Source organism: Dysgonomonas sp. Marseille-P4677 (assembly GCF_016652235.1).
In the GTDB taxonomy this organism is placed as follows: domain Bacteria; phylum Bacteroidota; class Bacteroidia; order Bacteroidales; family Dysgonomonadaceae; genus Dysgonomonas.
Window position 1 is genome coordinate 57,672 of record NZ_JAEPKU010000002.1, and the last position, 57,671, is coordinate 115,342.

Consider the following 57,671-nt stretch of genomic DNA (forward strand, 5'->3'; position numbering starts at 1 on the left):
CATTCTTTTCTAAACCAATATTTGCTTCTTGATTATATAGAGTAATCTTAATGTTAGTATTCTTAATAAAGCTTGTTACTTTTTGTTTAGTCTCATCCTCAGAATTATTACTAGATATTATGATATCTACTCTTTCTTCTAGACTATTGCTTAATATAAACCCCTCTAATAAAGAAATATTGTATAATAAATCATTGCATCTATTATATGTTGGTATCAATATTGTCAGTAACATCAACTTTTATATTTTATTATTCTTTCCAATCCCTCTATCAAGTCTACTTTCGGAGTCCAATTTGGCATCTGTTTATATCCTGTATATGGCATCATAATCTCTCTCTTTTTATAGGGTTTAGCGCCAATATTAACATTCAATTTTTGATTTAGTATTTTTTCAAAAAGAGAAATCATCTCCTTCAGCTGCACTCTTCGTCCTGTATATACTCCATAGATTTCATTCTCCAAACTATTGTCTAATTGTAATAACTCAAATGCTTTTAAATAAGCAGAGCAAACATCTGAAATATGTGTCATATCCAAATATTGTTCACCTGGAGAAATATCTATTGATGAGTTCCCTTGTGATATCTGATATAAAAGATTTAATAGTTTAGGGCGTTTATCATCTTCTCCATAAACATCAAACAAGCGAAGCGTCACCACTCTAAACCCCTTAGCATCAACATAGTATTGAATAATCTTCTCGTAAGCTTCCTTTGTTGCTGCATATAAATCAACTGGATTATATCCTTCTGAATTATAATTTTGCCAATATGACCCTGTGTTAATAAATATTCTTGTAGAACAATGACTCATTGCTTCAAGCACTTCAGTTCCAAATTGAATATTACTTTGAATTAAAATTGGAATTTGTTCTGGCTTATAATTATTAATTACTGCTGCTGCTAAATGAAAGACAACTTCTGCATCAATTTTTTTTAAGAAATCAATTAATTGCATTATATTGTTATCATATTCGAACACTTCCACTCTAGACACAACATCTTCGATATTCTGATATCCAAACTGAGGTTGGGAGATTATACCCACATCCCAACCATCTGACAATAAGAACCTTAGAAGATTAGATCCTATATAACCTGTTGCTCCTGTAATAACAGCCTTCTTTTTCATTTATCTACATATTTCTTTATCTGTTCTATACAGAGATCATATATATTCTCACTCGAATATCTTTTATACCAATCTACAGTCAATTCAAGACACTGGCTCAGATTCATCCTTGGCTCCCATCCTAATCTAAATTTAGCCTTAGATATATCTAACATCAACAAGTTGGCCTCATGAACAGCATTAGAATCCGAAACATCTTTTAATTCTCCTGATCCATATTTTTCAACAACCATTGAAGCAATGTCCCAAACTGTAGCTATTGATTCCATTCTAGGCCCTAAGTTCCAACCTTCGCAATATTCTTGTGGAGCATCCCACATTTTTTTCGCAAGTTGCAGATATCCACTTAGAGGCTCTAATACATGCTGCCAAGGGCGAATCGCTTTTCTATTTCTAATATTGATAGTTTTATTAGCCTCCAACGCTCTGATACAATCCGGAATTATTCGATCCAAAGCCCAATCACCTCCTCCAATAACATTGCCTGCACGAGCACTTGCTATTGATTTGCCATGCAGATTATAGTCTTTAGGGCTAAAAAAAGAATTTCGCCACGAAGATATTGCTATTTCAGCAGCACCTTTGCTCGACGAATAAGGATCATACCCTCCCATGGGCTCATTTTCTCTATAACCCCATATCTGTTCTTTGTTTTCATAACATTTATCGGTAGTAATCATTACTCCTACTTTTACGCTATCTGTTACACGGACTGCTTCAAGTATATTTATCGTACCCATTAGATTCACCTCGTATGTTTCCTTCGGGATATCATAAGAAAGACGTACTAATGGTTGCGCCGCAAGATGAAATACTATTTCCGGTTTATATTTAGAGAAAACTTCAACTAACGTATCCTTATCTCGTATATCTCCTCGTATATCAACAATCTTATTTGATATTTTTGACAATACAAAATTATCTTTCTCAGTATAAGGATCTAAAGAATAACCTATTACTTTAGCACCCATAGCTTCAAGCCAAATTGAAAGCCAAGACCCTTTAAATCCGGTATGTCCAGTAACTAGAACTTTTTTACCGTTATAAAAGCCATCAAAGATATCTATTTCCATACTTTCCAAGGAGCATCCCCACTATCCCACATTTCGTTCAATTCTACGTTATCCCTAAGTGTATCCATAGGTTTCCAGAAGCCTTTATGTAAATATGCTTGCATTTTCCCTTCTTTTGCAATATTCTCTAGAGGCTTACGCTCAAATATAGTGTTATCACCTTCTGTTATATAATCAAAAACAGTTGGCTCACAAACAAAATAACCCGCATTAATCCAATTACGATCACCATCCGGTTTTTCAAGAAAAGATTTGACCTTATTAGTATTTTGATCTAATTCTAATGCACCAAACTTGCCGGAAGGCTTATATGCAGTAAGAGTCAAAACTCCATTCGATTCGTCATGAAATTTCAATGTATCTAAAATATCAACATCAGCAACTCCATCACCGTAAGTCAACAAAAAGCGTTCGTTTTCAACATATTGCTGTATTCTTTTGATACGTCCTCCTGTCATAGTATTCAAACCTGTATCAACCATCGTAACCTTCCAGTTTTCCGAATAATTATTCAATATTTTAATACTATTATTAGACATATCAACAGTCATATCACAATTATGACGAAAGTAATTAGCAAAATATTCTTTAATCACATATTGCTTATATCCACAACATATAATAAATTCGTCAATACCATAGTAACTATATGTTTTCATTATATGCCACAATATCGGCTTACCTCCTATTTCAACCATTGGTTTAGGAATCAGATTGGTTGCTTCACTCAAACGAGTACCCAATCCTCCTGCTAAAATGACAGCTTTCATATCTTAAAATTATTTTTACCACTCATCAGTATATATATTTTCGGCCCCTTCCCTCAATAATATACTTCTAAAATAGTCTGTAAAAGTCTCTGAACCACAAATATAAAAATGAGTAGTATTAAAGTTTAAAGAACTTTTAAGAATATCTTCTTCTCCTATCCTTCTATTGATTATATCTGGGAGATATTCTCTTGTAGAATACAAATATAGTTGATTTGGAGGAACAATCTCTCTCAATATATCAACGCCCATACTCTCCTTTCTATCCTTAAAAGAATAATAAACGTGTAAGCGAGCTTCCTGACCTTTATTTTTTAGCTCTTCGACAAAACTCAAAATAGGTGCAATTCCTGTTCCTCCTCCAATACAACAAATAGGGCTTTTAACGTCATAAAACGGCAAAAGAAAATCACCAAAAGCATATTTTACTACACAAACTGCACCTAATGTAAGTTCATTGAAAATGCGTTCCGTGTATACTCCAATCCTTCTTATAATAAGTCTAATATGAGCAGCTTCATTATAAACGGAAGCTATACTGAAATTGCGAGACTCTGGCCATTTTGTATAATCTTCTTTTTTTTCTAATGAAAGAAGTAGAAATGAACCTGGCTCAAAATAGTTGTTCTTATCCAACTTTAAGATATACTCCTTTATATCTTTACCGTACTCAGTGATTTGAAGTACTGTTGCTTTCGATATAATAGCCATATTTTATGGGATTAATGTAAGTTATTAAAGAATTTATCAAAAACAGATAAGACATAATCCATTCTAACACTATCAATACCCGGATAAACCCCTATAAATATAGTATTATGCATAATATAATCTGTGTTATCCAACGATCCTGATATCCGATAATTAACATTATTATAAGCCGGTTGTTTAGTCATATTGCCTGCAAATAATTGACGAGTTAAGATTTTATGATCCTCTAAGAACTCTGCTAAATTATTCCTATTAAATCTGTTATTTACTCTAATATTAAAAGGAAACCCAAACCAAGACGGATCTGAATTCGGAGTAGCCTTTGGCAATATTAAATATTCTTCATATTGCTTCAACCCATTATACAATTTAATAAAATTACTCTTCCTTTTCTGGATAAAATCTGGTAGCTTCTTTAGTTGAGCTACTCCAATAGCGGCCTGCATATCTGTCACTTTCAGATTGTATCCAATATGACTATATACGTATTTGTGATCATAACCTTTTGGTAAATCCCCATACTGTCCCTTAAATCGACGACCACATGTATTATCACACCCCGGATCACAATAACAATCTCGTCCCCAATCACGCATTGACATCGCAATACGCCTTAATAGTGGATTACTTGTTAAAACAGAACCTCCCTCACCCATAGTAATATGATGTGCTGGATAAAAACTTGTTGTCGCCAAATCACCATAAGTACCGACCATTTTTCCTTTGTAGGTGGAACCTACAGCATCGCAACAATCTTCAACAAGGAATAAACCATATTTATCTGCAATTGACTTTACTGTATCAATATCGAAAGGATTACCTAATGTATGAGCAAGCATTATAGCTTTTGTTTTTTCTGTTACCGCATTTTCTAAATCCGAGGATTTAATATTGAAGGTTTCAATATCCACATCCACAAATATAGGGATAGCCCCATATTGAACTATTGGATTGACCGTAGTAGGAAACCCAGCAGCAACTGTAATAACCTCATCTCCAGGAAGAATTCTTTTTGTCTTCAATAACTCTGAAGTTAAAGTTGAAAAAGCAACTAAATTAGCAGAAGATCCCGAGTTAACCAAAAGACAATTTCTTTGCTGCATAAATTCGGCAAATTGAGTCTCAAATTCTTCAGCATATCGTCCTGTTGTTAACCAAAAATCCAAAGAAGCATCAACTAAATTAACTAATTCTTCTTCAGAAAAAATTCTCCCAGCAAAAGGTATTGAAGTTTTACCTGGTTCAAATGACTGTTGTGCAAATGCTTCTTTATAATATTCTTTTACAGAATCTAAGATAGTATCTCTACTCATTTTATATTATTTAGTCTTATTGAAATCAATATTATTCATTACTATTACTCACTATTGCCCATAAATCCTTCTTTAAAATCCAAAATGAAGAGACTATTATTGAAAGAAATATAAAACCGACAATAATCATCTTCTTTGAAGGTTTTGAAGGTAATAAAGGCTCCACAGCCGGCTGTATTACAGTAAATACAGGCGTAGTATCCTGTACTTTCACTTTAGCCATCTGTAATTGTTGAGCCATCTGATTATAGACTGTATACGCTAAATTAGCTTCATTTTGCAGCCTTTCTTGAATCGTTCTATATTTGGCAGATACGACATTCATATTCCCATCAACATATGCAGCTAAATTTGACTGTTTTTCATAGTAGTCGTCCTTAGACTCCTCATATAATTTTTCTGCATAGGCCAAATCTTTTCGCGCTTTTTGAGTACGATAATCTATTATATATGACTGAAGATATGAGGTTACAGTATCTGCAATATATGCAGATATTTTTGGACTCTGCATTGTTACAGAAATAGTAGTTATCCCTGTTTTCTTTTCTGACGATATAGTTAATCTATTAGCTAATCCATTTAAAATATTTTGTTCCTCTTCAGGAATAAAACGACTATCAGGGTTATTCTCATCATTTACTTTTTTATCATCTGAAGTAAATAATCCCTTTAATAATCCGGGTGCCTTTAGGATATAGCCCCACCATGCTGCAGATTGATAATCCCTCATATAGCTATACAAAGTCGTATCAATATTTTTTTTTGAATCAATTACCTTTATATCCAGTAGCCCCCTTAAAAAAGGAGTGGAACTAATAACACTTGGATACAGTTCCGGAGAAGCTAGAGCATCTTCTCCAATAGCACTCCCCAGATTTACCCCTGCCAATGCAGCTAAAGACCCCATATTACCTGATGTTGCAGATTGAGATTCCGGCGTTAAAATCACAGTAGTCGTGTATTCCTTCGGAATACTAAATGCAACAATAAGACCTATAACTAGTCCAATAGCTAAGACCTTTAATATAAACTTCTTCTTTACCCATAATTTATTAGCTAATACTAATAAATCTATTTCTTTCTCTTCTACTATATTGTTCCGTTTGTCCTCCATACTCTTATTTAGTCAAAGCATTAATCAATAAAGCAACCACGGATGCCATAGAAGTTATACTGGTACCAATACTTATAGTCTCAGCCAAAGTCATTTTTTGTTTTTGTTCTTTTGACGGAACAATTATCTCACAACCAGGTTGAATCGCCTCCCTGCTTGAGCCTTTCGCTTTTGCTACAGTACCATTCATATAAACAATATAAGCCCTCTTTTTCTGAGCCACGTCATTATACCCTCCAGCTTGATCTATGTAGTATGAAACCTTTTCTCCTTTTTTATACAGAACTGAATTAGGATACATAACAGCCCCATTTATTTTTACAGTATTATCATATTCTGGTATCAATATCCTATCACCATCTTTTAAAACCAGATCATATTCAGACTTGGGATTTTTCACAGCTTTATCTAACTCAATACCTATAGAATAGTATCTCTCAATATTTAATAAATCTGAAGGGATCGAATCCTTTATCCCACTCTCAGATATCATCCTTAACGACTTTCTTTGACTTTCAATCTCATACTGCGTTTTAGCTCTGATTAATTTTGCTCCTTGAGAATACGCATGTGGCGTCAAATTTCCTGCACGTTTTATCACATCTGAGATTCTTTCTGTTTTCTCCTTCAAAGCATATCTACCAGGAAACAAAACCTCTCCTTCTAGGACAATATCACGTTGTTCAATATAACCAGGACTTCGACGAATATAAACCTGATCGTATGGTTTTAGTGTAAAATTAGAATTCCCATCTGCAATCAATCCATCTTTTATACTAAAAGTAAAAGACTCTGCTATAACAGAATGACTTTCCGTACTCATTGGATCTACAATCCTTCGCGCGACATCAACTTTAGCTGTAGAAGCAGAGCCAAGTAGACCTCCAGCCTTAACTATTAAGTCTTCGATAGTCATGTTATCCGCATATTCATATGAACCCGGATTAACAACATTTCCATATATAGCAAAATTACCTAAGTCTGAGACAACATCATTTTTCGCAATAAATAAAACATCATTTTTGCGTAAGACTATATCTGAACTACTACCATTAAGAAGTGAATTCAGATTAATTGAAATATTTTCAATCGTCAAATCATCTTTTTCCCTAGTCAATATAGCTCTGGATAAAAAAGCATTATCCCTTAAGCCACCTGCTTTTACAACCAAATCTTTAACTGTTTTGATATCTTTACCTATTTCATAATAACCTGGTCTATATATTGCCCCTTGTATTTCAGCTCTATTTTCAAATAAGTTTAAACCTGGACGAATTGTTATCAAATCGCCATCACTTAATATAAAATTAGAATAATTAGCAGCAGCTAATGTGAAAACTTTATCATAGCCACCTGTCTTTCTAACCAAACTAAGCTCATCGACAAAGGCATCTCCTGTAAACCCTCCGGAATATTTTATCAAATCTGCTAAAGTCTCGGAAGAAGTCATCTCATAAAACATTGGTCGTTTGACTTTTCCTTCGATTTGTACCAATGATATATAAGGTGGTACCAGTATTATATCACCATCAGATAAACGCATATCACCATCAGATTTACCGTTCAATAAATACTCGTAAATATCTATTGTTTTTATGAGTTTTCCTTTTCTATATAACTGGATTGATCTCAGCGATCCAATATCATTTATTCCTCCTGCATTATACAGAGCATGAAATACTGAAGACAAAGAAGATATAGAATACGTCCCGGGAACAACTACTTCCCCCATAATGTTAATTTGAATAGTTCTGATTTGGCCTAATGTCAATTTTATTTGGGAAGTTCCCTCATAGTCCCCTATACCAGAATACAAACTCCCAAACTTTTGTTGCACATAATTATTAGCCTCTTTTATAGTCATTCCATTCAAGAATACAGGTCCCAATCTATCAACAGTTATGCTCCCTTCTGGAGAAATAACCTGTCGAACCGATGCTTGAGATGCCCCCCAAATATCGATCACAACTTCATCTCCGGGACCTAACTTATAATCCTCAGGTGTAGGAATATTAAGATTTGGAGCAAAAGAAAGATTTTTTCGATTAAATATATTTTTACCAAAGATGAGGGTCTTTGTTGTTAACTCTTCACTCTCAGAAGATGCTTGCGAGACGATCTCCTCTGTCAGTTCTGAACGTACCGCAGATATAGGTAAACTAGTACTGATAGAAGAAGACACCTGATTTTGTTGGTTAACCTGATTTTTTATTCTTTCCAGTTGAACGGGAGTTACCCCTCTTCTCAACAAGTCTTCTGCAATCTTTTGCTGAGACGACCCCTTACTCATTTCGGTCTTTACATAATCTAAAACCTGATTATCTGCCATTTGCCCATATAGCAAATTTACGGAAAGTATAAAAAATAAAAAATAAGAAATAAGTTTTTTCATATAATGAAAATATCTAAAAGAAATATAGAAGCTTATATTATATTGTAAAGAAATCAATGTCAAGCACACTTTGCCTATTTGCTACATTCACATAACCAATCCATCAAACTGTAAAGCCTTTCCTGAGCATCTTTTATTTTAAAGCTACAAATGTAGCTTTTTTTTAACTGAAAACAAGCATTTATTTCATAAAGGTTCAATCAACAAAAGACATATCCGCCAAAAAGAACAATATCAAACTTGTTTCTTTTGATGTCCAAAAATACGCTCTTCAACTAGACAACATATTATATGCCCTATGAGAATATGAGACTCCTGCACTCTAGGTGTTTCATCTGAAGGGACCTTTATGCAAATATCACACAAATCAGCCACCTTGCCGCCACCGTTCCCTGTGAGAATAATAGACTTTATACCTTTATCCTTACAAGCAGCCAATGCCCTAACTATATTTTCGGAATTACCGGAAGTTGTTATTCCGATAAAAACATCTCCTGCACAACCTTGAGCTTGTACTTGACGTTCAAAAAGGCGCTCAAAGCCATAATCATTTCCTATTGCTGTTATAATGGATGTGTCTGTAGAAAGTGATATAGATGGAATACCCGGACGATCAAAATAAAACTTGCTTACAAATTCACCTGCAATATGCTGAGCATCAGCTGCGCTACCTCCATTCCCCGCTAACAACGTTTTACATCCTTTTTCATATGCCCCAGTCACCAAAATTGCCGCATCTTTTATATCTTTCAACAACTTTGCATCCGAAAGAATTTTCTGTTTTACTAATATAGAATTTTGAATTTGGTCTGTTATAATTCTATCAATATTCATTATATTTGATCTTTTAATTACTTTTACAACAAAAGTAATACTTTTATATATAAAACGGTAATCCGATACAATATTGATAATTGTATTTCACCCACTTATGAAATCATCATCAATTATGCCCCATTAATAAACAAAAGTTCACAACATATGTTTATCTTTGCAGTATGAAAACAATAATATTCGACTACTTAGAATTTTCTCTTTCGGAACACAATTGTGTAATTATACCAGATTTTGGAGGATTCATTATAAACATTGATCCTGCCATATTATGTTCTAATGGTGTGATCAACCCTCCTAAACAAAGTATTGTTTTCAATCCTGAGTTAAAACACGATGACGGAATCTTAACATCCTACATTAGTAAAGACGAGAATATATCTTACAACGCTGCTTCAAAAAAAATAAAAGATTTTGTTTCTGTTTTGAGATCAGATATAAAATCTGGAAAAAGTGTGCAATGTAGCAAACTTGGTGAATTAAAAATAAACGACGAAGGCAATATTTCTTTTATTACCAATAAATTAATTTATTTTCCATCCCAATTTGGTCTATATCCTACAGAAATGAAAAGACTTTCTGTAATTGAAAATATTGCAACAAGAGAAAAAAGAAATGTATCCCTTAAATATACTACGAGCAGTATAGCGGCTGCTGTCGCCGCCATATTACTATTTATTGCGCCTAGCGGAAACATTAAAGATGTAAATTTAGGGAATACAACTCAAAAAGCAGATTTTATATCAAGCATCACAACCTCGCTAACCGCTATAAACGATAATAAGGATAATGTGTTTTCATCTGCTTTTACCTCGGCCAATGAGACAGTCCCTGAGAAGAATACTACGATACCAACCCGTACATATTATATCATAATAGGAGGAGAAGAAACTAAGAACCGAGCTGATATACTATTAGAGAAAATACAAAAAAATAGTTTCCCTAAAGCTCAAATGCTAACAACATCTGACAGATATAGAATATACATATCATCATTTGATGACAAAACGCAAGCTGAAGCATTCTTGGAAACATTCAGGAAAGAAAATCCAGCTTTCGAAACTGCCTGGCTATATTCTAAACGCAATTATTAAATCTATATATAATAAAAAAAGTCCGGTTTTCCGGACTTTTTTTATTATTTCAAGAATTAATGCCTACTCCTTTTCTCCATAAGCTAAATCTCCCGCATCACCTAATCCCGGCAGAATATAAGCATATTCGTTTAAGTCAGGATCAATAGCCGCTGCCCAGATAGTAGTCTTATCCTGAGGAAAATTCTTCTCACAATATTCTATTGCCTGGCGACTGGCAATGATAGTTGCAATATGCACATGTTTCGGTTCCCCCTTTGTCAATAAAGCTTGATATGACAAATCCATACTTCCTCCGGTTGCTAACATCGGATCTGTAAGAATAAGCACCTTATCCTCTATTTTAGGAGAAGCTATATATTCGATATGAACATGAAAACTCTGATGACTTTCTCTGTACTTACGATATGCCGACACAAATGCATTCTCAGCCTTATCAAAGTAATTTAAAAAGCCATGATGATATACAAGGCCTGCACGCAAAATAGTTCCTATAACGATAGGGTCTGTCGGTACATTTGTTACGGATCTACCTAATGGAGTAACTGTTTCTAATGATGAATAGTTCAAGACGCGACTGATCTCATAAGCCATCACTTCTCCTATTCGTTCGACATTACGCCTAAAACGCATACTGTCTTTTTGAATTTCCACATCGCGTAACTCACTAACAAAACGATTCAAAATAGTGTTTTGTTCGGAAAGATTAATTGTTCTCATGTTGTTATTTTCGGGCAAATTTAGTAGTTTTCTTTCAAATTTCCGATCTAGCTTTTAAATTATTTATTCCATATCTCCCATGCTGCCAAAGCCTGTAGCACAAGCATCTCCTCTCCATTTTTGACCGTAGCTCCCTGCTCCTTTCCTAATCTTAGGAATTTAGTTTCAGCAGGATTGTAAACCAGATCATACAACAAATGATTGGGAGTGAGGAACTGATAAGGAATATCAGCACATTCATCTATGTTGGGAAATGTACCTAAGGGTGATGTATTTATAATTACAGAATTCTCTCGAATTATATCTTCACACAAGTTTTTATAAACTAATTGTCCAGGCTTAGCTGTACGTGAAACAAAAGTAAAGGCAACGCCCAAGTTTTCTAAAGCTTTCGCTACAGCTTTCGACGCGCCACCGGTGCCAAGGACCAAGGCCTTTTTATGAATATCCCGGTTTAGCAATGGGGCTATTGAGTTTTGAAAACCAATAATATCCGAATTATATCCGATCAATCTAAGCTTCCCATTTTCCCTGATAAACTTAATGACGTTTATTGCTCCGATCTCCTTTGCTTGTGAATCAAGATCATCAAGGAAGGAGATAATTGCTTCTTTATATGGTATCGTAACGTTTAATCCGTTCAAGATAGGATTATCCTTTATAACGTCTGCAAATCGAGAAATATCACTAATCTCAAATTTTACATACTGCGCATCAATTTCTTCTTTTAAAAATTTATCAGTGAAGAAACGTGGCGAAAAAGAATGAGTAAGGGGATTCCCTATTATTCCGTACAAATCCATTTTAAATTATATTTATTAGACTCGAATAACTAAGATATAAAACCTTATAGTTTCGAAAATACAAAAAAATAGGATAACTGCGATAAGCGTTATCCTATTTTTATATCCTTATACCTATTACTTAGCGGCTTCTGGTTTATAACGGGCGTTTAATAATGCCAATACATCTTTTGTGATATCGTATGAATCTTTTGCCAATAAGACGTTATCTAAACCAAGATTATTAAAGATTATTTGATAATTAGCAACCTTATTATATATCTTCAAACATGTACGTACAGAGTCTGTAACCTGAGCGTTTGTTTTATTTTGCTCTATAACATAATCTTCTCTCATTTTTTCAGCTGTTGTGTGTAAATCAGCTTCCATTTTTCGAAGGCGAACGGACTCTTGCTCCATGCGCTCCTGACTCAAGAAAGCATTATTCTGAGCTTTTCTTTGAAAATCTGCAACCTCACTCTCAAATTGTCTTTGTTTTTGAGTAAGAGTTGTATTCATACTATTATACTTCTTCATCAATACTTCATTTGCATCCTTTGCATAAGTATAGTTCATTAGTAGAGAATCCATATTTACATATGCTATAGGCAAAACACCTGTAGAATCCCCTTTTGAAAACGAAGGAGATGTAACACTTTCTTCCGAATTTTTCTTATTAGATGTAAAGAACAAAATAAATAAAACGATTATTGCTACAGCAAGTACACCGTTAATAACATAAGAGATATTCTTCATTTATATAAATGCATTTAGTTAATCTTCCTCAATAAAAAACTTGCAGGTGCAAATTTACATATAAAATCAATATAATACCATTTTTCGAACGACTTGGCAAAGATATATCATTATGTTAAAACAAAGCTATATAGAAACCTTTAAAAGATGTAAAAAAATTACTTTTTATATGTTTATATCTATATTTTTATGTGTTATTATAAAATCCAATATCTCAATTTAAAAATATAAACATGACTAATAAAGATTTAAAGCCTGGAAGCGTATGGAATTATTTCTATGAAATAACTCAAATTCCTCATCCGTCTAAAAAAGAAGAAAAAATAATTGCCTACCTCCTCGATTTTGCAAAAAAACATAATCTGGAAGCAAAAAAGGACGAAATAGGCAATGTCCTTATCACAAAAGGTGCAACGAAAGGCAAAGAAAACTTGCCAACCGTAATTCTTCAAGGACATGTAGACATGGTATGTGAGAAGAATAGTGACACTGTTCATGACTTTGACAATGATCCTCTGGAAACAATAATAGAAAATGACTGGTTGAGAGCTAATGGTACAACGCTAGGCGCCGATAATGGTATTGGAGTAGCTGCTGCGCTAGCAATCCTTTCATCTAATGATATTGAACACGGGAAACTCGAATGCCTATTCACTGTGGATGAAGAAACCGGCCTAACCGGGGCATATGCTCTTGGTAAAGATTTTCTTAATGGGGATATCCTCATCAATCTGGATACAGAAGAAGAAGGTGAAATATATATAGGGTGTGCAGGAGGTAAAATAACAACTGCAACCTTCACATATAAACCGGAAGATATTCCATCAAACTATTTCTGGTTCAGGACAGAGGTCAAAGGACTAAACGGTGGACACTCCGGTTCTGAGATACATAAAGGATTGGGCAACGCGAATAAAATTCTAAATCGTTATTTATGGGATCTTAGCAGAAAATACGATTTGGTACTTGCCAAAATAGACGGAGGAAATCTGCACAATGCCATTGCTCGTGAGGCATATGCTATTGCAGGCGTACCTTACAATAAGAAAGAAGAGATTATAGTTGATTTAAATATACTGGCTCCGGAAATTGAAGCCGAGCTAAAAAACATCGATCCAAATCTAAAAATGACTGTACTATCGACAGACAAACCGGAATTCGTTATAGACAAAGATACTACCTACAATCTGCTTAATGCGCTTTATGCCTGTCCTCATGGAGTACTTGGCATGAGTATGGAAATCTCCGGACTAGTAGAAACTTCGACAAACCTGGCTTCGGTAAAGATGAAAGATAACAATACAATCGTTATCACCACAAGCCAAAGAAGTTCGACTAATTCATTAAAAGACGATGCAGGAAATATAATAAACTCGGTATTTACATTAGCTAAAGCTAAAGTAGAGCATTCGGCCGGCTATCCGGGATGGAAACCCAACCCTGATTCGAAAACACTAAACGTAGCTAAAGAGGCTTACAAAAAACTATTTGGAAAAGAAGCCGAAATAATGGCTATCCATGCCGGACTTGAATGTGGACTATTTTTAGAAAAATATCCCCATCTGGATATGATTTCATGTGGCCCTACCATTAGAGAAGCGCACTCCCCTGCCGAGAAGGTACAAATATCGTCGGTAGAAAAATGGTGGATATTCCTATTGGAAATATTAAAAAACATCCCGGCTAAATAAAATTTGTTTATAATCATATAGTCAATTGAAAAATGCCGACAGGGAAGACCAACCTTGTCGGCATTTATATTACAGATTATTTTTCTTTAAATACATAATCCTTTTTAGTTTTGTCTTTTGTTCTACCAAAAAAAATTATCTTTACTTTATAATTGAGTAATATAAAACTCTATTTGTATAATTTTTGCATCAACATACAGACTTACAAGGATAAACCAACTTGAACTTCTTAGTTTCAGAATGCAGCTAAACTAAAAATAGAAATCGATCGAAAAGGTGTACAACTTTGTCACCTTTTAGTTAAAAATATATATACAACTACATAACAATGGATAAAATGAAAATTGAAATCTGGTCTGATATAGCCTGCCCATACTGCTACATAGGAAAAAGAAAGATGGAAGCGGCATTAGACCAATTTGCACATAAAGATAAAGTAGAACTCGTCTGGCATAGCTACGAATTAGACCCAAGCCTGCCGAAAGAAGCCTTGGAATCGAAAATATATGAGTATTTTTCTATAAAATACAAGATGAGTTATAATGAAGCTCACGAAAATATGGAAAATGTAACAAAGCTGGCAAAAGAAGTGGGACTGGATTACAACTTTGACAACCTTATTGTAGCCAACACATCCGACGCTCTACGACTAGTTAAACTTGCAAAGGAATTTAATCTGGCTACCGAAGCCGAAGAAATCTTATTCGACGCATATTTTGTCAAAGGCGAGGACATCAGTGACAGGGAAACACTTATAAAATTAGGTACCGCAATAGGCTTAAAAGAAAATTCAATTCTAAAAATACTGGATAGTGACCTCTACAAAAATGAAATAGTAAAAGATGTTGAGTTCAGTGAAAATGAACTCAATCTACAATACATCCCTTTTTATTTGTTTAATAACAAACAAATAGTACAAGGTTCGATACCCGAAGGAGATTATCTTAAGGTATTGACCGAAGCTTATGCCGAATGGGAGCAAAAAGGAATATCTCAAGAAAGGGGAGACATCATAAGTGGACAATCGTGCTCTATAGATGGAGTTTGTAGCTAAAAGACAATTAGGTGAGAAAATTTATATACCTTATTATATATACCGTATTATCGTTGGCATTTATTACGTGTTCCAACGACGATGACTTTTCTTCCGATGGAAATTTACCTCTTACGTTTTCATCGGATTTGATTAGTTTCGACACTATCTTCTCGGAGATAGATTCCCCGACAAGAAAGTTTAAAATATATAATAAAAACAACAACTCACTTATTATACAATCGATAGAATTGATGAATCCCAAAAAAAGTGGATTCAGGATGAACATCGATGGAGAAAATGGTAGTATTATTTCAAGTGTAGAAATCTTGAAAAAAGACAGTCTTTTCGGATTCATCGAAGTTACCGCACCTTCATCCAATTCAGAAATTCCGATATTGATAAAAGATTCTATTAAATTTACAACAAACGGAAACGTTCAATACCTACAACTACAAGCTATAGGACAAGACGTATATATATGGAAAGGCGAAAGAATCACAAGAGATACACTCATTACAAAGAGAAAGCCTCTTCTGATTTACGATTCTATAGTGATAGATAATAAAGCTACGGCCACTATAGAAGCTGGAGTCAAGATTTTTATGAAGAACAATGCAACTATCGAAGTACATGGATCATTGAAAGCCGAAGGTTCGATAGAAGAGCCTGTTATAATAAGAGGGGAACGCTTTGATAAGTTCGATAATGTTATTCCATACGATAACATTCCAGGACAATGGGGTGGCATTCGCTTTCATCCGGAAAGTTACAACAATCGTCTGGAAAATACCAACATAAGAAATGCTGAACGAGGAATAACATTTTATGCATCAAATACGAAGTATAAAAAAGCAACGCTAATCAACACTTCTGTTCAGAACACCTCTGAGTACGGGGTATTAGCAAGCAACAGCAATATAGATGCTATCAACTGTTTATTTTCAAACTCAAACGGAACGCTACTAACGTTAAATGGTGGAGAATACTCTTTCTTACATTGTACTATGGCCAATTATTTCAGTTGGTTCTCATCATTCAGAACAAAAGAAAGTATTATTATAAGTAATAACTCTAAAATTGGAAAAGACACACCACTCGATAAGTGTGATATTATAAATTCAATTATTTATGGTACAATAAAAAAAGAGCTAGCATTAGACAGTACTGCAAATACAACATTCAACTATCAATTTAGAAGTTGCATTATTAAAGCAGAAGAAAGTACTGGTCCGCTTTTCAGCAATATTATATGGAATACAGACCCTTCTTTCCTGTATTTAAATAATGAGGGATACTATTTCTATAATTTCGAGCTAAAATCCCCCTCCCCTGCCATCGACAAAGCAGATAGAACATATTCAGAAAGGGCACCTTTCGATATAAAAGGTCGGTCCAGACTAAGTGATACCAATCCAGATATAGGCTGTTATGAATGGATTAAGTAATATAAGAAAAACGGTATTACTACTAATCTTATTATCTGTCTTCGTCCTGCAAACAAAAGGACAAGAGAGGTTTCGCATCATGTTTTATAATGTAGAAAACATGTACGATACGAAAGACAATCCCAAAACACATGATGAAGACCTCACTCCTTCAGGGCAATTGCGATGGTCGAATTACAGATATTGGAAAAAACTGAATGATATAAGCAAAGTAATTTCATCAGTTGGTAAACAGCGACCACCTGCACTAGTTGGCATGTGCGAAGTTGAAAATGATTCGGTTTTATACGACTTAACCAAAAGAGCTGCTTTGCGGAAAGATAAATATGAATATATAATTACAAATTCGAAAGACAGTAGAGGATCCAATGTCGCTTTGTTATATCAAAGAGACGAAATCAAAATAATAAGTAAGAAATTCTATCGTCCTATTATAGAAACAGCTTTTTATAAAGCAACACGAGATATATTACATGTAACAGGCAAAGTTATCAATGGAGAGGTATTAGATATATTTGTTTGTCATTTCCCTTCACGAAACGAAGGGATAAATAAAACCCGTCCATACAGAATAAAATGCGCAGAACTAATAAAACAAAAAACGGACAGCCTTTTACAGATACGCAAAAACGCAAACATTATCATCATGGGCGACTTCAATGATTATCCGAATGATATAAGTATAAAAGAAACTCTAAAAGCTCAAAGCATCAAGTCATATATCTCCAACAAGAACCTTTATAATATGTATTACCATAAAGCATTGGAAAAAAATGGAGGTACATACAAATACAGAGGAAAATGGAACTATTTGGATCAGTTCATTGTAAGTGGAAATCTATTGAAAGACAATGGTAAAACGATTATAAAAGATAAAGAGGCATCTGTATTTTCAACCGACTTTCTCCTTCATGCAGACAGCAAAAAATATGGAGGGCAAAAACCTTTTCGTACGTACCTTGGATTTAAATATCTGGGAGGCTATAGCGACCATCTGCCTATCTATATGGATCTGCAAATAAAAAACTGATTACTTTTCTTGTAAAGCTTCGCTAATATTACCAAAAACAGCTGCAAGCAAAAAGCGCACCTGTTTTTGTCCGCTTTCATCGATCCCTGCCAATGCAGCATCTACAGTTTCGTATACAGCTTTATTAGCCTTCTCTTTTATCGACCGGCCTAAATCAGTGAGATGTATATAATTAGACCTGCGATCTGTTGTAGAAGCATTCCGATATACTAAGTTTTGTTTTGCAAGATTATCAATCAATCGTGTCATACTAGGCTTATCTTTGAATGTAGAATTACATAAAGTCTGTTGAGTCACACCATCTTCACGCCACAGAAAAGCCAATACAGACCATTGTTCGGGTGTTATATCAAGTCCCGCCTTCCGAAAATTACGATACATCATACGGTTGATAGCCATCGACACCTTCCCGTTTATGATAGGGAATATAAGGTCTAAATCTTGATCGACACTTAATATTTCTTCTTTATCCATACTTCTCTCATTGATCGTTGTATAATACAAAAGTAAGACAAGAAGTTTGTTTATCCAATATTTTTTAAAGCTTTAGCATTTGTTATCTAAACAAAAAAACTTATCTTTGCACCTCATTTGCAAAAATGACATGTTTAATTTATAACTATTTAATTTATGAACAATTACGAAACCGTTTTCATTTTGACTCCCGTTTTGTCTGATGTACAGATGAAGGAAGCGGTAGAAAAATTCAAAACTATCTTGACCAACGAAGGTGGCAAAATAGTAAATGAAGAAAACTGGGGACTTCGCAAATTGGCTTATCCAATCCAGAAGAAATCTACCGGTTTTTATGCGATGTTAGAATTTGAAGCTGATCCGGCTGTTATCGCTAAACTAGAACTTAACTTCCGTCGTGACGAACGTGTTATCCGTTTCTTGACTTTCCGCCAAGATAAGTTTGCACACGAATATGCACAAAAGAGAAGAAAACTAAAATCACCTAAAAAAGAAGAAGTAAAGGAGAACTAAATTATGGCACAGCAATCAGAAATCAGATATTTGACTCCGCCTTCAGTTGATGTCAAAAAGAAAAAATACTGTCGTTTCAAAAAGAATGGCATAAAGTATATCGATTACAAAGACCCTGAGTTTTTGAAGAAATTCCTGAACGAACAGGGAAAAATCCTTCCTCGCCGTATTACCGGAACATCTCTTAAATTCCAACGTCGTATTGCACAAGCTGTTAAAAGAGCACGCCACTTGGCTTTGCTTCCTTATGTAACAGACTTAATGAAATAAAAAAAGGAGGAAAAAGAAATGCAAGTTATATTAAAAGAAGACATCCTTAACTTAGGATACAAAGATGAAGTCGTAACGGTAAAAGACGGTTACGGACGTAATTACCTGATTCCTCAAGGTAAAGCGATTATTGCTTCCGAATCAGCAAAGAAAGTTCTAGCTGAAAACTTGAAGCAACGTGCTCACAAACTTGAGAAAATCAAGAAAGACGCTGAAGCTTTGGCAGCTAAACTAGATGGTGTATCATTAACTATCGGTGCAAAAACAAGCTCTACCGGTACAATTTTCGGTTCTGTAACTAATATTCAAATAGCTGAAGCTCTTGAAAAATTAGGTTACAATGTAGACCGCAAAACCATCATCATCAAAGAAGCCGTTAAAGAAGTTGGTACTTATAAAGCAATAGCTAAACTACACAAAGAAGTTTCTGTGGAAATTCCTTTCGAAGTAGTTTCAGAATAAGAGAACAATCGTTCAAAATAAAAAGGAGGGTTGCCAAACAGCAGCCCTTTTTTATTCTCATTTTTTTAACTAAAACAAACCAAACATGAAACAATTAACAAAAACTGCCCTTAGCGTAATTGCTATTCTATCCCTGTCTTTAATTTTCATTCAATGTAATGACGCAAAAGATGCTATCATCACAAAATATCTGGAACAACAGGTAAAGCAAACAAACGAACAATGTCCGTTAGTAATGGGTGAAGGTCTGACAATGGACAGTAGTAAAGTTGAAGCAAACAAAACATTAAGATTATTTTTCACAATAGCTGGAGATATTGAATCTTTTGATGCAGAAACCGGAAAAGCAAGTGCTATTGAAGCTCTAAAGAATTCATCAGAAATACAACAAGTTAAGGATTATGGCATCACATATGCATATACATATCACAACGGTGCAGGAAAAGTTCTAGGCGAAATAACAATCACACCTGAAGATTATAAATAATTCACCGGTACATTATGCAGATTATCTCTGCATCACGATATATAAAGAGGTCAACCAAATGAGTTGACCTTTTTTATTAACACAAACAATATCAATTTTTATAATATCAAACAAACAATAATAGACATTATCAATGTGATATTTTTTTAATATAATTTATTGATTTCCAACAATTCTTAAAAACGAACATTTTATTATTTTACTCTTTTGGAACTAAAACCGTAAAAAATAAGTAACTTCGTAATGTTTAGATTTTTAGTAAATCTTTCCAGGCTCTAGCTTGTTTATACAAAAAAAAGAAGAATCAATAAACAATATTAATATGAAAATCGGATTTGTAGGATTAGGTAAAATGGGCGGCAAAATGGTAGAGCGCCTATTAAATTTCGGACATGAAGTAGTAGTTTATAACTTGACCCAAAAGGAAATAGATGAGGTTGCTGCCAAAGGAGCTATTCCATCATCAAGTCTAGAAGACCTGGTAAGTAAACTTGGAGATCGCAAACTTGTATGGCTAATGGTGCCTGCAGGAAAACCTGTAGAAGAAAATATAGCTAAATTACTAACATTACTTAAGCCTAATGATATAATTGTAGACGGAGGAAACAGCTACTGGAGAGAAACTGTCGAACGTGGTAATAAAGTAAAAGAAAAAGGCATTCATTACCTAGACTGCGGAACAAGCGGAGGCGTATGGGGATTACAAAACGGATATTGCCTTATGTATGGCGGAGATAAAGAAGCATGCGACTTTGCCGAACCAATCTTTAAAAGCTTAGCTCCGGAAAATGGATATATGCGTTGTGGAGAAAGTGGTGCCGGACATATGGTAAAAATGGTACATAATGGGATCGAATATGGCATGATGCAAGCATATGCTGAAGGTTTTGAAATAATGAAGAACTCTCCTTACAATGTCGACTTGGAAAAAATATCACGTGTATGGATGCAAGGTTCGGTTGTTCGCTCATGGCTGCTTGAACTTATAGGAAATGCTTTGGAAGGAAATGAAAATCTAGACGGCATCAAAGACTATGTAGCTGATAGTGGAGAAGGTAGATGGACTGTACAAACAGCGATGGATTTCGACGTTCCGGCGCATGTTATCACAGCATCACTTTTCACCCGTTTCGAATCGAGACAAGAAACTTCTTATGCAATGAAGCTGCTTGCTGCTATGAGAAATCAATTCGGCGGACATGAAATAAAAAAGGACTAAGCTTTTCGACATCCTTTCCTCAAAAAAACTGTTTTATCTCTATTATCAGTCACTGTATTTATCTATACCAAAGACAGATTTCCCAGTTATTAAAAGAGAAAACGAAACAGATAGAAAAGAGCAAAAAGATGTTACTTTTGTTACCTTTTGGAATACAAAAGAAGGACAGAAATCAAATGCTGACTTGCATTACTAATAAGGTAAAAGATGAAACCAAAAATTATACAAGACCAGGCACTGATTATATTCGGTGCCTCCGGTGATCTTACATACAGAAAGTTGATTCCTGCTATATTTGATCTACACAAGCAGAATTCACTGCCCAAGAACTTTGCAGTATTAGGGGTAGCACGTAGCTCTTTTACAGATGATTCTTTCCGTGAAAAAATGAAAGATGGCATCCGGCAATTTGCTACTGCTAAAGATATTCCTGATGATGAATTAAATACTTTTTGTCAAAAACTTCATTATCTATCAATCAATACGGATGACAATAAGGAATACTCAAAACTAAAAGAACGCTTAGAGTTGTTAGATAAAGAAGAAGGAACATCCGGAAACTATATATTCTACTTATCAACTCCACCGTCACTATATCCTTTAGTTCCTAAATATTTAGCGGAACAAGGTCTTAATGAAGAGAACGGAAATTTCAGACGCATTATTATAGAAAAACCCTTCGGTACTGATTTAAAATCAGCGATAGAACTAAATAAATCACTCGGCCAAGATTATGACGAGGAGCAAATATATCGTATAGACCATTATTTGGGTAAAGAAACGGTACAAAATATGCTCGTTACGCGCTTTGCTAACGGAATATATGAACCGCTATGGAACAGAAACTATATCCATCATGTAGAAATCACTGCAGCTGAAAGTATTGGAGTCGAAAACAGAGGCGGCTATTACGACCATTCGGGTGCACTTCGTGATATGGTACAGAATCATCTCTTACAGCTTGTTGCTCTTGTAGCAATGGAACCTCCTATGTCTATAGATTCGGTTTCTATACGTAATGAGAAGTTGAAAGTATTCCAAGCCCTTCGCCCTATGTCGAACGATGACCTATTCAAGAATGTTATAAGAGGACAATATACAGCAGCCAACATAAAAGGTAAATATGCGAAAGGTTATCGCGAAGAAAAAGATGTAAATCCGGATTCTCGTACCGAGACTTATGTTGCAATGAAACTATTCATTGACAACTGGCGTTGGGGTGATGTTCCTTTTTATGTTCGCACAGGGAAACGTTTACCCACACGTGTTTCTGAAGTAGTAATACACTTTAAACCTGCCCCTCAGCGACTATTTCCCGAAGCTGTAGGACTAAGCAATGACGACAACCAACTCGTAATAAGGATACAACCAGATGAAGGAATCCTGTTAAAAACAAAAATGAAAGTTCCAGGAAGTGGCTATCAGGTAAAAAATGTAAATATGGATTTCCACTACTCCGAATTGCAAAACACATATTTGCCAGAGGCATATGAACGCCTACTGTTAGACTGTATGGTTGGCGATTCAACCCTCTACATAAGAGGCGACGCATTAGAAGCTACATGGAAATTTGTACAACCATTACTTGACTTCTGGGACAAAAACCCCGACGCCCCGCTAAACGGCTATCCTGCGGGTTCATGGGGCCCGGCTAATGCAGACGATCTGATTGAAGAAAAAAATCTGACATGGAGATATCCTTGTAAAAATCTATCTGACGACGGTATATATTGCGAATTATGATAAAAGAAGAAATTAAAATTTACGAAGACCCGAATGCTCTAAGCAAAGGTTTTACCGAGTTTGTCTTAAAGTTACTGGACGTGTACCCACATGTCAATCTAGCCCTATCGGGAGGGACTACACCTAAAGTCATATTTGATTATTGGGCTGAGAACTGTAAGGAGTCTATAGATTGGAATCGCATATCCTTTTTCTGGGGTGACGAACGTTGTGTCCCGCCTGAAAATGTGATGAATAATTATGGTATGACCAAAGATCATCTATTTGATAAAGTACCCGGCATTCCTAATAATAACATCTATAGAATACATGGAGAAAACGAGCCTGAAGAAGAGGCTATATGGTACAGCAAGATACTCAATGCCAAATTGATGCAGCGCCTTGACCTCCCTAGCTTCGAGATTATAATGTTAGGATTAGGAGATGATGGACACACTGTTTCTATTTTCCCTAATCAAATTGAGCTGTGGGATAGTAAAGAAACATGTGTTATTGGGGAACACCCTGAAAGCGGTATGCAACGTGTTAGTATTAGCGGACGAGTGGTAAATAATGCCCAATATGTTGTATTTCTGGCCACAGGCAAGAATAAAGCCGAGAAAGTCAGAGATATAATAAAAAACAGGAAGGAGTTTGCAAACAAATATCCTGCTGCGAAGGTGAACCCTAAAAAAGGGTATCTATATTGGTTCTTAGATGCAGATGCCGCAAGCTTGTTGTAATACTATAAGCTTTTTAAAATATAAAAAGGATAGAATAAAATTCTATCCTTTTTTATTTTGTTCTATAAATGCTAACAGTTTATCAATATAATCACGATTATTAGATAACCGTGGAACTTTATTTTGCCCCCCTAGCTTGCCTATAAATTTCAGCCATTCGTTGAAAGTTCCCTTAGGGAGACTTTTCACAATAGGCAGACCAAGCGACAAATTGTAGGAACGCTTAGCTTCATAATCAGAATTCACCCTCTTTAGATTATCATCCAATGAGGCAACAAATGTATTTAAACTATCAGGCTCATTCGAGAATTCAATAAGCCACTCATGAGCTCCAGTATTATTATCTCCAAAATAAACAGGCGCTGCTGTATACTCACTTATTTGAGCGTTTGTTTCTTTACATGCTTCTGCTAATGCTTTTTCCGCATTATCGACTATCAACTCTTCTCCAAAAGCATTGATAAAGTTCTTGGTACGCCCTGTGATACGGAACAAATACGGATTAGTAGAAGAGAATTCAATAGTATCACCTATCATGTAACGCCAAAGCCCACCATTTGTAGATATAAGAATAGCATAGTTTTGCCCCGTTTCGACCTCATCTAAGGTCAAAGTCTTCGGATTTTCGCTATTCCATTCACTCATAGGCATAAACTCATAATAAATTCCACTATCGAGCATCAATAACATATCTTTGGAACTATCAGCAAACTGTACCCCAAAGAATCCTTCGGAGGCATTATAAGTTTCCCAATAATACATATCAGGCTTACTTATCAATTTCTTATATTGATTCTCAAAGGGAGTAAAACTCACACCTCCGTGAAAAAAGACTTCAAGATTTGGCCAGATATCAGTTAACTCACGCCCCGTATCATTCTTTATTTTCTTAAGCAGCACCATCAACCAAGAAGGTACACCCATAAAAGCTCGTACATCATTTCTGATCGCATAGTCAGATAAGGTCTGCAACTTTATTTCCCAATCGGGTAATAAAGATATACTTTCAGGTGTACGACTTTTCTTTGCCCAGAAAAAAAGATTCTTGATAAGAATTGCTGAGATATCACCGGTAAAAACACCGTCTCCAATATTGTTTATCTGCTTACTTCCTCCCAATACAAGCGTTTTCCCGAAGAAGAACTTCGCTTTATGATTAGTCTGTCCGTATATTGCAAGCATCTGTTCTCCACAGCGGTAATGTCCTTTAACCAAAGATTCTTGTGTTACCGGTATATACTTACTTTTATCCTCAGTTGTACCCGACGACATGGCAAACCATTTTACAGGCTTATTCCATAATACATTCTGTTGCTTATCGATCAGTATCTTATCAAGGTAAGGACGTAAATCTTCATAATGAAACACCGGCATCCGATTTCTGAAATCGTCCTTATTATTTATAGCGGAAAAATTATATTGTTGTCCTATTAGGGATTCAGCCCCATTACGAAGCAGGTAAGTGAGTATTTTTTCCTGAGTATAGATCGGTTTGTTTATAAACCTGTCGACTTCCTTAAATTTAAAGTCCAGGTATTTATGAGCAATATTAGCAATCATCCGATTTTGCTTATCCTTCTTAACTTATCTTCGTCTATTACTTTGATCTTCCGACCATCGAGCGTTATTATATGTTCATCAACAAAAGTTGATAAGGTTCTTATTGCATTGGAGGTTGTCATATTAGACAGATTTGCAAGATCTTCCCGAGACAAATAAATACTAATGGTAGCTCCATCTTCCTCTAAACCATAATTCTCAATCAAAAAGATTAGGGATTCGGCCAAACGTCCTCGTATATGCTTTTGAGTAAGATTTACAACTCGCTCATCTGCAATACCTAGGTCTGTAGATAATTCACGAATAAAGAACAGGCCTAATTTAGAATTAGTCGTCACGATCTCTTCTATAATTTGCATCGGTATAAAGCAAATAGTAGAAGCTTCAAAGGCTGATGCAGCTGTTACATAAGGTTGATCTGCAAAAAAAGCACGGTAACCAAAATACTGAGTAGGCCTTATCATTCTTATTATTTGACTACGCCCCCCTACTCCGTCCTTATATATTTTCACTTTCCCTTTGCAGAGACACATCAATTCTAAAGGCATCTCTTCTTCACGATAGATCACCTCGTTCTTCTTAAAATCAAGGATTTTAGCATTCGTAGATACTAATTCACGTTCTTTGCTATTAAGCAAATCCCAAATTTCGGGAATACACTCTGATATACTTACAATATTACTGCTATCTGCTACCATATAAAGAAAAGCTTGATAATATTAATTCAGGTTCCATAGTTTCCTAAAAAACAAAGTTAATATTTTTTTAGATTAAATATGTTGCAGAACATATTTTTAACTCTCATTCCCTCATTTTAATAAAAACAGCAATGAGATTAATCACGATTTCTCTTTGAATATTACAATAATAAGAGTAATTTTGCACCACTTAAAAAGAAGCATTTATTGCGTTCTTTTTTCCTTACAAGTGGGTAAACTTTAATAATTAAAATAAATTCGTTAAGATGAACGTATCTCTAACAAATGTTGATAGTGTAAATGCTATTCTTCAAATCAGCGTTGCTAAAGCAGACTATCAGGAAAAACTTGACAATGCGCTAAAAACATTCCGCAAAAAAGCGAACATACCGGGATTCCGCCCTGGAACTGTGCCTGTAGGTATGGTCAAAAAAATGTATGGAAAGTCTATACTAGCCGAAGAAATAAATAAAATGGTGGGTGAAAGCCTATACAACTATATTCAGGAAAACAAACTAAACGTACTTGGCGAACCTCTACCTAACGAGGAAAAACAACAAGCTATCGATTTTACTACAGAGGGTGACTATGACTTCTATTTCGACATAGCCCTTGCTCCTGCTATCGAGTTATCTCTTTCTAAGAAGGACAAAGTTAAATATTACAAGATTGATGTAAATCAAGAACTTATTGACAAACAAATCGAGTCTTACAAAGCCAACTATGGCAAATATGACAAGATTGAAGAAGGAGCAAAAGAAACTGACCTCATCAGAGGTATTATTAGCGAACTAGAGGATGGTAAAGTAAAAGAAGGCGGAATAAATGTTGAAGCCGGAATAGTTATGCCATCTTACATGAAAGATAAAGATGAACAAGCTAAATTCGTAGGAGCAAAAGCAGGACAAACAATCGTATTCAATCCAGGCAAAGCTTACGAAGGCAATGAGACTGAAATAGCGTCCTTACTTCATATCGAAAAAAATGCAGTAGACGCAATTGCTCCCGAATTCAAATTCGAAATTACTGAAATTACCCGCTATAAAGAAGCTGATCTTGACCAAGATCTATTCGACAAGGTATTTGGAGCAGGCAATGTAAAGGACGCAAACGAATTTACAGAAAAGGTAAAAGAAACAATACAAGATCAGTTTACTCCCGACAGTGATTATAAATTCTTGCTCGACGCTAAAGAACTATTAGAAAAGAAGATTGGAGACATACAATTCCCTGATGCCTTTCTAAAAAGATGGCTACTTGCAAGCGGCGAAGAAAGGACTGCTCAATCGATAGAAGAAGACTATCCGAAAATAGTGGCCGACCTAAAGTTCCACTTGATTAAAGAGCAAATAGCTAAAGATAATGACTTGAAGATTGAGAATGAAGATATGAAAATCATCGCTATGCAAGCAGCAAGAGCTCAATTTGCTCAATATGGCATGATGAACCTTCCTGACGAAATGGTAGAAAATTATGCGAACGATATGTTGAAAAACAAAGACAATGCTCGTAATCTACTTGACCGCGCAATGGAAAACAAAATCATCGATTCTTTGAAAACAACATTGGGAGTAGAAGAAAAAGCAATATCACTCGATGAATTCCGTAAATTCTTCGAAAAAGAAGAAGACAAGACTGAAGAGGCTTAATTGAGATGGAGTGAAAATATATACAGGCAGAAAGAATAGTTAAATCTTTCTGCCTGTTTTCATTGAACTTAAGCAGAAAAACAAGCAGCAATATTTCAACTATTCAATATTTTATTTATAACTTTGTTTAGTAAGAAAAGAGGCTGACATATAGCCTCTTTTTTATGCCAATTTAGTGGCATGATAATTGTTTATAAAACAATGATATTTAATTATTCACTTATTGAAAGGTAAACATTATGAACAATGAATTTAAGAAATATGCTACCAAGCATTTAGGCATGAACGGACTTGCCCTAGATAAATACGTAGACATAACAAGCAGCTATATATCGCCAACAATTATTGAAGAACGTCAACTTAATGTTGCTCAGATGGACGTATTCTCTCGTTTGATGATGGACCGAATTATTTTTCTAGGGACTCAAATAGACGATTACACAGCCAATGTCATTCAAGCTCAATTATTATACCTTGATTCGGCGGATTCGGGCAAAGATATATCTATCTACATAAACTCACCAGGTGGATCTGTATATGCAGGATATGGAATATATGATACAATGCAATTTATAAATAGCAATGTTTCTACCATCTGTACAGGTATCGCTGCATCTATGGCAGCAGTTTTACTTGTTGCAGGAGAAAAAGGAAAACGTTTTGCATTAAAACATTCTCGTGTGATGATCCACCAACCACTAGGTGGAGCACAAGGACAGGCCTCTGATATAGAAATCACCGCTCGCGAAATTGGCAAAGTGAAGAAAGAATTGTATACCATTATCTCCGATCACTCGGGACAACCTTTTGATAAAGTTGCACAAGATTCTGATCGCGATTACTGGATGACTTCATCAGAAGCTAAAGAATACGGAATGGTGGACGACGTATTAATGAAAAACAAATAATATACACTAAAGAACATCATTTACTCACAAAAGAATAAATGGCTAAAAAAGAATTTAATCAATGCAGTTTTTGCGGACGAAGTGAGAAAGAAGTAAATATGCTTATTTCGGGTTTGTCCGCAGACATCTGCGACACTTGTGCTGAACAAGCTTATCAGATCGTTAAAGAAAGTCTTGAATCCAAGCACAAATCATCGCTAGGAATAGACAGAGCAAAACTACCTGATCCTATTAAGATAAAAGAATATCTTGATGGATACATTATAGGACAAGATAACGCAAAACGCTATCTGGCTGTGGCTGTATACAACCACTATAAACGAATATTACAGGAGAAAAGTGATGATATAGAAATTGAGAAATCAAACATCATATTAGTCGGCCCTACAGGTACTGGAAAAACATTATTGGCTCGTACAATAGCCAAAATGCTTCATGTTCCTTTTGCTATTGTAGACGCAACTGTTCTGACTGAGGCCGGATATGTCGGAGAAGATATAGAAAGTATCCTTACCCGCCTACTTCAAGCATCGGACTATGACGTTGCTGCCGCAGAAAGAGGCATAGTATTTATAGATGAAATAGATAAAATTGCACGAAAAAGTGATAACCCATCTATAACACGTGATGTTAGCGGCGAAGGAGTACAACAAGGCCTATTAAAGTTATTGGAAGGTTCTATTGTTAACGTTCCCCCTCAAGGAGGACGTAAACATCCTGATCAAAAAATGATTGCTGTAGACACTAAAAACATTCTTTTCGTCTGTGGAGGTGCATTTGATGGCATAGAGCGAAAAATAGCCCAACGTTTGAATACTAAGGTTGTTGGCTATGCTTCTTCAATGAAAAATGTGGATATAGACAGAGAGAATCTATTACAATATGTGGCACCTCAAGATTTAAAATCATTCGGACTGATCCCCGAAATCATAGGACGTTTGCCTATTCTAACATATTTGGATGCTCTTGATAAAAACGCTTTGCGCAGAATACTCACTGAACCCAAAAACTCTATAATCAAACAATATATCAAACTATTCAAAATGGATGATGTAGAACTATCTTTCGACCTAGAGGTTTATGAATACATCGTCGATAAAGCTATAGAATACAAGCTTGGCGCTAGAGGGCTACGCTCTATTGTGGAAAGCATTATGATGGATGCAATGTTTACCATCCCATCAGAAAAACCTGCTACATTACACATTACCAAAGAGTATGCCAAAGAACAATTAGAAAAATCACAATTGGTAAAACTTAGAAATTCTCAATAAAGTTTGCTTTTTTCATAAAAAATGGCCTATTTTAAGTTGGAGTTTTAAAATTAGGACTTTATCTTCGTATAAATATAATAGCCTATTTTTTTATAAATATGCCTGAACGAAACGATATACTAACCGCTGCTTTAAAAAAGCATTTTGGCTTTGATAAATTCAAAGGAAACCAAAAGTCAATCATCCAGAATGTCCTGGACGAGAAAGACACCTTTGTACTGATGCCTACCGGGGGAGGAAAATCGCTTTGTTACCAATTGCCGGCTTTATTAATGGAAGGAACAGCTGTTATCATCTCTCCTCTCATTGCTTTGATGAAGAATCAGGTGGATGCCATGCGTAATTTTAGTGAAGAAGACGGAGTTGCACATTTCATCAATTCATCACTCAACAAAGCTGCTATAGAACAAGTCAAAAGTGATATTCTTTCAGGAAAAACAAAATTACTGTATGTAGCGCCCGAATCTTTAACGAAAGAGGAAAATATAGATTTTCTTCGTCAAATAAAGATTTCATTCTATGCTATCGATGAAGCTCATTGTATTTCCGAATGGGGGCATGACTTCCGGCCAGAATACAGACGTATACGTCCTATTGTTGCCGAAATAGGAAAACACCCTATAATAGCGCTTACGGCTACAGCCACGCCAAAGGTGCAGATGGACATACAGAAAAATCTAGGAATGACGGAGGCTGACGTTTTTAAAGCGTCGTTCAACAGAGAGAATCTTTTTTATGAAGTTCGTACAAAAACAACGAATGTAGATAAAGATATTATAAAGTATATCAAATCACATGGTAATAAGTCCGGGATTATATATTGTCTTAGTAGAAAAAAAGTAGAAGAATTTGCCGAGATACTTCAGACAAATAATATAAATGCTTTACCATATCATGCAGGCTTAGATGCTAATACCCGATCAGCCAATCAGGATGCATTCTTGATGGAGAAGGTTGACGTTATCGTTGCAACAATCGCCTTTGGTATGGGTATAGACAAACCAGATGTACGATATGTGATACATTATGATATGCCAAAAAGTCTGGAAGGCTATTACCAAGAAACCGGACGTGCCGGCAGAGATGGCGGCGAAGGTAAATGTATTGCATTTTACTCCTTCAAAGACTTACAAAAATTAGAAAAATTTATGCAGGGTAAACCTGTTGCTGAACAAGAAATAGGTAAGCTATTACTTCTTGAGACAGCAGCATATGCAGAGACAGCATTATGCAGAAAAAAAGTACTTCTTCACTATTTTGGAGAAGAATATAAAGAAAAGAACTGTGGAAATTGTGACAATTGTGTAAATCCCAAAAAAGAAGTGGAAGCTAAAGAATTATTATTAACAGCTATTGAAGCTGTAGTTGCGCTAAAAGAGAAATTCAAATCGGACTATGTTATTAATGTACTTAGAGGTAAAGAAACATCAGAAATTGAAACATACGGACATCACGAGCTAGAGGTTTTCGGCTCAGGAGATGATTCCGATGAAGATACATGGAATGCTGTTATTCGACAAGCTCTGATTGCCGGATACTTTGACAAAGACATAGAAAACTATGGCCTACTAAAAGTGACAAAAAAAGGTAAAGACTTTCTCAAGAAACCTGTTTCGTTCAAAATCACAACTGATGAGGATGAAGATATGGCAGATGATGACAGTATCGATGATGTTGTAGTAAAAGGTGGAGGTGGCGGATCGGCTGTCGATCCGGTTTTATTCTCCATTATGAAAGATCTACGTAAGAAAATGGCAAAGCACAATAATGTACCGCCATATGTTATTTTCCAAGATCCTTCTCTTGAGGCTATGGCCACAATCTACCCTATAACGATGGATGAATTACAGAATATCCCCGGAGTAGGAGCAGGTAAAGCTAAAAGATACGGAGCCGATTTTCTTCAGATCATAAAGAAACATGTCGAAGAAAATGAAATAGAAAGACCAGAGGACCTCCGTGTCAGAACTGTTGCCAATAAATCGAAATTGAAAGTAGCAATCGTACAAGCTATCGATAGAAAAGTAGCCCTAGATGATTTAGCTGAATCGAAAGGTATTGACTTTCTAGAATTACTTAATGAAGTCGAAGCTATTGTATATTCAGGCACAAAAATTAACATTGATTATTTTCTTCGTGAAGTAATAGATGAAGACCACTTAGACGATATATTCCAGTATTTTCAAGAAGCAGAATCTGATGATCTGGAAGAAGCAATAAACGAATTGGGTGAATATTCTGAAGATGAGATCCGTTTGGTACGAATCAAATTTATATCAGACATGGCTAACTAACAAATGAAAAGAAAAGCAATCTTTCCAGGAACATTCGACCCTTTTACGATAGGGCATTATTCTTTAGTAAAACGATCTCTCGAATTAGTAGATGAGATCGTTATTGCTATAGGTAAAAATGATGCAAAAAAAAGCTACTTCACCCTTGATAGTCGTATAAATATGATACAGTCCGTATATAAAAACGACAAACGCATATCTGTGGACACTTACGACGGCTTAACTGTAGACTTTGCGAAAATAGTCAATGCTACTTTTATCATGAGAGGGATACGTTCTGTAAATGATTTTGAATACGAAAAAACGATTGCCGATATGAATCGTAAAATATCCGGAATAGAAACATTTATTCTTTTCACCGAACCTGAACTTACACATATTAGCTCTACTATTGTCCGTGAGCTATTAAGATTTGGACATGACGTGAGTCAATTCGTCCCTGAGGGTATGAATTTAAAAATACAAGATTAATAATAAAATAAACTATCACTTGTAAAGCGGTGTTTATTTATAAATCAAGTCAAATATAAGATATGAAAAGAGTTATAATATCAGCTCTCTGTTTTTTCGTTATCATAAACGTATCAGCCCAATTCAAGATGAGCGAAGGCTCGAAAAAAGTAGCTACAACTATGGCGATCATAGAAAACATGTACGTAGATAATGTAGATGATAATAAATTAGCCGAAGATGCTGTTAAATCTCTTCTGGAAAAGCTTGACCCACACTCTACCTACATCAGTTCTGATGAAGTCAAAGATATGAATGAGCCTCTGGAAGGGAACTTCGACGGAATAGGTATTTCTTTCAATATGATGACCGATACATTATATGTTATAGAAACCATTCCCGGAGGACCATCAGAAAAGGTTGGACTAAGAGCCGGTGATAAAATACTATATGTAAATGACACCCTAATTGCCGGACAAAAAAGGTCAACAAAAGATATTATGTCGCGTTTAAAAGGTCCAAAGGGAACTAAAGTGGATGTAAAAGTGCTACGTCGAGGTATACCTGAATTATTAGATTTTACGATAACAAGGGCCAAAATTCCAATTTATAGTATTGATGCCACTTACATGGTAGATAAAACGACTGGTTATATTCGCATCAGCAGATTCGGAGCTACTACCACAAAAGAATTTCAAGACGGTTTAGCTAAGCTAAAAGAGCAAGGTATGCAAAACCTCATACTAGACCTGGAAAGCAATGGAGGTGGATATATGGCGCCTGCCATAGACCTATCAGATGAATTCTTGGATAAAGGAAAACTAATAGTCTATACAGAAGGATTACGCCAACCAAGAAGGGATGAAGTCTCCTCTGTAAAAGGATCTTTCGAAAAAGGTAAACTGGTAATTATGATAAATGAAGGCTCGGCCTCTGCCAGTGAAATCCTATCGGGTGCTGTTCAAGATTGGGATAGAGGTGTTATTGTTGGCCGCAGAAGCTTTGGAAAAGGATTAGTACAAAGACAAATTCCATTACCGGACAACTCTATGATAAGGCTTACTGTAGCCCGTTATTACACCCCTACAGGACGTTCTATACAGAAACCATATACTAATGGTGATCTGCTTTCTTATAACATGGATGTGATAGAAAGATATAATAAGGGCGAGATGATGCATGCTGATAGCATACATTTCCCTGATTCTTTAAAATATAAGACTCTGGTAAATGAAAGAATAGTATATGGTGGTGGGGGTATCATGCCCGATTATTTCGTACCTCTCGATACAGCGAGTTATTCTCTTTATGCCCGTAACATAGCAAATAGAGGGATTATTTATAAAATTGCATATGGCGAAGTTGATAATCATAGAGACGATATCAGAAACTTATATCCAACGAAAGAATCTTTCGTTAAGAAATATGTAATTCCTCAAGAATTATTCGATAAGGTAATAGCTGCCGGAGAAGAAGAGAAAATTACTTTCAATAAAGAAGAATTCGACAAGTCGAAAGAAATCATTGCAACACAATTAAAGGCCCTGTTAGCAAGAGATCTATATGATATGGAAACCTCTATTAAAATATTTAATGAGAATAGTGATACATACAAAAAAGCATATCAAATAATCAATGATGACAATCTGTATTATGGTTTACTAAAAGGCAAGAAATAGAATTCAGTAACTATTACGAATAAAAAGAGGGCGCTTGTTTCTGATCAAGCGCCCTCTTTCTTATATATTATATATAGGATTTATTCTTTTATCTCTTCGTATTTCACATACACTCCTTCATCTTTCGAAAATATCTTTTTACCTGAATAAGACGATGTATTGTGACTGGACGAACTATCTGAATACGTTTTTTTGTAAGAAGAGTAACTTCTATCTTGCGTAGAAGATGATCGACCGAATATAAATGAACCAATACCTCTAACCAAAGAGAGTACAAGCATCACCCCAAATATAACAATGGCAAATAATAGAAATAGTATAAAAGTCATTTTCTTACTCTTTTATTGTTATTAGCTTTTGACAAAAATAGTATACTAGGTGTAAATATAACAATGATTCGGTCTCGGAGTTAAATAGTTTCATTTTATTTAACAAGAGTTTATTATCATAAACAATAAATCAAAGAAAAGCCATATATGCATCAGACAGAATTGTATGCTGTATTAAGATACTACACCCTATAAGAATAAGAATTACTCCTCCGGCTATATTTATCTGAAGATTATATCTTTGTCCGGCTTTACAGCCAAAAATTATACCAAAAGAAGACATTATAAATGTGACAATTCCGATTATTGTAGCAGGTATTAATATCTCCATATTAATTAAAGACAATGATAAACCGACAGCTGTTGCATCTATGCTAGTTGCAATCGCAAGACTTAACATTACTTTAAAATTTAGGGGATTAAAAGGATTATCTTCTTCATCCTTTATACTGCTTATTATAACTCTAGCTCCTAAAAAGAAGAGTATAATAAATGAAAGCCAATGGTCATATTGATCAATATAGCGTGCAAAAGTTGACCCTATAAGCCATCCAAAAACAGTCAGTCCCATTTGAATAAAAGCCAACATACCTGCTATTTTCAAAACATTAATAGCTCTGTGATTACCTATAACAGCACCACTAGTTAGAGCAACCGCCAAACTATCCATAGATAATCCGACGGCCAAAGCAAGTATTTGAATCATAGCCTCTCAGTAACTTCTGATAAAAGTTTACGCTTCTTATCTGTTAATAAACTCTTTTCAGTATCTATGTATCCTAAAGGGAATATTGCAATAGCTTCAATATTTTCAGGCAATCGAAGAGCCTCTTTCAACAACACAGGGTCAAAGTTGCACACCCAACATGTTCCTAATCCAACTTCAGCGGTAGCCAAACAAATATGTTCTGCTGTAATAGCAGCATCAACATCTCCAAAATCTTTATTATCTGTATTTGTCCTCTTCCATGAAACAGAAACATCTTTACAAACAACAATATGCATCGGAGCTGTCTTAAACCACTCTCTATTATAAGACTCCTGAACTTTTGAAACAGCTTCTTTTGTTGTTACTATATAAAATTTCCATGACTGTAGATTACATGCTGAAGGCGCAAGGCGAGCACATTCCAGAATATAATTGACCTTTTCCTCCTCAACCGCATGAGGAAGATAAGCCCTAACCGAATAACGATTTTCGATAAGTTCTTTTAGTTTCATTTAGTGATATGGTTAAGATCGCGATAAGTGCGAATCTAAATATGTCTACTTATTAATAAAAAAATGCTGATATTGAGTAATACCAGCGCGTTATTTATAGTTCTTCCGTTATCTTATAATCATTTCTAGCAGTTGAATTACGAGATACTATCTCTCCTAAAAATCCAGCTAAAAACAGCTGCGTACCTAACAACATCATTGTCAAGGCAATATAGAAATATGGCGAATTAGTAACTAATGGATGTGCAATACCTTGATTTATAGCATAAAGTTTATTCGCTCCAACAATAACTACTGCTACAAAACCAAGTAGGAACATAACCGTTCCCCATAATCCAAAGAAATGCATCGGCTTTCGTCCAAATACAGATAAAAACCAGAGGGTAAGTAGGTCCAGATAGCCATTTACAAAACGGCTTAAACCTGCAAACTTGCTTTTACCATATTTTCGGGCTTGATGATGTACCACCTTCTCCCCTATTTTCCGATAGCCTGCTATACGAGCTAGATAGGGGATATATCGATGCATATCGTTATATATCTCTATGCTCTTCACAACTTCTTTACGATATGCCTTAAGCCCACAATTAAAATCATGTAATTTCACACCTGACACCTTACGTGCAGTAGCATTAAATAGTTTTGTAGGCAAGGTTTTAGACAAAGGGTCATAACGTTTCTTTTTCCAGCCTGAAACCAGATCATAACCATCTTCCTTTATCATCTTATACAAGGCCGGAATCTCATCCGGACTGTCTTGTAAGTCAGCATCCATTGTTATCACGACGTCTCCTTCCACTTTTTGAAAAGCACAGTGTAAGGCCGGTGATTTTCCATAGTTACGTTTAAAACGAATAGCTTTTATTTCGGGAGACGCTTTTCTTAACTCACATATAATATCCCAAGAACGATCAGTGCTACCGTCATCTACAAAGATAACTTCATAAGAAAAAGCATTCTCCTCCATCACTCGTTTTATCCAAGCATGGAGTTCCGAGAGCGACTCTTCTTCATTAAGTAAAGGTATAACAACAGATATATCCATTTGATATTGAGTATTACAATTATTTGCTTTTTGTACTATTGACCAATAACCCCATCAACAAGCCTAGAATCAATCCTAACATGGTATTTTTTATAAATTCGGAAATGATATATATTGGTTGACTTGAAAATATCTTTCCTAACAGTTCTTTCTGATCTGAAGGATTCGGCATTTTTTCTATCATATTCATCACCGGAATAATCATTTTAGTAAAATACGAAGGATCTATAAATTTATAATGAGCATATATAACAATAGCCTCGAAGAAAGATGCAAAAAAACAAATAAGTGTGACAAATAAGACACACGATAATATCCCTTTAGGGCTCTCCGGATCTGCGTCTTTATATTTAAAAGTAAAAATATAAATCAATAGGAAAGTTCCTACATTTAATAAATAATATACATATATAAAAACATGATCTGAAAAGCCTGATCCTATTAGAAATAAGTATTTGACCATCCAGAAAACACCCAGGATCATACCATAATGCATGGCATATTTAAGTAGAGATGCGCCTTTTTCTTTTATATCCGGATTATTAATCATTGCGGTACAAATGTAAGAAATTTGTTTAAAAGAAATAAGTGCAAATCCGGGGATTTACACTTATTTCTATTTATTTAGTTAGCAATAGTCTCTTCTTTCACTCTAAAGTCTAAAGGATCTTTTACCTTCTCTTTTAGAAGAGCGATATCCAACACCTGTTTTATATCATCTACATAATGAAAAGTTAGTCCTTTTAAATAAAGAGGTTTGATTTCATCAATATCTTTTTTGTTCTCTTTACAAAGAATAATATCTTTTATTCCTGCACGTTTGGCGGCAAGTATCTTTTCACGAATTCCGCCAACCGGTAAAACCTTCCCTCGCAAAGTAATCTCACCAGTCATTGCTAGATTTGCTCTTACTTTCCTTTGAGTAAACGCAGACGCTAATGATGTTACCATTGTAATACCGGCAGAAGGACCATCCTTAGGTATAGCACCTTCAGGTACATGCACATGTACATTCCAATTATCAAAGACATCTTCATCTATACCTATAGCCTGTCCATGCGAATGAAGGTACTCCAATGCTAAAACAGCTGACTCCTTCATGACATCACCCAAATTTCCGGTTAATGTAAGCTTTCCACCTTTGCCTCTGCTAAGTGAGGTTTCTATGAAAAGGATCTCTCCTCCAACAGAAGTCCAAGCTAAACCAGTTACTACTCCGGCATAATCATTACCTTGATATTGATCGCGGCTATATTCTATTGCACCAAGATACTCATGTAAGTCGGAAGGTTCTAGCACCTTCTTATATTCCTCTTCCGATGCAACCTTACGTGCAACCTTACGCATTATCTTCGCTAGCTTCTTGTCTAACTCACGAACGCCCGATTCACGAGTATAGTTTTCAACAATCTTTTCAATTGTTTTCTTTGGTATATCTATAACGTCTTTACCCAGTCCGTGATTCTCCATCTGTTTTGGAACCAAGTGTCTGCGAGCTATCTCTATCTTTTCTTCGATAATATATCCGCTCACATCTATAAGCTCCATACGATCGAGTAAAGGTTGCGAAATAGTAGATAGATTATTTGCTGTAGCAAGAAACATTACTTTCGACAAATCATAATCTATATTCAAATAGTTATCGTGAAAGGCTGAATTTTGCTCCGGATCCAATACTTCCAATAAGGCTGATGAAGGATCTCCTTTAAAGTCACTTCCTATTTTATCTATTTCATCTAATACAAAAACCGGGTTAGAAGAACCTGCTTTTAATATATTCTGAATTATTCGCCCCGGCATAGCTCCTATATATGTACGACGATGACCTCTAATTTCCGATTCATCGTGTAATCCACCAAATGAAACTCGTACATATTTTCTATTAAGAGCTTCCGCTACTGATTTCCCTAATGATGTTTTACCAACTCCAGGAGGGCCGTATAAGCAGATAATAGGAGATTTTAAATCGCCCTTCAGCTTTAATACAGCAAGATGCTCAATAATACGCTCTTTTACTTTTTCCAATCCAAAATGATCCCTATCTAAAACTTTTTGAGCATTTTTTAAATTGAAGTTATCTTTTGTATACTCATCCCAAGGTAAATCCAGAAGAGTTTCTATATATGTATATTGAGTCGAATAATCTGGTGATTGCGGATGCAGGCGTTCCAATTTACTCATTTCCTTATCAAAGACTTGAGCAACTTGCGCACTCCATTTCTTTTTGGTCGCCCTTTGCTTGAATTCTTCCAGATCGGCTTGTTGCGGATTACCGCCCAATTCGTCTTGTATTGTTTTTATCTGCTGCTGAAGGAAATATTCTTTTTGTTGTTGATTAAGCTCTTCTCTTGTTTTCATCTGAATATTGAGCTTCATTTCCATCAACTGAGTTTCCCTGTTAAGAATTACCAACAGACGATAGGCTCGTTCTTTATCATCATCAATTTCGAGTAAACTTTGTTTTTCTGCTCCCGATACAGGCAAATTCGCACAACAATAATTTACAAGTACCGATGATACAACATCCGATTTCAATCTTTGTATAAACTCTCTTGGAGGTTCGCCATACATGCGAAGCATCTGTATTGTCAGATCTCGTATAGAATCCAAAAGGGCTTTATATTCTGTATCGGTTTTAAGAACAGGCACTCCTTCTCTTACCTCATAACGGCCTTTCATGAAAGGCTCGTTTTGTGTCAGTTCTGTCAGTCTAAATCTTTTCTTTCCTTGAAAAATGACAGTCACATTTTCATCATCCGGAAGCTCTATAACCCGTATAATCTCACCTATAACTCCTATAGGATACAAATCTGCTATTTCCGGATCATCGTTTTCTGCGTCCTTTTGGCAGATTAGTCCAACATATTTACCTTTTTGGCGATTTACACTTTTTATTAGCTTCAAAGATTTCTTACGAGCAACCGAAATAGGCATACTCGTTCCCGGAAAAATAACTGTATTACGAAGAGGCAAAATAGGCAGCTCTTCTTTCAGATCTTTTTCATTTATATAGCAATCTCCATCGTCGAAGTCATTGGTTATGATAGAAATAACAGGCTCCTTACTTTCTTCGAGACTTAGAATATCTTTTTTTCTATTAAACATATATCCTTTTTTTTTATTTGGATTAATCCCCTCTTAGTTTAAAGGGCTGTAAAAATACAGAATTATAACTAACTTTGCCCCTATTATATAACAAAATTTGTGCCACAAAGTTAGTAATAGATAAACTAATATGATATGCCAAATCCATATTTCAAGTTTAAACAATTTACCGTATTCCATGACCGATGCGCTATGAAAGTAGGAACCGATGGCGTGTTATTAGGAGCTTGGACCAATATAGATAATTGCGAGAGAGCTCTTGATATCGGCACAGGATCGGGACTAATAGCTTTAATGATGGCCCAACGAAACAATAAACTATCTATAGATGCCATAGATATTGACAATTGTGCCTTTGAGCAAGCGAAAGACAATATCAAACTATCTCCATTTGCTAATCAAATAGATTGCATCAATAACTCACTACAAGAATTACAAATTCGCCCAAGTAAAAAATACGACATAATTGTATCTAACCCTCCATTTTTCATCCAATCATTAAAATCGCCTAAGCAAGAACGAACCATTGCGCGCCATACTGACACTCTTTCAGCAGAAGAGTTAGTCCGAATTTCGTCTACACTATTGAATCGAAATGGAAAAATATCTGTAATCTATCCATTCAGCTACAAAAACAGCCTCCTGAATATAGCCAAAGAATATAATCTATTCGTCACACGTATAACAACTGTTTATCCTACCCCAACCTCTTTGCCAAAAAGGATTCTTATGGAGATCTCGAATATGGCTACACCATTGGTAGAATCCGAATTAATAATAGAAAAAGAAAGACATATATATTCTGATGCATTTATAGAATTAGTAAAAGATTATTATCTAAAAATGTAAAATATAACCATAATATTGAGAGGAAATAATTTTATCTCCTCTCAATATTATTTTTATTAAATAGAAGTAATTTTTAGCCCTACAAAAAATGTACGAGGTAGTGATGGCCCGTAAATATACTCCGAGTCACGATTAGGGCCTCTATCGTAATCCTTTTGTATTTGATTGAACATATTTTGCACCCCTGCATTTATCTCTAGCATATTTTTAGTATTCAGGTTGAAAAAGTAAGATAATTTTAGAGTTGTATCAAAGAAACTTTTTGTTTTTACAGTTTCATCCTTTAATACACCTTCCGCTCCCGCAAAATGTGGAGCCAACATGGAACCAGTGTATACTCCGGATAACGAAACTGAATATTGCTTCTTGGGAGAAGCTGTTGCTGAAAAGAAGCCGTAAGTATCGGGCGATCTTAACATCTTCTTTACAGGTTGCACGTATTCTTCCGACGACCAGCTAACAGGCTTAGTATAACGGCTTCTTTGCCATGTAAAGCCACCTTGAATTTCGAGCCAGCTCAAAGGTTGTACTGTTGTTTCCAAGTTTACGCCATATACATATGCTCCATCTCCATTAACACGTGTCATTAAGGTATTCCCCGCAGCATCTACACCCGTTTCCTGAACAACGAACACATTATTTATTTTAGTATAAAAACCTTCTAAAAGAAAATACGAATATATATTTTCGTTATAAAAGCTAAAATCGGCCCCTCCATTTATTGTATTGGAATATTCACGTTTCAGCTCTTTACCGAGCTGAGTAATAGTAGCAGAACCACCTATTACTGGTATATCCAAATCTGAGGCAATAATCTCAGGAGCTCTGTACCCCATAGAATATGCTGCTCGAAGATTTACTTTTTCACCTAATCTATATCTAATACTACTTCGTGGAATCAAATTTATATTACTCAACTTATTATGTTTATCTCCTCTAAGACCTATAATAAAAGTCAAAGCATCATCCCTCCATTCATTCTGTAAATAAAGACTACTCATGTTTACAATTTGCTTTACATTTCTACTGTGAATTGTATCATGAAGATTTGTATATTCTTGGGTAAATCCAGCTGTAAATTTTGCGGGCATAAACAAAAGTTTATCCATATTTACTTCGTATCTAACTGTTCCGGTCAATGCCAATTCTGACGTATTACCGTAACCATCGGGATCATATCCTCCCCCATAATAACTATCTCTACCTGTTTTCTGAACAGACATATTCACCGTAAGCTTTTGCTTATGATCATCACTAAGATGTGTATAACCCATCCCCCCCGAATGTATCCTATAGTCTGTTGTTTCAGCAATCAAAGCTTCGTGTGGAGGACGACTCATATTATCCCCACCTCTGCGATATTCTGATATATAATGACATTCCAACGTAAACTTATCGTGGGATGTCGGTTTCAAAAAAGAACGAAAGCCAAGTGAAGAAGTCCTATTCTTACCTATTTCTGAAAAGCCATCATTATTAGCATCCCAAGGATTCCTATTCCTCATATTTGCAAAAAGAGAAATGCCTGATTTCTTAGATCTATCTACAAAAGAAGAATTGAGATACAAGGTATTATCAGCCGACTTACCATCGATAAGAGACATATTATATTTAGCTTGATAAGAATTTTTCTCAGGCTCCTTTGTTATTATATTTATTACTCCGCCAATAGCATTGGCCCCATAAAGGACAGAACCTCCTCCACGAATAACTTCAACTTGCTCTATCATATTAGTAGGCATCTGCTCCAGACCATACATCTTTGATAAAGAGCTAAAAACCGGTTGTCCATCAATCAACATTTGAGAATATTGCCCTTCAAGACCATTTATTCTTACCTCTTGTGTTCCACAATTCTGACAATTGGTTTCCACCCTCAATCCCGGCATATAATTCAGACCTTGAGATAAAGATGTAGAATTTGTGGCTTCAAAAGCTTTAGTAGTTAATTTATTCACTACTACTGGCGATATTTTCCTATTTAGAGCGTTAGCTGAAGCTGTTATCATTATCTCATCCAATTGCTGATCTTCCGGTTCTATATATAAAGTAACATTCTTAATTTCATTTACCCCAACCGACACTTCTTGTCGCAATGGTGAATAACCTATATATTGTGTAACAACAGCATATGTTCCAGGAAGCAATCCACCTAACACAAAATGTCCGGTCTCATCTGTCATTACAGCAGATTGTTTCCCTTCAATAGAAACTGTTACTCCTGGAAGATGCTCTTCTGTCCCACTATCCAATACATGTCCTTTTAGTGTCGATTTACCTGTTTGCTGAGCCATAAGCCCTATAGAGCAAAATATATAGAATGATAAAAGTTTTATCTTTTTCATGTTTCAATTATAATTATATCATATAAAACGTAGTAACGCGATTTATACAATGCATGAAAGCCCGTAATAAATTACAGTCAAAAGCCTCATCTAAATCGTATAGACAAAGGTTTTAGGGCTTAAAAAAAATAAATATTAAGTAGAAACAGGATTGCATATAGACATACCAACCCTTAATGAATAATTCCTAAAAAAAGAATTATATCGAATTATGAAAAAGAAGAAGTAGGGGGAGCTCTATAATTAAAATAAACTGCAACCGGACAGCTAATGACCTGAGGAGCCAGTTCCTTATATTGTAGTATATCAACATAAAAATCAACACCATCTAAAGTATTGATGCAGTCAGCTTCAAATGAAGTTGTATTCGAAAGTTGATTGAAAGTAAAAAAGCCGGCTGAAGTATGATGATGCGTCTCGAAAGGAGGAAGTTTATCATCATCTGCATTTTTAGCAAATTTATTATAAGGATGCGAATGCACGTAAACCACCCCATTGTAGATGTGGCTATGTACAAAATAAGAAACACAGCCAAAATACCCTAGATATAAGAAGAGTAATAATTTAGCTGTATTTCTTATTTGCTTGGAAGACATTTTGATTGTCTTTATTCGGTATTATTAATATTTACTCGATATAATAGTCATCTTCATGTTAGGTGGATCAGTCCTCAATATAGCAGAGGTAGGATACATCTGATTATATATATCCGTAATAGCCCCCGAAGTGGTTGTCGAAGGTGTTGCATCGACAGGTATCATCAAATATTTGAGATCCGGCAGTTCTGTTTGCCCCTTAGACTTATAATAATCTGCATAATAATTAATTACTGAAGCCAAATTTCCTAGATCATAAGTATTCGATGATGTATTACGAGAGATAACAAAAGATGTTTTATTACTTGAACTATACCTCTTATCGTAGAAATAATTTTCCAGAGAGTCTTTATTTATAACTAAAACATAAGAAGGTCTGATTAATCCCGACTTTTCTTCCTCCTCAGTAAAGCCTTTCACCTTAAAGTTTGCGGCATTGATTACTCTATCTTTACCCACAGTTTTCATTATATCGTCCAAAGGAATCGTAAATTCAGTATATACACCAGCCGGAGTTTTCATATAAGTCCTAACATCGCTTTCTCCAAGCATATCTGTCGGCAATGTATTTTTCACATGATTCATTTGAATAACTTCCGGCGTAACAGGCAAGTGGAATATTCCTACAGCAGCAGAGTCAGCGGTATTAGCTACATTTCTTATCTGATAAGTATAATATATATTAAAACTTGTCTGATCTGTTCGAATAAGAGTTCCCGAGCCAAATGTAGTAGTTACATATATTCCTTTGAAGAATTCACTCATTGCATCAGAATTCTTAAATGTATCCTTCGATTCGAGCCATTCATTATAGAAACGTTCGCCTAAAGACAGATCTAATTGTGTATTAATAGTCCTTATACGATAACCGCTCTCCACCACATTAGGAAGATCCTGAATAGAAAATATATTTTGCCCCAGAAGCTTACTCATATTATCTGTATACTTCGCAGGGTCGACACTTGTGAAGAAAAATGCTTTTAGTGGTTTTGTAACTTCATAGACTGATAATCCCATCGGAGCAACTGTATCTCCGGTAAAATATGTAAACTCTGTATTTAAAAAGACAGAGTCGATTGTCACTTTTTTATTATTCGGATTCTTAAACTCTATATCCTCTGGGCAAAATAGCTCTGTCATGTAATCTGACTTTACCTTTCCAAATATAGGATCAATATACTCGCCTAATAATCCATATTCGGTACGGGCATATACTGAATCTTCAAAAGAGTATGTTGCGGCCCTCAGGTCAATAGTATCACCTTTTGCGTTTATATCATCCTTTTCAGGCTGTATACTTTCACCTAACTGACCAAGATTATCTTCGCAAGCAACAAATATAATCGCAAAAAAAGCTATGAATAGGCTTAATAATGTTTTAATTTTCATTCAAATAATGTTAATTCAAATTTGGGATTCAAATATCTAAAAAAATGCTGTTTACTAAAAATAAAACAGCATTTTTCTAATTTTATTTTAGATACTTTAAAGATTCTCGTAAAAATCATTGATTGCATCAACCGAAACATCTAATTCACCAGGATATGAAAGAAATTTTTTATCGGAATTATTTACAAAATCGAGGACGTTTTTATTCACTGATGCTTCGCTTTGAATAACACCATCTGCATATTTGATTGCAAAATTAGTAAGCGTTTCATAGTCCACTACATCTTTTAATTCAGAAACGTCTTTATCCTTTAAGCCATCAAATTTTAGTTTATTAACAAAATTTTCGCTAAAAGGCTGTTTAAAATCGTCATTATATAAAGAATATACAATTTTTGAATTTTTGAAACAAGGATCATCAGCATATGCTGTTTTTATATACAATCCTGTCAACGCTGTCATCCAGCCATGACAATCAATCACATCCGGTATCCAACGTAATTTCTTGATTGTTTCCAACACACCCCTTACATAAAATATACTTCTTTCATCATTATCAGAGAACTCCACATCGTCATCATCAGCAACGGTATACTTACGCTTAAAGTAATCATCATTATCGATAAAATAAATTTGCATACGGGCTGCCTGAATAGAAGCCACCTTTATAATCAATGGGTGGTCCGTATCATCAATAATAAGATTCATACCCGAAAGACGGATTACTTCATGAAGTTGGTTTCTTCTCTCGTTTATATTTCCAAATCTCGGCATAAAGGTCCTTATCTCCTGCCCCTTTTCCTGTATAGCTTGTGGTAAGTATCTACAATTTGTTGCAATTGCTGACTCAGGAAGATATGGTGTTATCTCCTGCGTAATGTATAAAATCTTTTTTGTACTCATTTAATTAGGTCTCTTCAGAATTCGATTGAGAGTACAAAGATAATAAAAAAAAATCTTCTTTTTTGCAAACTCTGGAGTACAATATTCTATTTTTCAAGTTTTAAAGTATAAATAAAAATAAAAGGACGTTTGGAGAATAGACACGAACTCTAAAAAAGCAACCTAGAAAAAAAAGTATATCCAGAACCCTCCAATGCGTTAAAATACACAACAAATATGTTTGTTTGTTTCGCCATTTCATAATTATTTACTTGCTTTGTATCCGTTTTGGTTATTAGGCAAATATGAACTTGATAAATACAGTTAAAGGTGTGCAGGAGATGGTTACATCCTTGCGCAAAGAAGGTAAATCAATAGGTTTTGTTCCCACAATGGGAGCTTTACACGAAGGCCATCTATCGTTGGTTAAACAATGTATTTCCGACAATGATATCTGCATAGTGAGTATCTTTGTAAATCCGACTCAGTTCAACAACAAAGAAGACCTATTAAAATATCCCAGAAACTTAGAGAAAGATTGTCTATATCTGGAAAAAGCAGGAGTTCATATTGTTTTTGCACCGTCTGTAGAAGAGATCTACCCTGAACCTGACACTCGCCAATTCGATTTTGGACAAATAGACAAGGTAATGGAAGGCGAACATCGCCCCGGACATTTCAACGGAGTAGCACAAGTAGTAAGTCGCCTATTTGACGTAATAAAACCAAACAAAGCATATTTCGGAGAGAAGGACTTCCAACAATTAGCCATTATAAGAGAGATGGTCAAACAATTGGAATTAGATGTGGAAATTGTTCCAATGCCGATTGTACGCGAAGCAACTGGACTTGCTCTTAGCAGCCGCAATGAACGATTGAATCCGGAACAAAAGCAAGATGCTGTAAAAATATCGGAGATAATACTCGGACTAAGTAAAAATTGGAACGAGTACTCTGTAAACGAACTAAAAAGGGTTGTTATTGATAAGATCAACGAAGTAGAATCTCTCCAAGTAGAATACTTTGAAATTGTAGATGGATTTTCTTTGCAACCGATACAACATTGGCCTGACACCGAATACGCAGTAGGCTGTATAGCTGTTTTCTGCGGAGATGTGCGGTTAATAGACAATGTTACTTATTATTAATCACAGTATAATCATGATTGTAGAAGTCGTTAAATCAAAATTGCATCGCGTCACTGTAACCGAAGCCAATTTGAACTACATAGGAAGTATCACTATCGATGAGGACCTGATGGATGCCGTCAACTTTATCGAAGGAGAAAAGGTGCAGATTGTGAACAACAATAATGGAGAGCGCCTGGAAACCTATATCATAAAAGGAGAACGTGGTTCAGGAGCGATCTGCCTTAATGGTGCTGCTGCCCGACGCGTTCAGCCAGGAGATATTGTTATTATTATGTCTTACGCTCAAATGGAATTTGAAGAAGCCAAATCTTTCAAACCTTGGGTTGCCTTCCCCGACACAAAGACAAACAAGCTAATTAAATAAACTTAAACACTAATCGCTATCAGCTATAGCTAGACGGCTCATACATGCACTCATATTCGTATAAAGATATATGGAAGGTAAGCGCACCTATTATGCTAGGCTTACTTGCCCAAAACATTGTTCAACTCACAGCAACGATCTTTCTAGGACAGGTCGGTGAAGTCGAGCAGAGTGCTTCTGGGCTAGCCGGAATATATTACATAGCGTTCTTCACCCTTTGTTTTGGCTTTAGCATTGGCGGACAGATTATGATTAGCCGCCGCAATGGTGAGCAGAATTATAACAAAATAGGAAGTATTGTAATACAAGGTATTATATTCCTCGAAGTATTAGCTCTTCTATTGTTTACAGGCTCTTCATTGATGTCCAAATATATCCTCCCTGGATTTATGGATTCTCCCGAAGTATATGCGGCTGTAGACTCCTATCTTTCATGGCGAATATTCGGTTTTTTCTTTGCTTCTATCAATGTTATGTTCCGGGCATTCTACGTTGGTATTGCACGTACTCCTGTATTAACAATGAATGCAATAGTAATGGCTGTAGTTAATTTTGCCGGAGACTACATCCTTATATTCGGTAACTTTGGATTCCCTAAGCTAGGGATTGCAGGAGCCGGAATGGCCGCTGTAATATCAGAAATAGCGTCTGTATTATTTTTTGTTATTTACACACTGAGAACCGTAGATCTGAAAAAGTACGGCTTCATGAAGATGAAATTCAGATTCTCGATAGTAAAGAGTATTTTAAGCATATCCTCTTTCACTATGATCCAGTATCTGATTTCTATGTCTACATGGTTTTTATTTTTCATGGCAATAGAACAACATTCGGCTCGTGCACTTGCCATTACCAATATAGTACGAAACTTTTATATGCTATTTTTCATCCCGATGAATGCTTTAGCTACCACAGCCAATACCCTTGTTGGCAATACAATGGGAGCCGGCCAAATAAAAGACGTAATACCATTGGTTAAAAGAATATGCAAACTTAGTCTTGGCGTTATAGCTATCGTCATGCTCATCACAGGGATTGGTGCTGAATTCTGGATATCACTTATAGCCTCACACGAAGACATAAGCCTGATACCCGAATCGGTAACTCCACTTCTTGTTGTTGTATTTGCACTACCTATATGCAGCATCAGTACTGTTGTGTTTAATTCCATATCGGGAACAGGAAATACACGAGCAGCTCTTTATCTTGAGATAATCACTCTTATCCTCTATGTACTATATATGTATTGGATAGTAATATACAAAGAAGCATCCGTAGCTGTTTCCTGGTCTGTGGAATATGTTTATTGGGGATGCTTGCTCTTTTTCTCATTCCTATATTTAAGATATGGAAAATGGCAACTAAAAAAAATATAATCAAATATAGAAACACTTAACAAGCTCACAATCACTAATTATAATTAACAGTAGAAAGCCGTAAGATTAAAAATGCTTAATAGCCTCATCGCTTTTACTCGTTCACATAAGGCTTTTTGATATTTTGGTCTTATCTTTGCGCAGAAGAGCGGTTGGATTGGAAAGAAATCTATTCGATCAAATGTTTATTTTCGCAAGGTAAATGGCCGCTATAAAAGGTAGTTAATGGTATATATCATTATAAAAGGTTTATTTATTGGCTTCTTGTCATCAGCACCCATGGGTCCTGTTGGTATGTTATGTATACAACGTACCTTGAATGAAGGAAGAAAAAATGGGTTAATGACGGGCATCGGTGCTGTAGTCGGAGATATGCTTATCGCCCTACTAGCTATCATTGCAGCATTAGGCCTTGGGTTTAGTACCGAGTTCATTCAACAACACGAAGGACCACTTAAGGTCATCGGAAGTATAGTTCTAATTGTTTTTGGAGCTCTTGTTTTCAACAAAAACCCATCTAAGAATCTGACCAAATTGAAAGAGAACAAGATCTCCACATGGAAGGTCTTTATATCTTCATTGTTTCTCACTATTTCAAATATCGCCACATTATTCTTATACATTGCGCTATTTGCCCGCTTCAATGTTATTGATGCCGATAAGCCCTTCGGTTACGACCTCATCACAATCTTTTTTATAGGCATAGGAGCTTTTCTCTGGTGGCTATTAGTTACCTATTTTGTGAATAAGCTGCGTAGTCATTTCAACCCCAGAGGCCTTCAGATTTTCAACAAGATAATAGGAATACTACTCATCGGGTTAGGAGTAGCAGGCATCATCACAGGAACCTTAATGGGAATTGATATTTTCTAGTCGGGATTTTGTAATTTCACCGTTATACCATAATAGCGAGTCATCAATTCGGCCGAAAAAGGATCTTCTCCATGTATATAAACATTTCCATCATACCGTTCAAATTGACATTCCTTTTTTCCCGACACTTTGGCTTCTTCTATCTGAACCTCTCTCTGCTTTACTATATTTCGATATCTGTTTATCTCTTTAGCAGCCAGATAGTATGTAAATATAAAACTAAAGAGCCCCAATACAATTATACCTAAGCGCATCTGGCGAAGAAAGCTATTTCGGAAATCAAGATTATAGAATAAAATACCAGCCCCTATAATAAGATAAGTAATCACACCAAATAGTGCCCTGCGAGGAAATGTTGGAGCAAGCAACATTGCATAAACAGCTGCTATGGCAGCTATGGAATATATCATGCTCAATTTAAGCTGTCCTGACCTGTCCTCCCTATAGAAACGAGAGTATAACACATAAACCACAAAACTTGTCATAATCAATGGACCACAATAATAAAAGAATGTAAGGGTACAATTAAACAAGCGATACCCCATAAGATACAAACTCATAGGAGAGCTTCCTGCACGCTCAAAATTTCCCGGCGCCAATATCATAACAGCATAACCCACAACTGCTCCTATCAGCCCCAATACGCCCCATATTGGCACATACCAACGAGATGACCGGTAGCATAAAAAGAATAAGATTACTATCAGTATCATAGCGCCTGCCGTATTCTCATTAGTCCATCCGGCAATGATACCAAATATGAAAAGCAACACAGAAAACGATATCTGTCGAAAAGGATTAAGCTCTTTACCTTCATACAAACGATATGGTAGCAAGAACAAAAGAATAAAAAACGTACCCCACAGATAATTCGCAGCTCCGGTAATCCACAAAATTGTATCTCCAAACACCGGCTGCATAAACCATATCGACAAATTGATCAGGACAAATAATGAAATACTATTTTCGCCTCTTCCTCTTATATGGTAATAAATAAGGAAAGTATAAATCACATATATAAGGGAATTTAGAACATCGGTAATACAAGAAGGTAACAAAAGTAACACTTGTGCAATAAAATGGACAATACTTCGCCCTCCCCACATATAATAATGATTTATTTGTGATTGTACGATATCTCCTATCGTGCTTATTCGAGCATCATCCCCATATATAAATAAATAGGCGAAATCATCTGAAATAAGTGGTGTCAGAACATTCAAAAGTAACACCAGTAAAAAACAAGAAAGCGCAATAAACACCCATAGTAACTTATTTTTCAACCCTCTGCGACTCACCTTTTCCTCCAGAACATCTATCTTGCGACAAATCACTCTGACAAAACTCAATATATGACTAAATAGATCCGATTGTACCTTACTCATTCAACTATATAATTTCTATGTGCAGCATATTTAACTAAAAGGTGACAAAAGTTACAACTTACGGCTTATTTTTCACAATCACCTTTAGTCCTAAAAATTTAAATACAATTAAGCCTATATATAGATAAACTTAAGTAGTATTAATGTAATAATATACATCTGCAAAAGTACTATAAAAAATAAAAGCAGCAAGGACTTCATCCTTACTGCTTTTTGTATTTAAATATTAGAGTATTAAAACTCTGCATTGTTCGGCGTACGAGGAAATGGTATTACATCACGAATATTAGCCATACCTGTAATAAATAAAATCAGACGCTCAAAACCGAGTCCGAATCCTGAGTGAGGCGCTGTTCCGAATTTACGGGTTTCCAGATACCACCAGATAGGATCGGTATTCATATTCAACTCCTTTGTCCGATTCACCAACTTATCATAATCGACTTCACGCTCCGAACCTCCTATGATTTCTCCGATCTTAGGGAAAAGAACATCCATACCACGTACAGTTTTACCATCTTCATTCTGTTTCATATAGAATGATTTTATTTCCTTCGGATAATCGGTTAGTATTACCGGACGTTTAAAGTGCTTCTCTACCAGATAACGCTCATGTTCTGATTGTAGGTCTGCTCCCCAATATACAGGAAACTCAAACTTCTGACCGCTCTTTTCTAATATCTCAACACCTTCAGTATATGTAAGTCTTACAAAATCATTGTTTATTATGAAATTCAATCTTTCGATCAATTCCTTATCATACATTTCACACAGAAAGGCAATATCATCTTTGCAATGCTCTAAAGCATAACGAATCAGATATTTCATAAAGTCTTCTGCCAAATCCATATTATCATGAATATCGTAGAATGCGACTTCAGGCTCAATCATCCAAAACTCAGCCAAGTGACGGGGAGTATTAGAATTTTCGGCACGAAATGTCGGTCCAAACGTATAGATAGCACCTAAAGCCATTGCACCAAGCTCACCTTCAAGCTGTCCTGAAACAGTTAGATTTGTCTGCTGACCAAAGAAATCTTCCGAATAATTCACTTTACCTGTTTCTGTTCGGGGAACATTATTAAAATCCAATGTAGTCACCTGAAACATAGAACCCGCACCTTCAGCATCGGAAGCCGTTACAATTGGGGTATGAAAATAAAAGAATCCGTGATCATTAAAATACTTATGTATAGCATAAGACATATGATGACGTATACGGAATATAGCGCCAAATGTATTGGTACGAGGACGTAAATAAGCTATTTCGCGTAAAAACTCAAGGGAGTGTCCTTTCTTCTGCAATGGGTAAGTTTCGGGATCGGCAGTACCATATATTTCAATCGAATCTGCTTGTATTTCGGCATTCTGCCCTTTTCCTTGAGACTCAACCAAAGTTCCTATTACATGAATACAGGCTCCTGTTGTTACTGTTTTGAAGAAATCCTCTCCGAACTTCTGTACATCAGCCACTATCTGAAGATTATGGATAGTAGAACCATCATTCAGATGGATGAAGTTTACATATTTATTACCGCGAATGGTACGAACCCATCCCTTCACGTCAACTACAGATCCAAATTTAGGATCTTTGAATACATCTACAATCTTTGTTCTACGGATTTTCTCCATCTTATATCAAATATTTTATCTTTTATTCAAATGCTCCCATACGAAGCATGTTCACTTCTTTTTCTGACAAATAACGCCATTTTCCACGAAGTACATTCTTCTTGGTTAATCCCGCAAAATATACGCGGTCAAGTTTGGTTACCTGATAACCAAGTTTCTCGAATATACGGCGAACAATGCGATTACGGCCAGAGTGAATCTCGATACCTACCACATTCAATACGTCTTCTGCCTGATATGCAATAGAATCTGCATGTATCTCTCCATCATCCAACTCTACGCCGTCGGCAATAGCCTGCATATCTTCGATAGCAACATCACGGTCAAGTGTAACCTGATAGATTTTTTTCTTCTTAAATTTCGGATGCATCAACTTAGACGCTAAATCTCCATCATTGGTAAGCAATAAAACTCCGGTTGTGTTTCTGTCGAGACGACCTACAGGATAAATACGTTCTGGACAGGCATTTTTCACTAAGTCCATTACCGTAAGACGGTTCTGAGGGTCATCCGATGTTGTTACACAATTTTTAGGTTTATTCAAAAGAACGTATACTTTGCTTTCCAAACGAACCGGTTTGTCCTGGAAAGTAACCATATCACCACGAGTCACTTTTGCACCTAACTGGTCTACAACCTCTCCATTCACTTTTACTACTCCGGATGTAATAAATGCATCTGCCTCACGACGAGAACAAACTCCGGCATTAGCCAAATATTTATTCAATCGCAACGGTGTGTTCGGATCTATATTTTCTTTGTATTTAACTGGCTTAACCAGTTTCTTTATACCCTCTCCGGTTGTCGGTCTGTTGTATCCGCCACCACGCTGATTATTTCCTCCCGGACGACGATTGTCATATCCGCCACCTCGGTTATCACGATTCCCGTACGAGGATCGGTTATCTCCACCGCCTGAATATCCACCCCGATTATTGGAGTAATTACCTCCTCCTCTATTATTAGAGTAGTTACCACCACCTCGGTTGTTAGAATAGTTGCCGCCACCTCTATTGTTAGAATAGTTGCCACCGCCACGATTATCAGAATAGTTGCCGCCACCTCTATTATCAGAGTAGTTGCCGCCTCTATCAGAATAGCGATTCTGATTATTATCATAAGAGTTACCATATAAACGGCGCTCCCCATTATCATTCCTATTATAAGAAGACTGTCTAGGAGATCTGTCTGAGTCGTAACCACCTTGTCTTTCCGATCTGTCTCCTCCAGCTTTATATGGATTTCGATCTGTATTAGTATCGTAGGCTTGTTTACGTAAATCGCCTACACGGGCGCGTTTCTTTTTAACGGGTTCTGACCCGTTTGAATTGTTTTCTGATGAAGAGTAACCATCCCGGCCTTCTCTTTCATTTCCGTTGTCTGTCACCATTTGTTTTTTCGTTTTTTTTTAATAAATATACAAATACCTGTTTTTAATAACCTCACGGTTATAATCAATTTTATACACCTGTATAAGAATGAGGTGTAATTGTTCTCAATTCGTTTTTCACAGACTCACTTACATCCAAGCCCGAAATAAACTCTGCTATAGAGTCTGCTGTTATCGTGGTATTGGTGCGAGTAAGAGCTTTCAATGCTTCATAAGGCTTCGGATATCCTTCACGACGAAGGATTGTTTGAATGCCTTCTGCCACCACAGCCCAGCAATTGTCCAAATCGTTAGATAAAGCATTTTGATTTAACAACAATTTTTCCAATCCTTTTTGTGTGCTTTGTATGGCTATTACAATATGCCCCATAGGTACACCTACATTGCGAAGAACGGTAGAATCCGTTAGATCACGCTGTAAACGAGATATAGGTAGCTTAGCCGACAAATGCTCTAGTATGGCATTTGCAATTCCGAGATTTCCTTCCGCATTCTCAAAATCAATAGGGTTAACTTTATGCGGCATCGCAGACGAGCCTATTTCCCCTTCTTTTATTTTCTGTTTGAAATATTCCATTGAAATATACTGCCAGAAATCTCTATTCAGGTCAATCATTATAGTATCAATCCGTTTAAGAGCATCAAAGACTGCTGCCAGATTATCATAATTGGATATTTGGGTTGTCCATTCTTCTCTGACCAGTCCTAGTTTTTCCGACACAAATTTATTTCCAAAAGCTTTCCAATCATATGATGGATAAGCTACATTGTGTGCATTATAATTACCTGTCGCACCTCCAAACTTAGCGGACATAGGTATAGCCTTTAGCAAGGCTAATTGTCCTTCAAGACGACTCACAAAAACCATTATCTCTTTCCCTAGTCGTGTCGGAGAGGCCGGTTGTCCATGAGTTTTTGCGAGCATAGGCACATCTATCCATTCTTCTGCCAAACTTCTTAGCTTAGCTATAAGCTCTCCCAATATTGGGTAATATACATCCTTCAACACTTCTTTCAACGAAAGAGGGATCGATGTATTATTTATGTCCTGTGACGTAAGTCCAAAGTGAATAAATTCTTTATACTCCTGCAAACCGAGTTTGTCAAATTCTTCTTTAATAAAGTATTCAACGGCCTTTACATCATGATTTGTTATTTTTTCTGTATCCTTTATACGCAGAGCATCCGCTTCCGAAAAATTGGTTACTATGCTTTTCAGTTTTGGAAAAATAGACTTATCTATATTTTTCAATTGAGGCAATGGCAATTCGCATAGAGCTATAAAGTATTCGATCTCTACCAATACACGATATTTAATTAATGCATATTCTGAAAAATAATTTGCTAATTTTTCTGTTTTATTGCGATAACGCCCATCTATAGGTGAGATGGAAGTTAGGGGTGTTAGTATCATTAGTGCCTGATATTTTGTGTTTTTTACTAATTCTTAGAATTTATTTTCGATATCACTACTTACTCATTATATTTCGTTACAAATATAAAACAAATATACGGTTGAAAGTGTTTTTAAAAGCCGTAAAATTAATATTTTTTTCTTTTTTAAACTATTCTTGCCAATTATTCAGGGCATAAATTATCTTATCAATTTCTTTGGTCGATAATGAAGAATAAAGAGGCAAACTTAAAATTTCATTATTCAATAATTCGGTCATTCGTAAATTTTGCTTTTCAAATTCGGCATATGCCTGTTGTTTGTGAATAGGTAACGGATAATGTATTTGCGTTTGTATCTCATTTTCAATCAAGTAAGACTGAAGTCTATCCCTCTGTGTGGAGCGTATTACATATAAATGAAAGACATGTTCTCCATCACTTCCTTTTGTAGGTAATAGAATATCTTTATTATCGATTTCTACTGAATAGCGATCTACGATTTGCCGCCTATTTCGATTATCGGCGTCCAGATATTTTAAACGTACGGATAAAATAGCAGCTTGTATCTCATCCAAACGAGAGTTTAGGCCTTTATATCTGTGGAAATATTTACTATCTGAGCCATAATTGGAAAAACATCTTATTAAATCAGAAATATCAGCACTGTTGGTTGTTACTGCTCCGGCATCGCCTAATGCGCCGAGATTCTTTGTCGGATAAAAACTAAAAGCAGCTGCATCAGCCAGATTTCCAGTCTTCTTTCCTTGGTATATTGCACCATGTGCTTGAGCTGCATCTTCTATCAATTTTAGATTATACTTATTGGCTATTTCCGACAACTCTTGCATGGGTGCTACTCGTCCAAACAAATGAACGGCTATAATAGCCTTTGTCTTACTTGTTATTCTTTCTATTACAGATATAGGGTCAATATTGAATGTCTGTATATCACAATCGGCCAATACAGGTACAAGTCCACATTGAGAAACCGCCAAAGCCGTCGCTATAAAAGTATTAGCCGGAAGAATTACCTCATCACCTTCTTCCATCACTCCCATCTCTATATATGCCTTAAGAATAAGACAAATAGCATCCAGACCATTGCCGACACCTATACAATGCGCCACTCCACAATAAGATGAAAAGTCATTTTCGAAACGCTCTTTTTCCTGTCCTTGTATATACCATCCGGAAGAGACAACACGAGATACAGCTTCTTTTATTTCTGAAGCATATCTGTCTGTTTCTCTCTTTAAGTCTAGAAAAGGAATCATATCACCAGTTATAAATATTATGAAAAACCTAACATCGATCTGGCGTTTTGAATAGCAGCATCCGTCACAACAGCACCACTAAGCATGCGTGCAATCTCATCGAGACGCTCTTCATCCGACAATTGAATCAGATTAGTGGTAGTAGAATCATCATTATCAAATTTATAAACCTTATAATGATTTTTTCCTTTTGCTGCAATCTGAGGTAGATGTGTAATTGCTATCACTTGCATATTCTTTCCAAAATCGAGCATTACCTGCCCCATCTTATCAGCTATTTCACCGGATACACCTGTGTCTATTTCATCAAATATGATAGTAGGCAAGGCTGTAGCTCCAGCAATCATCGACTTAAGACATAACATTAACCTCGAAATCTCACCACCTGAAGCGATACCGGCAACAGGCTGTAAAGGAGCATTTTTATTGGCAGAGAAAAGAAACAATAAATTGTCGATTCCATACACACTTGGTTCTTCTGTTGTAATATCACATTTGAATCGAATATTCGGCATACCCAGATAGGTCACTTTTTCCACAAGTTCTTTCTCCAACCTTCCTGTTATGGCAATACGGCGATCACTTATTTTACGAGCAAGGACCAGCATCTTCTCATACTTTGCAGCGACTTCTTTTTCTAAAGTTTCAACCTGCTGATCTGAAGAATTAATATTCTCTATTTTTCGGCTTATATCTTCATATAGATTTAACAATTCAGATATAGAGGATAGATGATATTTTTTTTGCAAAGAGTAGATCAAATTAAGACGGGA

At 35.7% G+C, this 57,671-nt stretch carries 54 protein-coding genes (2 of these 54 cut by a window edge); 23 read left to right on the forward strand and 31 right to left on the reverse strand.

Features of this window, described 5'->3' with window-relative positions:
* The 9 genes from JGH11_RS01075 to JGH11_RS01115 form a co-directional block, all read right to left on the reverse strand.
* Nucleotides 1–235: the start of a glycosyltransferase gene (locus JGH11_RS01075; RefSeq protein WP_201109706.1), read on the reverse strand. It extends 734 nt beyond the left edge of the window; only the first 235 of its 969 coding nucleotides appear in the window; it begins with the start codon at nucleotides 233–235; its stop codon lies beyond the left edge, outside the window.
* Nucleotides 235–1,134, reverse strand: coding sequence for an NAD(P)-dependent oxidoreductase (locus JGH11_RS01080; RefSeq protein WP_201109707.1), 900 nt, complete (start codon nucleotides 1,132–1,134; stop codon nucleotides 235–237). The genes JGH11_RS01075 and JGH11_RS01080 overlap by 1 nt, the downstream gene beginning before the upstream one ends.
* Nucleotides 1,131–2,207 (reverse strand): CDP-glucose 4,6-dehydratase, encoded by a 1,077-nt coding sequence (gene rfbG / locus JGH11_RS01085; protein ID WP_201109708.1) that lies wholly within the window; start codon nucleotides 2,205–2,207, stop codon nucleotides 1,131–1,133. Before rfbG ends, JGH11_RS01080 begins: the two co-directional genes overlap by 4 nt.
* The gene (gene rfbF, locus JGH11_RS01090; protein ID WP_201109709.1) at nucleotides 2,198–2,977 is read right to left on the reverse strand and encodes a glucose-1-phosphate cytidylyltransferase; all 780 of its coding nucleotides are present in this window, start codon (nucleotides 2,975–2,977) and stop codon (nucleotides 2,198–2,200) included. The genes rfbG and rfbF overlap by 10 nt, the downstream gene beginning before the upstream one ends.
* Nucleotides 2,978–2,992: 15 nt before the next feature.
* Complete coding sequence (locus JGH11_RS01095) at nucleotides 2,993–3,688, reverse strand: FAD-dependent oxidoreductase (RefSeq protein ID WP_201109710.1); 696 nt, start codon at nucleotides 3,686–3,688, stop codon at nucleotides 2,993–2,995.
* Nucleotides 3,689–3,699: 11 nt separating this feature from the next.
* Nucleotides 3,700–5,001, reverse strand: coding sequence for a lipopolysaccharide biosynthesis protein RfbH (gene rfbH / locus JGH11_RS01100; protein ID WP_201109711.1), 1,302 nt, complete (start codon nucleotides 4,999–5,001; stop codon nucleotides 3,700–3,702).
* Between the two features lie 31 nt (nucleotides 5,002–5,032).
* Complete coding sequence (locus tag JGH11_RS01105; RefSeq protein WP_201109712.1) at nucleotides 5,033–6,115, reverse strand: Wzz/FepE/Etk N-terminal domain-containing protein; 1,083 nt, start codon at nucleotides 6,113–6,115, stop codon at nucleotides 5,033–5,035.
* A 4-nt stretch (nucleotides 6,116–6,119) separates the two neighbouring features.
* Nucleotides 6,120–8,507: an SLBB domain-containing protein gene (locus JGH11_RS01110; protein ID WP_201109713.1), complete on the reverse strand. Its 2,388-nt coding sequence runs from the start codon at nucleotides 8,505–8,507 to the stop codon at nucleotides 6,120–6,122.
* 234 nt (nucleotides 8,508–8,741) lie between these two features.
* Complete coding sequence (locus JGH11_RS01115; RefSeq protein WP_201109714.1) at nucleotides 8,742–9,341, reverse strand: SIS domain-containing protein; 600 nt, start codon at nucleotides 9,339–9,341, stop codon at nucleotides 8,742–8,744.
* A gap of 164 nt (nucleotides 9,342–9,505) precedes the next feature.
* On the opposite strand from JGH11_RS01115, the gene JGH11_RS01120 reads away from it, so the two are divergent.
* The gene (locus tag JGH11_RS01120; protein ID WP_201109715.1) at nucleotides 9,506–10,435 is read left to right on the forward strand and encodes an SPOR domain-containing protein; all 930 of its coding nucleotides are present in this window, start codon (nucleotides 9,506–9,508) and stop codon (nucleotides 10,433–10,435) included.
* Between the two features lie 63 nt (nucleotides 10,436–10,498).
* On the opposite strand, the gene upp is transcribed toward JGH11_RS01120, so the two are convergent.
* The 3 genes from upp to JGH11_RS01135 form a co-directional block, all read right to left on the reverse strand.
* Nucleotides 10,499–11,155 carry a uracil phosphoribosyltransferase gene (upp, locus tag JGH11_RS01125; RefSeq protein ID WP_201109716.1) on the reverse strand — a complete coding sequence of 219 codons (657 nt, stop codon included), beginning with the start codon at nucleotides 11,153–11,155 and terminating at the stop codon, nucleotides 10,499–10,501.
* Between the two features lie 59 nt (nucleotides 11,156–11,214).
* Nucleotides 11,215–11,958, reverse strand: coding sequence for a shikimate dehydrogenase (locus tag JGH11_RS01130; RefSeq protein WP_201109717.1), 744 nt, complete (start codon nucleotides 11,956–11,958; stop codon nucleotides 11,215–11,217).
* A 117-nt stretch (nucleotides 11,959–12,075) separates the two neighbouring features.
* On the reverse strand, nucleotides 12,076–12,693 hold the full coding sequence (locus tag JGH11_RS01135) for an OmpH family outer membrane protein (protein ID WP_201109718.1): 618 nt from the start codon (nucleotides 12,691–12,693) through the stop codon (nucleotides 12,076–12,078).
* Between the two features lie 233 nt (nucleotides 12,694–12,926).
* Between JGH11_RS01135 and JGH11_RS01140 the strand changes: the two genes are divergently transcribed.
* From JGH11_RS01140 to JGH11_RS01155, 4 genes are all read left to right on the forward strand, one after another.
* Nucleotides 12,927–14,384: an aminoacyl-histidine dipeptidase gene (locus JGH11_RS01140; RefSeq protein WP_201109719.1), complete on the forward strand. Its 1,458-nt coding sequence runs from the start codon at nucleotides 12,927–12,929 to the stop codon at nucleotides 14,382–14,384.
* Nucleotides 14,385–14,721: 337 nt separating this feature from the next.
* Nucleotides 14,722–15,438 (forward strand): DsbA family protein, encoded by a 717-nt coding sequence (locus JGH11_RS01145; protein ID WP_236263819.1) that lies wholly within the window; start codon nucleotides 14,722–14,724, stop codon nucleotides 15,436–15,438.
* An 11-nt stretch (nucleotides 15,439–15,449) separates the two neighbouring features.
* Nucleotides 15,450–16,865, forward strand: coding sequence for a choice-of-anchor Q domain-containing protein (locus tag JGH11_RS01150; protein ID WP_370567546.1), 1,416 nt, complete (start codon nucleotides 15,450–15,452; stop codon nucleotides 16,863–16,865).
* On the forward strand, nucleotides 16,849–17,895 hold the full coding sequence (locus tag JGH11_RS01155; RefSeq protein ID WP_236263820.1) for a hypothetical protein: 1,047 nt from the start codon (nucleotides 16,849–16,851) through the stop codon (nucleotides 17,893–17,895). Before JGH11_RS01150 ends, JGH11_RS01155 begins: the two co-directional genes overlap by 17 nt.
* Here the strand turns inward: JGH11_RS01155 and JGH11_RS01160 are convergent, their stop codons facing one another.
* Entirely contained in the window at nucleotides 17,896–18,369 is a 474-nt protein-coding gene (locus JGH11_RS01160; RefSeq protein WP_201109721.1) for a MarR family winged helix-turn-helix transcriptional regulator, read from the reverse strand.
* Nucleotides 18,370–18,525: 156 nt separating this feature from the next.
* On the opposite strand from JGH11_RS01160, the gene rpsF reads away from it, so the two are divergent.
* From rpsF to pgl, 7 genes are all read left to right on the forward strand, one after another.
* Complete coding sequence (gene rpsF, locus JGH11_RS01165) at nucleotides 18,526–18,882, forward strand: 30S ribosomal protein S6 (protein ID WP_201109722.1); 357 nt, start codon at nucleotides 18,526–18,528, stop codon at nucleotides 18,880–18,882.
* On the forward strand, nucleotides 18,883–19,152 hold the full coding sequence (gene rpsR / locus JGH11_RS01170) for a 30S ribosomal protein S18 (RefSeq protein ID WP_185153912.1): 270 nt from the start codon (nucleotides 18,883–18,885) through the stop codon (nucleotides 19,150–19,152).
* Nucleotides 19,153–19,170: 18 nt separating this feature from the next.
* On the forward strand, nucleotides 19,171–19,614 hold the full coding sequence (gene rplI / locus JGH11_RS01175) for a 50S ribosomal protein L9 (protein WP_201109723.1): 444 nt from the start codon (nucleotides 19,171–19,173) through the stop codon (nucleotides 19,612–19,614).
* 85 nt (nucleotides 19,615–19,699) lie between these two features.
* Nucleotides 19,700–20,101: a hypothetical protein gene (locus JGH11_RS01180; protein WP_201109724.1), complete on the forward strand. Its 402-nt coding sequence runs from the start codon at nucleotides 19,700–19,702 to the stop codon at nucleotides 20,099–20,101.
* Nucleotides 20,102–20,423: 322 nt separating this feature from the next.
* Nucleotides 20,424–21,320 (forward strand): phosphogluconate dehydrogenase (NAD(+)-dependent, decarboxylating), encoded by an 897-nt coding sequence (gnd, locus tag JGH11_RS01185; protein WP_201109725.1) that lies wholly within the window; start codon nucleotides 20,424–20,426, stop codon nucleotides 21,318–21,320.
* A 207-nt stretch (nucleotides 21,321–21,527) separates the two neighbouring features.
* Nucleotides 21,528–23,063 (forward strand): glucose-6-phosphate dehydrogenase, encoded by a 1,536-nt coding sequence (zwf, locus tag JGH11_RS01190; RefSeq protein WP_201109726.1) that lies wholly within the window; start codon nucleotides 21,528–21,530, stop codon nucleotides 23,061–23,063.
* Nucleotides 23,060–23,785: a 6-phosphogluconolactonase gene (pgl, locus tag JGH11_RS01195; RefSeq protein WP_201109727.1), complete on the forward strand. Its 726-nt coding sequence runs from the start codon at nucleotides 23,060–23,062 to the stop codon at nucleotides 23,783–23,785. Before zwf ends, pgl begins: the two co-directional genes overlap by 4 nt.
* Nucleotides 23,786–23,827: 42 nt before the next feature.
* Here the strand turns inward: pgl and JGH11_RS01200 are convergent, their stop codons facing one another.
* A complete protein-coding gene (locus JGH11_RS01200; RefSeq protein WP_201109728.1) occupies nucleotides 23,828–25,345 on the reverse strand; it encodes a GH3 auxin-responsive promoter family protein in 1,518 nt (505 codons plus the stop codon).
* Nucleotides 25,342–26,043, reverse strand: coding sequence for a Crp/Fnr family transcriptional regulator (locus JGH11_RS01205; RefSeq protein WP_201109729.1), 702 nt, complete (start codon nucleotides 26,041–26,043; stop codon nucleotides 25,342–25,344). The genes JGH11_RS01200 and JGH11_RS01205 overlap by 4 nt, the downstream gene beginning before the upstream one ends.
* A gap of 266 nt (nucleotides 26,044–26,309) precedes the next feature.
* Here JGH11_RS01205 and tig point away from each other — a divergent pair, with 266 nt between their 5' ends.
* The 6 genes from tig to JGH11_RS01235 all read left to right on the forward strand — a co-directional run bounded on the left by tig (nucleotide 26,310) and on the right by JGH11_RS01235 (nucleotide 34,297).
* Complete coding sequence (gene tig, locus JGH11_RS01210) at nucleotides 26,310–27,692, forward strand: trigger factor (RefSeq protein ID WP_201109730.1); 1,383 nt, start codon at nucleotides 26,310–26,312, stop codon at nucleotides 27,690–27,692.
* A 239-nt stretch (nucleotides 27,693–27,931) separates the two neighbouring features.
* Nucleotides 27,932–28,600: an ATP-dependent Clp endopeptidase proteolytic subunit ClpP gene (gene clpP, locus JGH11_RS01215; RefSeq protein ID WP_201109731.1), complete on the forward strand. Its 669-nt coding sequence runs from the start codon at nucleotides 27,932–27,934 to the stop codon at nucleotides 28,598–28,600.
* A gap of 38 nt (nucleotides 28,601–28,638) precedes the next feature.
* The gene (gene clpX / locus JGH11_RS01220; RefSeq protein ID WP_201109732.1) at nucleotides 28,639–29,874 is read left to right on the forward strand and encodes an ATP-dependent Clp protease ATP-binding subunit ClpX; all 1,236 of its coding nucleotides are present in this window, start codon (nucleotides 28,639–28,641) and stop codon (nucleotides 29,872–29,874) included.
* Between the two features lie 98 nt (nucleotides 29,875–29,972).
* The gene (gene recQ / locus JGH11_RS01225) at nucleotides 29,973–32,168 is read left to right on the forward strand and encodes a DNA helicase RecQ (protein WP_201109733.1); all 2,196 of its coding nucleotides are present in this window, start codon (nucleotides 29,973–29,975) and stop codon (nucleotides 32,166–32,168) included.
* Between the two features lie 3 nt (nucleotides 32,169–32,171).
* On the forward strand, nucleotides 32,172–32,639 hold the full coding sequence (coaD, locus tag JGH11_RS01230) for a pantetheine-phosphate adenylyltransferase (RefSeq protein WP_201109734.1): 468 nt from the start codon (nucleotides 32,172–32,174) through the stop codon (nucleotides 32,637–32,639).
* Between the two features lie 62 nt (nucleotides 32,640–32,701).
* Nucleotides 32,702–34,297 (forward strand): S41 family peptidase, encoded by a 1,596-nt coding sequence (locus JGH11_RS01235; protein ID WP_201109735.1) that lies wholly within the window; start codon nucleotides 32,702–32,704, stop codon nucleotides 34,295–34,297.
* A gap of 80 nt (nucleotides 34,298–34,377) precedes the next feature.
* Here JGH11_RS01235 and JGH11_RS01240 read toward each other — a convergent pair whose 3' ends face one another.
* The 6 genes from JGH11_RS01240 to lon all read right to left on the reverse strand — a co-directional run bounded on the left by JGH11_RS01240 (nucleotide 34,378) and on the right by lon (nucleotide 39,997).
* Nucleotides 34,378–34,626 carry a DUF4834 family protein gene (locus tag JGH11_RS01240; protein WP_201109736.1) on the reverse strand — a complete coding sequence of 83 codons (249 nt, stop codon included), beginning with the start codon at nucleotides 34,624–34,626 and terminating at the stop codon, nucleotides 34,378–34,380.
* Between the two features lie 130 nt (nucleotides 34,627–34,756).
* Nucleotides 34,757–35,332: a manganese efflux pump MntP family protein gene (locus JGH11_RS01245; protein ID WP_201109737.1), complete on the reverse strand. Its 576-nt coding sequence runs from the start codon at nucleotides 35,330–35,332 to the stop codon at nucleotides 34,757–34,759.
* A complete protein-coding gene (locus JGH11_RS01250; RefSeq protein WP_201109738.1) occupies nucleotides 35,329–35,847 on the reverse strand; it encodes a nitroreductase family protein in 519 nt (172 codons plus the stop codon). The genes JGH11_RS01245 and JGH11_RS01250 overlap by 4 nt, the downstream gene beginning before the upstream one ends.
* Nucleotides 35,848–35,941: 94 nt before the next feature.
* Nucleotides 35,942–36,892 (reverse strand): glycosyltransferase family 2 protein, encoded by a 951-nt coding sequence (locus tag JGH11_RS01255; RefSeq protein ID WP_201109739.1) that lies wholly within the window; start codon nucleotides 36,890–36,892, stop codon nucleotides 35,942–35,944.
* 19 nt (nucleotides 36,893–36,911) lie between these two features.
* Entirely contained in the window at nucleotides 36,912–37,442 is a 531-nt protein-coding gene (locus JGH11_RS01260) for a DUF4199 domain-containing protein (RefSeq protein ID WP_201109740.1), read from the reverse strand.
* A gap of 74 nt (nucleotides 37,443–37,516) precedes the next feature.
* The gene (gene lon, locus JGH11_RS01265) at nucleotides 37,517–39,997 is read right to left on the reverse strand and encodes an endopeptidase La (RefSeq protein WP_201109741.1); all 2,481 of its coding nucleotides are present in this window, start codon (nucleotides 39,995–39,997) and stop codon (nucleotides 37,517–37,519) included.
* 135 nt (nucleotides 39,998–40,132) lie between these two features.
* Between lon and JGH11_RS01270 the strand changes: the two genes are divergently transcribed.
* Nucleotides 40,133–40,846 (forward strand): tRNA1(Val) (adenine(37)-N6)-methyltransferase, encoded by a 714-nt coding sequence (locus tag JGH11_RS01270; RefSeq protein WP_201109742.1) that lies wholly within the window; start codon nucleotides 40,133–40,135, stop codon nucleotides 40,844–40,846.
* A 56-nt stretch (nucleotides 40,847–40,902) separates the two neighbouring features.
* Here JGH11_RS01270 and JGH11_RS01275 read toward each other — a convergent pair whose 3' ends face one another.
* From JGH11_RS01275 to JGH11_RS01290, 4 genes are all read right to left on the reverse strand, one after another.
* Nucleotides 40,903–43,191 carry a TonB-dependent receptor gene (locus JGH11_RS01275; RefSeq protein WP_201109743.1) on the reverse strand — a complete coding sequence of 763 codons (2,289 nt, stop codon included), beginning with the start codon at nucleotides 43,189–43,191 and terminating at the stop codon, nucleotides 40,903–40,905.
* 209 nt (nucleotides 43,192–43,400) lie between these two features.
* Nucleotides 43,401–43,787 carry a hypothetical protein gene (locus JGH11_RS01280; RefSeq protein WP_201109744.1) on the reverse strand — a complete coding sequence of 129 codons (387 nt, stop codon included), beginning with the start codon at nucleotides 43,785–43,787 and terminating at the stop codon, nucleotides 43,401–43,403.
* A gap of 24 nt (nucleotides 43,788–43,811) precedes the next feature.
* On the reverse strand, nucleotides 43,812–45,176 hold the full coding sequence (locus JGH11_RS01285; RefSeq protein ID WP_201109745.1) for a DUF4270 domain-containing protein: 1,365 nt from the start codon (nucleotides 45,174–45,176) through the stop codon (nucleotides 43,812–43,814).
* A gap of 96 nt (nucleotides 45,177–45,272) precedes the next feature.
* Entirely contained in the window at nucleotides 45,273–46,079 is an 807-nt protein-coding gene (locus JGH11_RS01290) for a glycogen/starch synthase (protein ID WP_201109746.1), read from the reverse strand.
* 284 nt (nucleotides 46,080–46,363) lie between these two features.
* On the opposite strand from JGH11_RS01290, the gene panC reads away from it, so the two are divergent.
* The 4 genes from panC (at nucleotide 46,364) to JGH11_RS01310 (ending at nucleotide 49,822) form a co-directional block, all read left to right on the forward strand.
* Nucleotides 46,364–47,206 carry a pantoate--beta-alanine ligase gene (gene panC / locus JGH11_RS01295; RefSeq protein WP_201109747.1) on the forward strand — a complete coding sequence of 281 codons (843 nt, stop codon included), beginning with the start codon at nucleotides 46,364–46,366 and terminating at the stop codon, nucleotides 47,204–47,206.
* 13 nt (nucleotides 47,207–47,219) lie between these two features.
* Complete coding sequence (gene panD / locus JGH11_RS01300) at nucleotides 47,220–47,573, forward strand: aspartate 1-decarboxylase (protein WP_201109748.1); 354 nt, start codon at nucleotides 47,220–47,222, stop codon at nucleotides 47,571–47,573.
* Nucleotides 47,574–47,617: 44 nt separating this feature from the next.
* Entirely contained in the window at nucleotides 47,618–48,949 is a 1,332-nt protein-coding gene (locus tag JGH11_RS01305) for an MATE family efflux transporter (protein WP_201109749.1), read from the forward strand.
* Between the two features lie 225 nt (nucleotides 48,950–49,174).
* The gene (locus tag JGH11_RS01310; RefSeq protein ID WP_201109750.1) at nucleotides 49,175–49,822 is read left to right on the forward strand and encodes a LysE family translocator; all 648 of its coding nucleotides are present in this window, start codon (nucleotides 49,175–49,177) and stop codon (nucleotides 49,820–49,822) included.
* Here JGH11_RS01310 and JGH11_RS01315 read toward each other — a convergent pair.
* The 6 genes from JGH11_RS01315 to recN all read right to left on the reverse strand — a co-directional run.
* The gene (locus JGH11_RS01315; protein ID WP_201109751.1) at nucleotides 49,819–51,207 is read right to left on the reverse strand and encodes a DUF6056 family protein; all 1,389 of its coding nucleotides are present in this window, start codon (nucleotides 51,205–51,207) and stop codon (nucleotides 49,819–49,821) included. The genes JGH11_RS01310 and JGH11_RS01315 overlap by 4 nt on opposite strands.
* A 234-nt stretch (nucleotides 51,208–51,441) precedes the next feature.
* Nucleotides 51,442–52,839: an asparagine--tRNA ligase gene (asnS, locus tag JGH11_RS01320; RefSeq protein WP_201109752.1), complete on the reverse strand. Its 1,398-nt coding sequence runs from the start codon at nucleotides 52,837–52,839 to the stop codon at nucleotides 51,442–51,444.
* A 22-nt stretch (nucleotides 52,840–52,861) separates the two neighbouring features.
* Nucleotides 52,862–54,229 carry a pseudouridine synthase gene (locus JGH11_RS01325; protein WP_201109753.1) on the reverse strand — a complete coding sequence of 456 codons (1,368 nt, stop codon included), beginning with the start codon at nucleotides 54,227–54,229 and terminating at the stop codon, nucleotides 52,862–52,864.
* A gap of 70 nt (nucleotides 54,230–54,299) precedes the next feature.
* Entirely contained in the window at nucleotides 54,300–55,643 is a 1,344-nt protein-coding gene (gene purB, locus JGH11_RS01330) for an adenylosuccinate lyase (protein ID WP_201109754.1), read from the reverse strand.
* A 151-nt stretch (nucleotides 55,644–55,794) separates the two neighbouring features.
* A complete protein-coding gene (locus JGH11_RS01335) occupies nucleotides 55,795–56,898 on the reverse strand; it encodes a DegT/DnrJ/EryC1/StrS aminotransferase family protein (RefSeq protein ID WP_201109755.1) in 1,104 nt (367 codons plus the stop codon).
* Nucleotides 56,899–56,915: 17 nt separating this feature from the next.
* Nucleotides 56,916–57,671, reverse strand: partial view of a DNA repair protein RecN gene (gene recN, locus JGH11_RS01340; RefSeq protein ID WP_201109756.1) — the 3' end only. Its footprint extends 903 nt past the window's final position; the window shows 756 of its 1,659 coding nt (coding positions 904–1,659); its start codon lies off the right edge, out of view — the gene reads right to left on this strand; it ends in the stop codon at nucleotides 56,916–56,918.

Bases quoted from the DNA above. Each gene is read 5' to 3' on its own strand.
- rpsF (WP_201109722.1), top strand. From the start codon at position 18,526: ATGAACAATTACGAAACCGTTTTCATTTTGACTCCCGTTTTGTCTGAT.
- recQ (WP_201109733.1), top strand. From the start codon at position 29,973: ATGCCTGAACGAAACGATATACTAACCGCTGCTTTAAAAAAGCATTTT.
- JGH11_RS01245 (WP_201109737.1), bottom strand. From the start codon at position 35,332: ATGATTCAAATACTTGCTTTGGCCGTCGGATTATCTATGGATAGTTTG.
- lon (WP_201109741.1), bottom strand. From the start codon at position 39,997: ATGTTTAATAGAAAAAAAGATATTCTAAGTCTCGAAGAAAGTAAGGAG.
- JGH11_RS01335 (WP_201109755.1), bottom strand. From the start codon at position 56,898: ATGATTCCTTTTCTAGACTTAAAGAGAGAAACAGACAGATATGCTTCA.
- panD (WP_201109748.1), top strand. From the start codon at position 47,220: ATGATTGTAGAAGTCGTTAAATCAAAATTGCATCGCGTCACTGTAACC.
- panC (WP_201109747.1), top strand. From the start codon at position 46,364: ATGAACTTGATAAATACAGTTAAAGGTGTGCAGGAGATGGTTACATCC.
- JGH11_RS01105 (WP_201109712.1), bottom strand. From the start codon at position 6,115: ATGGAGGACAAACGGAACAATATAGTAGAAGAGAAAGAAATAGATTTA.
- JGH11_RS01260 (WP_201109740.1), bottom strand. From the start codon at position 37,442: ATGATTAATAATCCGGATATAAAAGAAAAAGGCGCATCTCTACTTAAA.
- rfbH (WP_201109711.1), bottom strand. From the start codon at position 5,001: ATGAGTAGAGATACTATCTTAGATTCTGTAAAAGAATATTATAAAGAA.
- rfbG (WP_201109708.1), bottom strand. From the start codon at position 2,207: ATGGAAATAGATATCTTTGATGGCTTTTATAACGGTAAAAAAGTTCTA.
- tig (WP_201109730.1), top strand. From the start codon at position 26,310: ATGAACGTATCTCTAACAAATGTTGATAGTGTAAATGCTATTCTTCAA.
- JGH11_RS01140 (WP_201109719.1), top strand. From the start codon at position 12,927: ATGACTAATAAAGATTTAAAGCCTGGAAGCGTATGGAATTATTTCTAT.
- JGH11_RS01180 (WP_201109724.1), top strand. From the start codon at position 19,700: ATGAAACAATTAACAAAAACTGCCCTTAGCGTAATTGCTATTCTATCC.
- JGH11_RS01205 (WP_201109729.1), bottom strand. From the start codon at position 26,043: ATGGTAGCAGATAGCAGTAATATTGTAAGTATATCAGAGTGTATTCCC.
- JGH11_RS01235 (WP_201109735.1), top strand. From the start codon at position 32,702: ATGAAAAGAGTTATAATATCAGCTCTCTGTTTTTTCGTTATCATAAAC.
- JGH11_RS01290 (WP_201109746.1), bottom strand. From the start codon at position 46,079: ATGAGTACAAAAAAGATTTTATACATTACGCAGGAGATAACACCATAT.
- JGH11_RS01155 (WP_236263820.1), top strand. From the start codon at position 16,849: ATGAATGGATTAAGTAATATAAGAAAAACGGTATTACTACTAATCTTA.
- coaD (WP_201109734.1), top strand. From the start codon at position 32,172: ATGAAAAGAAAAGCAATCTTTCCAGGAACATTCGACCCTTTTACGATA.
- JGH11_RS01315 (WP_201109751.1), bottom strand. From the start codon at position 51,207: ATGAGTAAGGTACAATCGGATCTATTTAGTCATATATTGAGTTTTGTC.
- clpP (WP_201109731.1), top strand. From the start codon at position 27,932: ATGAACAATGAATTTAAGAAATATGCTACCAAGCATTTAGGCATGAAC.
- asnS (WP_201109752.1), bottom strand. From the start codon at position 52,839: ATGGAGAAAATCCGTAGAACAAAGATTGTAGATGTATTCAAAGATCCT.
- JGH11_RS01080 (WP_201109707.1), bottom strand. From the start codon at position 1,134: ATGAAAAAGAAGGCTGTTATTACAGGAGCAACAGGTTATATAGGATCT.
- gnd (WP_201109725.1), top strand. From the start codon at position 20,424: ATGAAAATCGGATTTGTAGGATTAGGTAAAATGGGCGGCAAAATGGTA.
- pgl (WP_201109727.1), top strand. From the start codon at position 23,060: ATGATAAAAGAAGAAATTAAAATTTACGAAGACCCGAATGCTCTAAGC.
- clpX (WP_201109732.1), top strand. From the start codon at position 28,639: ATGGCTAAAAAAGAATTTAATCAATGCAGTTTTTGCGGACGAAGTGAG.
- JGH11_RS01310 (WP_201109750.1), top strand. From the start codon at position 49,175: ATGGTATATATCATTATAAAAGGTTTATTTATTGGCTTCTTGTCATCA.
- JGH11_RS01115 (WP_201109714.1), bottom strand. From the start codon at position 9,341: ATGAATATTGATAGAATTATAACAGACCAAATTCAAAATTCTATATTA.
- JGH11_RS01250 (WP_201109738.1), bottom strand. From the start codon at position 35,847: ATGAAACTAAAAGAACTTATCGAAAATCGTTATTCGGTTAGGGCTTAT.
- JGH11_RS01095 (WP_201109710.1), bottom strand. From the start codon at position 3,688: ATGGCTATTATATCGAAAGCAACAGTACTTCAAATCACTGAGTACGGT.
- JGH11_RS01130 (WP_201109717.1), bottom strand. From the start codon at position 11,958: ATGGATTTGTACGGAATAATAGGGAATCCCCTTACTCATTCTTTTTCG.
- JGH11_RS01255 (WP_201109739.1), bottom strand. From the start codon at position 36,892: ATGGATATATCTGTTGTTATACCTTTACTTAATGAAGAAGAGTCGCTC.
- JGH11_RS01110 (WP_201109713.1), bottom strand. From the start codon at position 8,507: ATGAAAAAACTTATTTCTTATTTTTTATTTTTTATACTTTCCGTAAAT.
- JGH11_RS01280 (WP_201109744.1), bottom strand. From the start codon at position 43,787: ATGTCTTCCAAGCAAATAAGAAATACAGCTAAATTATTACTCTTCTTA.
- JGH11_RS01275 (WP_201109743.1), bottom strand. From the start codon at position 43,191: ATGAAAAAGATAAAACTTTTATCATTCTATATATTTTGCTCTATAGGG.
- rplI (WP_201109723.1), top strand. From the start codon at position 19,171: ATGCAAGTTATATTAAAAGAAGACATCCTTAACTTAGGATACAAAGAT.
- JGH11_RS01325 (WP_201109753.1), bottom strand. From the start codon at position 54,229: ATGGTGACAGACAACGGAAATGAAAGAGAAGGCCGGGATGGTTACTCT.
- JGH11_RS01305 (WP_201109749.1), top strand. From the start codon at position 47,618: ATGCACTCATATTCGTATAAAGATATATGGAAGGTAAGCGCACCTATT.
- upp (WP_201109716.1), bottom strand. From the start codon at position 11,155: ATGAGAACAATTAATCTTTCCGAACAAAACACTATTTTGAATCGTTTT.
- JGH11_RS01270 (WP_201109742.1), top strand. From the start codon at position 40,133: ATGCCAAATCCATATTTCAAGTTTAAACAATTTACCGTATTCCATGAC.
- JGH11_RS01160 (WP_201109721.1), bottom strand. From the start codon at position 18,369: ATGGATAAAGAAGAAATATTAAGTGTCGATCAAGATTTAGACCTTATA.
- JGH11_RS01135 (WP_201109718.1), bottom strand. From the start codon at position 12,693: ATGAAGAATATCTCTTATGTTATTAACGGTGTACTTGCTGTAGCAATA.
- JGH11_RS01120 (WP_201109715.1), top strand. From the start codon at position 9,506: ATGAAAACAATAATATTCGACTACTTAGAATTTTCTCTTTCGGAACAC.
- JGH11_RS01145 (WP_236263819.1), top strand. From the start codon at position 14,722: ATGAAAATTGAAATCTGGTCTGATATAGCCTGCCCATACTGCTACATA.
- purB (WP_201109754.1), bottom strand. From the start codon at position 55,643: ATGATACTAACACCCCTAACTTCCATCTCACCTATAGATGGGCGTTAT.
- rfbF (WP_201109709.1), bottom strand. From the start codon at position 2,977: ATGAAAGCTGTCATTTTAGCAGGAGGATTGGGTACTCGTTTGAGTGAA.
- JGH11_RS01200 (WP_201109728.1), bottom strand. From the start codon at position 25,345: ATGATTGCTAATATTGCTCATAAATACCTGGACTTTAAATTTAAGGAA.
- JGH11_RS01285 (WP_201109745.1), bottom strand. From the start codon at position 45,176: ATGAAAATTAAAACATTATTAAGCCTATTCATAGCTTTTTTTGCGATT.
- zwf (WP_201109726.1), top strand. From the start codon at position 21,528: ATGAAACCAAAAATTATACAAGACCAGGCACTGATTATATTCGGTGCC.
- JGH11_RS01240 (WP_201109736.1), bottom strand. From the start codon at position 34,626: ATGACTTTTATACTATTTCTATTATTTGCCATTGTTATATTTGGGGTG.